This is a genomic window from Streptomyces sp. NPDC007872 (genome assembly GCF_042868165.1).
Lineage (GTDB): Bacteria > Actinomycetota > Actinomycetes > Streptomycetales > Streptomycetaceae > Streptomyces.
This window is the reverse complement of the sequence record NZ_JBIAEA010000007.1, coordinates 114131-171801: the sequence shown is the minus strand read 5'-3', so window position 1 is coordinate 171801 and position 57671 is coordinate 114131. Positions and strand designations below refer to the sequence as shown.

Genomic DNA, 57671 nt, shown 5'->3' with positions numbered 1-57671 from the left:
CCGCCGCGACGGTGGCCGGGCCGCCCCCGGCGGGGATCGCGGCGAGGCCGGTGGCCACGCACGCCCCGAGCAGGGAACCGGCGAGCAGCGTGCGCGACGCCTCCCGCCTCCCCGTGGTGAGCCGCAGGTGCGCCCGGTGCCCGAGCCCCTGCCCCCACGCCCAGGAGACGACGCCCGCCGTGATCAGGACGGGGGCGTGCTCGTCGATGCGCCACAGCGGGCCGGTGAGCAGATAGGCCAGGGCCGGGAGTGCGAACAGTACGCCGCGCAGCAGGCAGCGGACCGTGTCCGGCCGCCACGGGTCGGGCGGCGCGGCCGGCTCGGGGAACGCCCGGGGCACCCGCTCGTACAGCGCCGCCGCCAGCGAGAACAGGGTGGGATGGCCGTACCGCTCCTTGATCACGGAGGCGGACAGGCCGTCCGCCTCCAGGAGCGCGGCCACCTCGTAGGGGTGGACGGCCGGGCCGACGCGGTCCGCGAGTTCGGCGGCGAGCGCGCTGACCGCCTCCTCGTCGGGGCCCTTCGAGGGGAGCCGGATCGCGAGCGTCGCGTCGTCCAGGAAGCGACGGGGGCGCGGCACGGCCAGGCGGATGGCGAGCGTGTCCTGCTCGGCCCCGCCGGGTTCGAGGAACATCGGGCCGCTCATCCGGCGAGGCTCCTCGTGCCGCTGGCCACCGGGACGGGCAGCACGATCCGGACGGGCTCCGACCGCCGTCCGCCGGCGGCCAGTTCGTGGTAGATCGCGCGGAAGGTGTCGACGGTCTGCCGGAGGGTGAACCGTTCGATCACCCGCAGCCGGGCCGCCTCGCCCATCGCCCGGCGCCGGGCCGCGTCGCCGAGGAGGGCGAGCGCGGCGTCCGCCATCGCGGCCGGGTCGCGCGGCGGCACCACGAGCCCGGTGTCGCCGACGGCCTCCCGGACCCCGCCGACGTCGGTGGAGACGGTCGCGCGCCCGCACGACATCGCCTCGATCAGGGTGAAGGGGAAGCCCTCGCTGATGCTGGACAGCATCACGACGTTGCCGGCCGCGTAGGCGTCCTTGATGTCGTCGACGCGTCCCTCGAAGGTCACCGCGTCCGCGTGGCCGAGCTCGGCCGCCAGGGCCTCGCAGCGCTCCCGGTAGGCCTCTCCGCCCCGGGGCGTGCCGCCGAAGAGCCGCAGCCGGACGGCGGGCATCCGCTCCCGGACCAGGGCGAGGGCGCGGATCAGGGTCTCCAGGTCCTTGATCGGGTCCACGCGCCCGGCCCAACTGAGGGTGGGGGCGTCCGGCTCGGGTCCCGCGGGCGGGAAGGCGGCGGGGTCGACGCCGTTGTAGACGGTGCGGATCGCCTCGGGGGCGGCGCCGCCCTCCTCCTCCCACAGCCGGTTGTAGCGGTTGCCCGGGGTGATCAGGGCCGCCCGGCGGTAGCTCTCCTCCGCGAGCAGCCGGAAGAAGCCCAGGATCACGGCCTTCACCGGCCAGCGGTAGGGGGCGGTGCGGTAGCCGAGGTAGCGCTCGCGCAGGTACACGCCGTGTTCGGTGAGCAGCAGCGGCACCCCGTTCCGTTCGAGGGCGGCGAGGCCCGGAAGGGCGGCCACCCCGCCGCTGACGGCGTGCGCGACCCCCTCCGCGGGCGGCGGCGCGGACAGCGGCCGCAGCGCGTGTTCGAGCAGGGCCGTGGCGGTGAGCGCGTCGTGCACGGTCGGCCCGGCCTCCCGCACGGCGATGCCCGGCCGCCGCCACACGGAGGTGAGCACCGAGATCGCCGCGTCGCTCCGCAGGAACGGGCTGAGCCGCCCGTCCCCGGCGGCGTGCGCGAGGGCGTACAGGGCGGGGCCGAAGCCGGCCTCGGCACCCGGGTCGAGCAGCGCCGTCAGGAACTTCTCGTAGGCGTCGGCCAGTTGTCTGCCGGCCCTGCCGCGGGGCGGCCGGCCCTCCGGCGCCGGGCCCCACATGGGGACGGACAGGACGCGGGAGACGTGCGGCGGCAGGTCCCAGGCGAGCGGTTCGCGGCCGGAGCCGGTGACGGCGAGGACGTCGAAGTCGACGTCCGGCATGCCGGTGACGAGCTGGTCGCACCAGACGCTGACGCCCCCGTGGCTGTGCGGGTAGGTGCCTTCGGTCAGGAGGGTGACGCGCGGGGCGCCGGAGCGCCGCGCGGCGCGGTGTACGTGCATGGGTGTGGACTCCACGGCCGTGGTGGGAGTGGTCGTGCCGGTCCCGGCCGCCGGTGGGCGGCCGGGACCTCGCCGCCCGGACGGGGACGGCGCCGGCGGTGCGGTGGTCAGCCGTTCGCGCCGGGGGTGACCGGGTCGGCCACGCCCGCGGGGATCCGGGCGGCCGGGGCCGGAGCCGCGACCCGCGCCGGGGCGGGACCGGCCGCCGTCAGGGCCTGGACGTAGGGAACCTCCAGGGCCAGCGAGGTGCCCGCGAGGGACGTCCAGCCGGAGCGCCCGCCCGCGTACGCCTCGCCGAAGGCGGAGCCGTCGGGCCGCAGGGTGCCCTCGGGCACGGTCACCGGAGCCGTCGTGCCGCTCGGGCCCTCGACGGTCACCGTCTCGCCGATGCGGTACGCGGTGACCTGGCCGCTCTGGACGGCCGTGCGCCAGGCGGAGCGCCGCTGGAGCTCCTGGCCGATGTCCTTCATCCGCAGGTTCACCACCGGGGTGCTCGGGGCGAACAGCGCGTCGTACGCGTCGAGGACGCCGTCCAGGACCGGGTAGGCGATGCGGTCCTCGGCCAGGTTCGACTGGTGGATGAAGTGCGGCTTGGGGTCGTTGGCGAGGACGTGGCCCAGGGCGATCTGCCGCTCCAGGGGCACGATGTGGTTCGTGTAGCCGGTGGCGGGGTCGAGCGGGGCGCCCAGGCAGGTGGTGGTGGCCGGGTTGTCCTCGCAGATCCCGCTGCCGCCCTGCGCGCGGCTGGTGTAGATCCAGTTGTACTCGTCGACCTGCTCGGCCGCCCGGCCCGCGTTGTAGAAGACGTTCATCGGGTAGCGGGGGACCGTCGTGGCGGTGCCGACCTGGCGCTGGCCGGGTTCACGGGAGTTGTCCGAGCCCAGCCAGCCGATGCCGTTGTCCCCGAGGGCCGGCCCCAGGTTGGGGTTGTCGACGTTCTGCTGGGGAAGGACGCGCAGCCCGGAGTGCTCGCCGGTGACCAGCTCGTCGTTCTGCAGCGGGAGTCCGGCGGTCTGGCCCCACACGCGGTTGAGCGCGATCTCGTCGGAGACGCTCTGCCGGGAGACCCACTTGATCGAGCCGTTCGGGTGGGTGGCGCACTGCCACGGCACCACGCTCGTGTTCTGCTCGCAGCCGAGGAAGGCGTGCGTGTAGGTGTGGTTGATCCAGCGGAAGTCGTTGCGCTTGGCGACGAACCGGTCGGCCAGCGGGTCCGCGCCGTTGTTGTCCGCGCGGAAGTCGACGGTGCCGGCGGCGTTGTACGCCATGTCCAGGGTGAAGCCGCGGGAGGTCTGCCAGGAGGCGGCGTGGTCCACGTCGGCGGCCGTCATCCGGATCGGGTCCGGCACCGCGTCGGGGTCGGTGCAGTCCACGTCGCCGGGCGTGCAGTTGAGCGTGGAGTTCCAGCGGTCGTCCGCCGCGAACACGTCGTCGACGTGGACGGCGAAGTAGTTCCGGGAGGAGCCCAGGTGGGTCCCGCCGGTCATCCACTCCACGATGCCGCGGGAGAGCAGGCGGAACTGCTGCTGGTACTGGTTGTAGACGAAGGTGACGACCAGCTCGCGGCGCCCGTCGTGCCGGTACTCGCCGACCAGGGACCCGCGCTTGGTCGTCCCGGGTATCGCGGCCTCGACGTACGGGGTGAAGTCCGCGCCCGCCGCCGGAGTCGACAGGTAGGCGTAACTCTCTCCCACCGCGGGCGAGTTGTCCTCGAAGGGCACGGCGCCTTCGAGGTAGCCGAACGGCCCCGAGAGCCCGGCGGCGGTCGTCTGGGCCCGCACCCCGTCGAGGCTCCCCGCGTACCCGCCGTAGACGGCGTACTGGAGGCCGACCTCGGGCCGGGCGTAGGTGTACGCGTCGACCTGCGGGATGTCGTAGGTCCGCTCGTAGTTCGCGAGCGCGGTCATCTCCGCGGAGCCGGCCGGGAACGGGTTGTCGTTCGGCAGGACGACGGCCTGGAACTTGGCCCGGTTCCGGTCGCCCACGGTGTCCGCCAGGTAGCCGGCGTCGATGACGGGCCGGTCGGCGCGGTTGAGGTCGACCTTCGTGTACGGCGTTCCCGCGGCGTCCAGTTCGGCGGCGATGGCCTCGGTGGCCGGGCCGCCGTCGGTCACGACCAGGACCCGCAGGTCGATGCGGGGTTCCGGTTCGGACGCCTGCGCCGAGGCGCCCGGCAGGGTCAGGGCGGCGACGAGCGCGCCCGTGGTGAACAGAGTGGTGCCTATGAGCCGCTTCATGCGGTGGTGTCCCCTCCCGGAGCAGGGGTGGGTACGGCTCCGAGGAGCGGACGCACCCCCTCGTGGGCGCCGGCATCCCCCTCGAAGGCCGGTCGTCCACGCATCCGTCGCGTCAAATGGTGAGGTATCTGTGGAGCTTTTGTGGTCCCGTCGCGAAAGGTGGCGAAAAAACGTGGGCTCCCGGGGCGGGGGTTCCGGTGTGACCATCGGTGCGGAAGGCGCCCCGGGGCTCGGTCGTCCTCCCGCCCGGGACCCGGGGCGCAGGTGGGAGAGGGTGGAGCGGCGCCGGTGGACCGTGGGGCCGCCGCAGCGGCCGTCATTGGTGTAGACCGGTGGATCGGGCGGGGGCGGAGTCTGTTTTCGGACGCGCCCCCGCCCGGCCGTCGGTCCGTCAGGCGCAGAGGACGCGGGTCTCGGGCGTGTAGACCGGACCGCCGCTCGCGCTGGAGCTGTCGCTGAACTCGGCGTAGAAGTACGAGTAGAAGCCGATGTTGCCGTTGCAGCCGGAGTCGGCGGCGACCTGGAGGGTCAGGGTCACGGTCCTGCTCTGGCCGGGCGGCACGGTGGTCCCGTAGTTGCCGCCGAGGTTGGCGGGGCCGGTGCCGGCGCAGGGGGTGCTGCCGCCGGGGCCGGCGAGCGAACAGCCGCTGAAGGAGTACTTCAGGTCCGGGCGCTGGGTGGTCAGCCAGGTCGGGTCGATCGTCTGGTAGACGAACCAGATGTCGTGGGTCTTGTTGTTCGTCAGCGTCATGGACAGGTTCACCGTGCCGCCGGGGGTGGTCGTGGCGGCGTCGGTGCTGAACGACAGCTCGGCGGGGGCGAGCGACGCGGAGGCGCTCGCGGCCGGGGCCAGGCCGAACACGGCGAGGAAGAGGGCGAGGACGGCGGTGAGACCCAGGCGTCTCGTGAGGTGGGATCGCATGGCCCGGGAGGCTAGGGACGGCTGCGGCCCGGCGTCTGCCCCCGCGCGGGCGGACCGGGCGCGCGACGGCCGAAAGTGCGCTTCCCGTGAAGGAGCCGCGGGGGAACCGTGAGGGGCCCCGGCCGATCACGTCCGCGCACGCCGCGACGGGTGCGGCCCCGTGTCGTCTGCCGGTCCGGCTCCCGGCCCGTCTCCCCAGTGTGGGCTACACCATTGGCGCGTACGCAACAGTTCCGCGCGTCCGGCGGGTGGGCCGCGGCGGCCGGACACCGCTCGCTCCCGGCCAGGGGGCCGGTTTTCGGTGCCGTCGGCGGGACGTTCGGCAACGGCCGGGCGGGTGACGGAAAACCACGGGATGGGAGGCGGGTCGGTCCGGAAGGGCGTGCGGCCCTCCGGCCCGAGGGCTGTACGCCCCGCCGGGCCGAAGGCCTTACGTCCCACCGGGCCGAAGGCCGTACGTCCTCCCGGCGTTGGGACGTGCGTCCTCCGCTTCCGGGACGTAAGTCCCGCCGTTTGGGTGAAACCTTCCCACCGCTTGTACCGTCCTCTCACCTGGGAGAAGGACCTGGAACAACGGGGAGTGGGCAATTCCATGGGGCGGAACAAGTACACAGCGCACATAGCCGTGGTCGCCTCCGCGGTCGGGCTCAGCCTGGCGGTGTGGGCGGCGAGCGCGGTCACGCAGACGGAGGCCGAGGCCAGTGCGGGCGGCGGGCGGCCGACGGCCGGGCAGTCGCCGTCCGGGGACGCCAAGGGGCCCGCCCAGGCGCCGCCGAAGAAGATGCCGGAGAGCATCGCGCACGACGCCGAGGCGGGCGGCACGGCGGTGAACATCACGATCGACGACGGGCCCGACCCGCGCTGGACGCCCCAGATGCTGGACATCCTGAAGGAGAACGGCGTCAAGGCCGTCTTCTGCATGGTGGGACCCGAGGCGAAGCGGCACCCCGACCTCGTCAAGAAGGTCGTCGCGGAGGGACACCGGCTCTGCGACCACACGATCTCCCACGACACCTCGATGGACAAGAAGTCCGTCGCGTACCAGAAGCGGCAGATCCTGGACGCGAAGAAGATGATCGAGGACGCGGCCGGGGGAGCGAAGGTCGAGTACTACCGGGCGCCGGGCGGCGCCTTCACCCCGGACAGCCGGCGGATCGCCGCCGCGGCCGGCATGCGTCCGCTCGGCTGGAACGTGGACACCAAGGACTTCGAGCTGCCCGGCACGGCCTCGATCGTGAACACGGTCAAGAACGAGCTGTCCAACGGCCCGACCATCCTCTTCCACGACGGCGGCGGCGACCGCGGCCAGACCGTCGCGGCGCTGCGGCAGGTGCTGCCGTGGCTCAAGCAGCAGGGGCACGCCTTCAGCTTCCCCGTGCGGACGACCCCCTGAGGGCGGTTCCGCGCCGGCGGAGGCCCCGGAGACGCGAGGAGGACCGCCCGGCGGGTGCCGGGCGGTCCTTCCGCTGTTCGGGCCGTCCTCCAGAGCGCGGTACGGCGGCCCGAGCGTTTCGGAGGTGCGAGCCCTAGGAGTCGTCGCGCTCGAGGGAGTCGCGGACGCCCTCGACCTTCCCCTGGGCCTTCTCGCCCACCTTGCGGGCCTGGCCCTTCATCTGGTCCGCCTGACCCTCGCTCTTGAGCCGCTCGTTGCCGGTCGCCTTGCCGGCGGCCTCCTTGAGCTTGCCCTTGGCCTTGTCCACGTGGCTCTCACCCATGACTGCTATGCCCCTTTTCTGGTCGACTGGGGTACTTCGGTCACGTTAGGCGGGTTCCCCGGATCCCGCGCGCCAACCGTCCGGATCCGATCCCGTCCGCCGGACCCGCCGATCCCTCCGCGCGCTGAACCGTGACCGGACGGCTACGCATCGGCGTCCTGGTCCCCGCCTGACCGCCACGGTCGTCCCGGGCGGGGCCGTGAAGGGGCTTCCTTCTCTCCTCCCGTGAAATCAGTCCCTTCGCTTTCCTCGCCCTTCGGCTTCCGCGGCGGGCCCCCGTTCGGGCGGTGGGGACGGGGGCGGCCGTGACCGCCGGCGGGCCGACCGCGTTGGTGAGGGCATGACCTCAGCACGACGCATCTCCTCCGTCCTCGCCGTCGCCGCCGCCTTCTCGTGCCTGGGCGCGTCCGCGGCGAGCGCGACCCCTGCCGCCGGTCCGCTCGGCCCGCCGATCAACCCCGTCACGGAGCTCGACTCCCTCGCCGCGACCGGCCTCCCCGAGGAGCAGGCCGCGCAGCTCCCCGGCATCTCCGAGCAGTTGGGCGGGCTGAACCGGATCCACGACCTCCAGCAGCTCCACCAGCTCACCGACCTGGCCGCGCCGGTCACCGGGGTGCTCCCCGCCGTCTCCGTCTGACCCGGTCCGACCCCGTTCCCCCCGGCCGTCACCGGCCCCCGCAACGGCACCGCGCCACCCGCGCGGTGCCGTTCGCGCGTACGGGCGGGGACCCGGGGATCACCAGCCGAAGCGCCGGTTCACCAGCGTCGCGAACTCCTCGAAGGACAGCACCCGGTCGCCGTTCAGGTCGGCCTCGTCGAACAGGGCCGAGGAGTCGTCGTCGGTCCCCACGCCCCAGAAGGGGATCACGCCCCGCGCGGCGAGCGTGGGGCCCTTGGACCGCAGGGCGTTGATGACCTCGGTACGGGTCAGCGAGCCGTCCCGGTCGAGGTCGAGCGCGTCGAAGAGGGTCCGGGCCTTGTCGCTCATGGGGTGTCCTGGCTCCTGGGTCGCTGGCCGCCGGGCGGCGTCGGGTCCTGTGCGGAAGGACGCGGCCCGGGCGCGGCGGGTTGCCCCGGCCCCCGAAGAGCCCCGCGGGCCCCGGAAAACACGTGGACCCCGGCGGCATTTGCACGGAAGACTTCCCCTTTCCCGCCTTCAGTACGACAGAAAGGGGGTTGGGGATGGGATCATCCGAAAAGCAGGAAGGATTACCCTCCGCGGGTTCGGTCCTCCTCGCGCTGCGCCACTACGGACGGGAGCTGCTCCGTCTGCGGCGGCTGACCGCTCCGGCCATGCTGCTGCCGGCGCTCGGCAACATCGGCATCTTCTACGTCGCGCCGCTCGTCGTCGCCAAGCTCGTCGGACAGGTCGCCGGGGACGGCGCCGGCGCCGACGGCATCGGCGCGCACCTTCCGTACGTCCTCGGGTTCGCCGGCGTGCTGCTGCTCAGCGAGGCGCTGTGGCGCGTCGGACTGCACTGCCTGAACCGGCTCGACGCCCGGGGCATCGAGCACCTCTACGTCGTCGGCATGGACGAGCTGTTCGCCAAGGACTCCTCGTTCTTCCACGACAACTTCGCCGGATCGCTGACCAAGCGGGTCCTCGGCTTCGCCTCCCGCTTCGAGGTGTTCGTCGACACGCTGACCTTCTCGATCATGGGCAACTTCGTGCCGCTGCTCTTCGCCTCGGTGGTGCTCTGGCGCTACGACCCGCTGCTCGTGGTCGGCCTCCTGACGCTGATCGCCTTCACGGGCGTCTGCGTCGCCCCGCTGATCCGGCGCCGCCAGGCACTCGTCGCCCGGCGCGAACAGGCGATCGCCCGGGTGGCGGGCCACGTCGCCGACAGCCTCACGAACATGGACACGGTCCGGGCCTTCGCCGCCGAGGACCGGGAGGCCGCCGAACACCGCTCCCGCGTCGCGGAGTCGCGGAAACTCACCCTGCGGTCCTGGGACTACGGCAACCTGCGCATCGACACGCTGGTCGCGCCGATGTCCGTCCTGACGAACGTCCTGGGACTCGTCCTCGCCGTCACCCTCGGCGGGGGAGAACACGGCGTGGAGGCCGTCATCGTGGCCTTCACCTACTACTCCAACGCGACCCGGATCATGTTCGAGTTCAACCAGATCTACCGGCGCCTGGAGAGCGCGATGACGGAGGCCGGGCAGTTCACCGAACTGCTCCTCGAACCGCCCACCGTGCTCGACCCGGAGGACCCGGAGCCGCTGGAGCCCCGGGGCGCCGGCGTCCGCTTCGAGAAGGTCACCTTCGCCCACGCGGGCGCGAAGCCGCTCTTCGAGGGGCTCGACCTGGACGTGCCCGACGGGGCGAAGATCGGCTTCGTCGGCAGGTCCGGCGGGGGCAAGACCACCCTGACCCGGCTGCTGCTGCGGATGACGGACGTCGACGGCGGCCGGATCCTCGTCGGCGGGCAGGACATCGGCAAGCTGCGCCAGGCCGACCTGCGGAGCATGATCGCCTACGTGCCGCAGGAGCCGGCGATGTTCCACCGGAGCCTGCGGGACAACATCGCCTTCGCCCGGCCGGACGCCACCGACGCCGAGATCCTGCGCGCGGCCGGGGCGGCGCACGTCACGGAGTTCGTCGACGGGCTCCCCGACGGCTTCGACACCATGGTGGGCGAGCGGGGCGTGAAGCTCTCCGGGGGTCAGCGCCAGCGGGTCGCCCTCGCCCGGGCGATCCTGCGCGACGCCCCGATCCTCCTCCTCGACGAGGCCACCAGCGCCCTGGACTCCGAGAGCGAGATCCTCGTCCAGGAGGCGCTGTGGCGCCTCATGGAGGGGCGGACCGCGCTCGTCGTCGCCCACCGGCTGAGCACGGTGGCCGGCATGGACCGGCTCGTCGTCCTCGACCGCGGCCGGGTCGTCGAGCAGGGCACGCACCAGGCGCTGCTCGACGCGGAGGGCGCCTACGCCAAGCTGTGGCAGCACCAGTCGGGCGGCTTCCTCGACGACACCAGGGAGGGGGCCGAACTGCGCCGGTGACGGGCCGAGGGGGACCCGGGCGGGTCGTCCACAGGCGGCCGGAGGCCCGGTCGGCCGGGTTTTCCACAGGTTGCGGCGGACGGGACCGGGCTGTCGGCGCGGACGGATACGCTTCACGAATGGTCCTCTCCGACGCTTCCCCAGAGATCTCCGAGCCCGCCCGGGTGCTCCACCGTGTCTTCGGCTACAACTCCTTCCGCGGGGAGCAGCAGGAGATCATCGAGCAGGTCGTCGGCGGCGGCGACGCGCTCGTGCTGATGCCGACCGGCGGCGGCAAGTCGCTCTGCTACCAGATCCCGGCCCTGGTCAGAGACGGCACGGGCATCGTGATCTCGCCCCTCATCGCGCTCATGCAGGACCAGGTGGACGCGCTGCGGGCGCTCGGGGTGCGGGCCGGGTTCCTGAACTCCACGCAGGACCCGTACGAGCGGCAGGCCGTCGAGCAGGCGTTCCTCGCGGACGAGCTGGACCTGCTCTACCTGGCCCCCGAGCGGCTGCGGACCGAGGGCACGCAGCGGCTCCTGGACCGGGGCCGGGTGTCGCTCTTCGCGATCGACGAGGCGCACTGCGTCGCCCAGTGGGGCCACGACTTCCGGCCCGACTACCTCGCCCTGTCCATGCTGCACGAGCGGTGGCCGAAGGTGCCGCGGATCGCGCTGACGGCGACGGCCACCGAGGCCACCCACGCCGAGATCGCGAAGCGGCTGGGCCTGGAGGACGCCCGGCACTTCGTTGCCGGCTTCGACCGGCCGAACATCCAGTACCGCATCGTCCCCAAGAACAACCCGACCAAGCAGCTCCTGGAGCTGATCAGGACCGAGCACGCCGGGGACGCCGGAGTCGTCTACTGCCTCTCGCGGTCCTCCGTCGAGAAGACCGCCGCGCTCCTGGTCGAGCAGGGCATCGACGCCGTGCCGTACCACGCGGGCATGGACGCCCGCACCCGCGCCGCGAACCAGGCCCGCTTCCTGCGCGAGGACGGGGTCGTCGTGGTGGCGACGATCGCCTTCGGCATGGGCATCGACAAGCCGGACGTGCGGTTCGTGGCCCACCTCGACCTGCCGAAGTCCGTCGAGGGCTACTACCAGGAGACCGGCCGCGCGGGCCGCGACGGCGAACCGGCCACGGCATGGCTGGCGTACGGCCTCCAGGACGTGGTCCAGCAGCGCAAGCTCATCGACTCCTCCGAGGGCGACGAGCAGCACCGCCGGAGCCTCGCCATGCACCTGGACGCCATGCTGGCGCTCTGCGAGACCGTCGACTGCCGCCGGGTGCGCCTCCTGGAGTACTTCGGGCAGAACGGCGAGCCCTGCGGCAACTGCGACACCTGCCTGACCCCGGCCGAGTCCTGGGACGGCACGGTCGCCGCGCAGAAGCTGCTGTCCACGGTGTGGCGGCTCGCCAAGGAGCGGCGCCAGAAGTTCGGCGCGGGACAGATCATCGACATCCTCCAGGGCAAGCGGACGGCGAAGGTCATCCAGTTCGACCACGACGCCCTCTCGGTGTTCGGCGTCGGCTCCGACCTGGGCACCGCCGAGTGGCGCGGGATCGTCCGCCAGCTCCTCGCCCAGGGGCTGATCGCGGTCGAGGGGGACTACGGGACGCTCGTCCTCACCGAGCAGAGCGGCGAGGTCCTGGGCGGACGCCGCACCGTCCAGATGCGCAAGGAGAAGGCGGTCGCCCCGGCCCGGAAGGAGCCCGGGAGCCGCTCCGGAAAGGGCGCCCGCGTGCCGGTCGACCTGCCGGCCGAGGCCGTGCCGGTCTTCGAGGCGCTCCGCGCCTGGCGGGCCGCGACCGCCCGCGAGCAGGGCGTTCCGGCGTACGTCGTCTTCCACGACGCGACGCTGCGGGAGATCGCGACCCTGCGCCCCACCACGGTCGAGCAACTGGGCACCGTCGGCGGGGTCGGCGAGGCCAAGCTGACCAAGTACGCCGAGGGCGTCCTGGAGACCCTGGCGGAGACCGGCCCCGCGGCCCCGGCCGGACAGGACCCGGCCCCGGCCCCGGCGGGAGACGCCCCGGCCGCACCCGCCCCGGCCGCACCCGCCCCGGCCGCGCCCGTCCGGACGGACGCGGCGTCCGCGCCCGCGCCCGCCGCCCCGTACGACGACGAACCGCCCTTCGACTTCGACGAGCTCGAACCGCCGTGGGACGAGGAGGAGTAGCCGGACCGCCCGCCCGGGCCGTGGGACGGGCCGGCGCGGCGGACGTTCCGTTCGCGCCGGTCCCGCGGCCCCGGCCGTCCCGTTCGTCCGTTTGCGGAGCGGTGGACATGGCGTTTCAGTGAGAGGGATTCCCCCCACGCTTCACTGGAGCAGACATGTCGATGGCGTTCGGTTCACCTTTCGGTTCCTCCGATCCGTTCAGCGAGATGCTGAACCGGTTCTTCGGCATGTCGCCGGCCTCCTCGCCCCCGGCCGTGCAGCGCGTGCCCATCGGAAGGCTGCTCACGGAGTCCTCGCACGAACTGCTCAACCTGGCCACCCGCAAGGCCGCAGAGGACGGCACGTCCGACCTCGACACCGAACACCTGCTGTGGGCCGCCACCCGGGTCGACCCCTCCCGCGGGCTGCTCGCCCGGGGCGGCGTGGACCCCGACGCCCTCGCGGACCGGATCGCCGAGGTGCTGCCCGGGGAGTCCGCCGAGCCCTCCTCGGAGCCCGGCCTCACCCCGGCGGCCAAGCGCACCCTCGCCCTCGCCCACGCCCGCTCCCAGGCCGCCGGCGTCTCCTACATCGGCCCCGAGCACATCCTCGGCGCCCTCCTCGGCGACCCCGACTCCGGCGCCTCCCGCTTCCTGCGCGCCGAGGACCTGGACGTCTCGAAACTGCGCGGCGCCGCCGACCGGGCGGCCTTCGGCGGCGAGGGCGAGGCCCCCGCCCCGAAGCAGCCGGCCACCGCCCTCGACGAGTTCGGCCGGGACCTCACCGAGGAGGCGAGGGCCGGGAAGCTCGACCCCGTGGTCGGGCGGGCCGAGGAGATCGAGCAGACCGTCGAGATCCTCTCCCGGCGCTCCAAGAACAACCCCGTCCTCATCGGCGAGCCCGGCGTCGGCAAGACCGCCATCGTCGAGGGCCTCGCCCAGCGCATCGTGGCCGGCGAGGTGCCCGACACCCTCAAGGACAAGCGGGTCGTCTCCCTCGACCTCTCCGGGATGGTGGCCGGCGCCCAGTACCGAGGACAGTTCGAGGAGCGTCTGAAGAAGGTCATCGAGGACGTCCAGGAGGCCCGGGGCGACATCGTCCTCTTCATCGACGAGCTGCACACCGTCGTCGGCGCCGGCGCCACCGGCGAGGGCTCGATGGACGCCGGCAACATGCTCAAGCCGGCCCTCGCCCGCGGCGAGCTGCACGTGGTCGGCGCGACCACCATCGACGAGTACCGCAAGCACATCGAGAAGGACGCCGCCCTCGAACGCCGCTTCCAGCCCGTCCTGATCCCCGAGCCGACCGTCGAGGAGACCGTGCAGATCCTCGAAGGGCTGCGGGACGCGTACGAGGCCCACCACCGGGTCCGCTTCGCCGACGGCGCCCTCACCGCGGCGGCGGAGCTCTCCGACCGCTACGTCAGTGACCGCTTCCTGCCCGACAAGGCCATCGACCTGATGGACCAGGCCGGCGCCCGGGTACGGCTGCGCAGCGGCGGGCGTTCCACCGAGGTGGTCGGCCGCGAGGACACGCTGGCGAAGCTGCGCCGCGAGAAGGACCAGGCCGTCGCGGGCGAGGAGTTCGAGAAGGCCTCCGACCTCAAGCGGCGGATCGCCGAGGTCGAGGGCGAGCTCGCGGGCATCGAGGAGCGGCGCGAGGGCGTCGTCTCCGTCACGGCCGCCGACATCGCCGACATCGTGTCCCGCCGTACCGGCATCCCGGTCTCCCGGCTCACCGCCGGTGAGAAGGAGAAGCTCCTCAGGCTGGAGGAGGAGATGCACGCCAGGATCGTCGGCCAGGACGAGGCGGTCACGGCGGTCTCCGAGGCCGTGCGCCGCAACCGGGCCGGCATGGGCGACCCCGACCGCCCCGTGGGCTCCTTCCTCTTCCTCGGCCCCACCGGCGTCGGCAAGACCGAACTCGCCAAGACGCTCGCCGACCTGCTCTTCGGCGACGAGGGCCGCATGATCCGGTTCGACATGAGCGAGTTCCAGGAGAAGCACACGGTCGCCCGGCTCGTCGGAGCGCCTCCCGGGTACGTCGGCTACGAGGAGGCCGGCCAGCTCACCGAGAAGGTCCGCCGCCAGCCCTACAGCGTGGTGCTGTTCGACGAGATCGAGAAGGGGCACCCGGACGTCTTCAACACCCTGCTCCAGATCCTCGACGACGGGCGGCTCACGGACGGCCAGGGCCGCACGGTCGACTTCCGCCACTGCGTCGTCATCATGACGTCCAACATCGGCGCCCACCGCATCCTCGACCACCAGGGGGACGCGGCCGAGCTCAAGGACCGACTGATGGAGGACCTGCGGGGACGCTTCCTGCCCGAGTTCCTCAACCGCATCGACGACATCATCGTCTTCCACAGCCTCACCGAGGAGGACCTGTCGGAGATCGTCGACCACCTCCTGGACCGCAGCAAGCACCGCGTCCACGCGCAGGGCATGACCCTGGAGGTCACCGAGGCGGCCAAGAAGCTCCTCGTCGCCCACGGCCACCAGCCGGCGTTCGGGGCCCGGCCGCTGCGCCGCACCATCCAGACCGAACTCGACAACCGGGTCGCCTCCCTGCTGCTCGGCGGCGACGCCGGACCCGGCGACACGATCGTCGCCGACGTGGTGGGCGACTCGATCCACTGCACGGTCCGCAAGGGCGACTCCGGAGGCGGCGCCCACCGCGAGGACGCGGAGGGCCCCGCCGAAGCGGCGTAGGGCCGCCGGGCGCCCGCGCGGGCGGTGTGCCGACATGCCGGATACCGCCCGCGCCGCCCCCGCCCCGGCGCCCGGCCTCAGGCCACCGGCACGGTCTCCAGGCGCTCGTCCCCGCAGTACACGTTCATCGACGTGCCCCGCAGGAACCCGACCAGGGTCAGTCCGCTCTCCGCCGCCAGGTCCACGGCGAGCGAGGAGGGCGCGGAGACGGCCGCGAGCATCGGGATCCCCGCCATCACCGCCTTCTGCACCAGCTCGAAGGAGGCCCGGCCGCTCACCATCAGGACCGTCCCGCGCAGCGGCAGCAGCCCCGACCGCAGGGCGTGGCCGACGACCTTGTCCACGGCGTTGTGCCGGCCCACGTCCTCCCGCAGGCAGAGCAGCTCGCCCTCGGCCGAGAAGAGCCCGGCCGCGTGCAGGCCGCCCGTGCTGTCGAAGACCCGCTGCGCGGCCCGCAACCGGTCGGGAAGGGCCGTGAGCACCTCCGTACCGATCCGCAGCGGGTCCTCCGCGACCGTCCAGGCGGCCGTCGTGCGCACCGCGTCCAGGCTCGCCTTGCCGCACAGTCCGCACGAGGACGTCGTGTAGAAGTTCCGCTCCAGGGAGGCGTCGGGGGCGGCCGTGCCGGGTGCCAGGACGACGTCGACCACGTTGTACGTGTTGCCGCCGTCGGAGGTGGCGCCCGCGCAGTACCGGATTCCGGCCACGTCCCCGGCCGCGTGCACCACGCCCTCGCTCACCAGGAACCCGGCCGCGAGGTCGAAGTCGTCGCCCGGGGTGCGCATCGTCACGGTCAGCGGACGCCCGCCGACCCTGATCTCCATCGGCTCCTCGGCGGCCAGCGTGTCCGGGCGGTAGGAGGCCCCTCCCTCCCGCACGCGCAGGACGCGCCGCCGCGCGGTCACTCGTCCCATGGTTCCTCCTCCCTCTGGCTCCGGCCGGTGGACCGGACGCCGGATCCCGGGGCCGCGGTGTCACGCCGCCCGACCGCCGACGGTAGCCGTCCGGGGAGCGGCGCGCGCGACGCGGGGTGCGCCCCGGGGCCGTGCCCGTACCGTCACGCGGTCAGGAGGGGGCGTCCGAGGGAACGACGGTGACCCGGACGTGCTTCATGATCGGCTGGCCGCTCTGGGTGCTGTGGTCGTCCAGCGCGCACAGCACGTTCATCTCGGGCATGTAGCCGGCCGCGCACCCCCGGGGGATGTCGTACGGGACGGCGAGGTAGCCGTCGAGGCGCCGGTGGCCGCCGTCCCGCGCGGTGCTCGTGATGTCGACCGGGCCCATGTCGGCGATGCCGCGCTCGCGCATGTCGGCCCGGTTCATGAAGACGAGCGTGCGCAGGTCCTTGACGCCCCGGTAGCGGTCGTCGTCGGAGTGGATCGTGGTGTTCCACTGGTCGTGGGAGCGCAGGGTGCCCAGGGCCGGCTCGCCGGGGGCGGGCACCACGCCGGGCAGCGCGGAGGAGGAGAACTCGGCCCGGCCGGATGCGGTGAGGAAGACCAGCTCGCGGGCGGGCTGCTTGATGCGGAAGCCGAGCGGCAGGCGCACCCGCCGGTTGAAGGCCTCGAAGCCGTCGAGGACCCGGGCCATGGTGTCCCGGACGCGGTCGTAGTCCTCGACGTACCACTCCCACGGCGTGGCGCTGTCCGGCAGCGCGGCCCGGGCCATGCCCGCGATGATCGCCGGTTCGGAGAGCAGGTGCGGCGAGGCGGGGCGCTTCATGCCGACCGACAGGTGCACCATGCTCATCGAGTCCTCGACCGAGGTGCTCTGGACGCCCTTGCGCCGGTGGTCCTTCTCGGTCCGGCCGAGGCAGGGCAGGATCAGCGCCCGCCGGCCGTGCACGACGTGGCTGCGGTTCAGCTTGGTGCTCACCTGGACGGTCAGCTCGCAGGTGCGGAGCGCCGCGTGGGTGGCCGGGGTGTCGGGGGCCGCGAGCGCGAAGTTGCCGCCCATGCCGACGAAGACCTTGATCTTCCCGTCGCGCATGGCCCTGATGCTCGCGACGGTGTCCTTGCCGTGCTCGCGGGGCGGGTCGATCCCGCAGACCTCGGCGAGCCGGTCGAGGAACTCCGGGCGGGGACGGTGGTCGATGCCGCAGGTGCGGTTCCCCTGGACGTTGCTGTGCCCGCGCACGGGGCAGGGGCCGGCGCCCTCGCGGCCCAGGTTGCCGCGGAGCAGCAGCAGGTTGACGATCTCGCGGACGGTGTCCACGCCGTGCTCGTGCTGGGTGACGCCCAGGCACCAACTGATGATCGAGCGGTCGGCCTCGCGGTAGACGCGGGCCGCCTCCAGGATGCCGGCCCGGCCCGGCCCCGACTGGGTCTCCAGCTCCTCCCACGGGGTCGCCGCGCACAGCGCCCGGTACTCCTCGAAGCCGGTGGTGCGCCGCTCGACGAACTCCCGGTCCAGGGCCTTGGGGTCGGTCGCGGACTGCTCCAGGAGCGCCTTGGCCATGCCCCGCAGCAGCGCCATGTCACCGCCGATGCGCACCTGGAGGTTCAGCGTGCCGGTCCGCGTGGCGCGGAAGGTGGCCATGTCCTTGAAGTCGTGCGGGCTGCGCGCCGCCCGGCCCGGGAGGGAGCACGGCGCCGGGCTGCGCGTCACCCGGTCCCGGAAGGAGCACCGCGCCGGGCTGCGCGGCGGATCACGCGCGCCTACGCTGTCGCTGTTCCGCGGTGTCCTCCGCTTTCCCTCCCCTCCCATACCTCCCGTCCCGTCGCGCGGGGCCGTCCTCCGGCAGGAGCGCCATGGCCGTACCCCAGTCCCCCCGTACGGAGGCCTGACCCGTGCGCCCCCGGCTGCTCGGTGCGGTCCCCCGGCTCGTCGGGTCGGCGCTCGTGGGCGCGGCGGCCGGCGCCGTCGTCGCCGTGGCGACCCACGCGCCGCTCGGCGTCCTCGCCGGCATCGCCGCCGCGGAGACCGCCTTCGTCGTCGCCGGCTGGACCGTCCTGTGGCCCATGGACGCCACCGCCACCCGCCGCAACGTCCGCCGCGAGGAGTTCCGGCCCGTCGTCGAGGAACTCGCCGTCGTCGCGACCTCCCTGGCCGGCCTGGTCGGCATCGTCGTGCTGCTCCTGGTCGGCCGCACCGACCTGAGCCACGCGGCGGCCGCGACGGCGCTCTGCGGCGTCTTCATGGCCTGGGCGGCGCTCCACCTGATGTACGCCACCCGCTACGCGTACCACTACTACGTCCCGGAGCCGGGCGGCGGGATCGACTTCAACACCAGGGAGCCGCCCCGGTACAGCGACTTCCTCTACTTCAGCTTCAACCTCGGCATGACCTACCAGGTCTCGGACACCGACGTCTCCACCGCCGGACTCCGCGCGATCGTCCTGCGCCACTGCCTGCTGTCGTACGTCTTCGGGGCCTGCATCCTGGCGACCACCATCAACCTGGTCACCGGCATCGTCACGGGCTGAGCCCCCGGCGGTTCCGGGAAGGGGTTCAGCCGCGCCACCACGGCTCGCGCACGAAGCGGCTCTCCTCGCTCGTGCAGTCGAGGCCGTTGGAGATCTGCTCGGAGTCCAGGTTCCACCCCACGACGCCGTCGCCCTTCCGGCTCAGCTCGATCAGGCGGTCGTCCGCCGTCCCGGCGCCGCTCGTGACCCGGCACGTCACGATCGACGTCCACGACTGCCCGTCGAGCGCCGAGGCGAAGAACAGCACCGGCAGCACGACCACGGTCAGGACCAGGGCCGCCCACTGCTCGGCCCCGGCGGCCCGGCGCAGCCAGTCGGGCGGCCGGCGACCGGTGTCGTGGTGCGCCTCCCGGCCGTGCGACCGGTGCGGCCGGCGCCGCCCCGTCCGGTACTCCTCGATCACGCCCTGCCGCAGCGCGAAGGCGGCGAGGCCGGTCCCGAGCCCCCACCACGGCCCGAAGAAGCACGCGTCGATGACGCCCACGGCGATCGGGGTGACGGCCGTGAGCCCCAGCCGCTGGAGGAACCGGACCCCGCCGCCGCCCACCGGCACCGCGCCGCGCGCGGCGAAGAGGGCGAAGACCACGCGGGAGACGACGACGGCGAGCACCGACCCGAGGAGCGGATCGGTGATCACCATGCCGAGCAGGACGTCCGGCCAGTTCGCCGGCTCCATGCCCACGAGCACGTCACGGACCGCGTCGCCGCCGCCCACCGTGTACGTGAGCTTGGTGACCGGCACGGCGAGGACGAGGGCCACCAGGACGGTGTGTCCGGGCCCGCCCTTGCGGTCGGCCTCCCGGAACCCCTCCCGCTCCTGTCCGGCGTCGGCCTCCGGCACGGCGCCGTCAGCCGACCGAGACCACGGTCGCGGTCGCCCGGCCCTCGGGCGTCTCGTACGTGACGGTGTCGCCGGCGCCGTGGCCGAGCAGCGCCCCGCCGAGCGGGCTGTCGCCGGTCACCAGGCCGGGGTCGAGCGCGTCGGCCAGCTCGGCGATGCGTACGGTGGACTCGGTGCCGTCCTCGAACCGCACGGTCACGCTGCTGCCGACGCCGACCGTGCCGGCGGCCGGGGGCGAGGCGACGGACGCCTCCTTCAGCCGGTCCTCGACCTCCCGGATCCGCCCGTTCAGCCGGTCGGCCTCGTCGGCGCGCATCAACTCGTCGGCCTGGTCGGCCCTGTCGCCCGTCTGGTCGCCGCCGCCGTCCCGCAGGGTGGCGGTCACCGAATCGCGCTCGGCGCGCAGCTCGGCGAGCTCCTTCTCCAGCTCCTCGCGGGCGACGGCGTTGATGGGCTCGGGTCCACCGGTCATTCCTGCTCCCGTTCAGACGAGGACGCGGACGATTGCCGCAAAGATCCTAAATGAGTGATTCAGGACGTTATCAGGAGCGGTGCGCGTGGAACGCGAGGACCGACCGCACGACCTCGTACGGTGATCGGGAAAGCCCGACCGAGAGGGAGAAGCGCACGATGGCCGTCATCCACCGCACCACGATGCAGCCCGGCAAGACGGAACTGCTCGCCGCGTGGCTGCCCACCCGCCCCTGGTACGCCGCCGGCGCCGACGGTCCCCGGCCGGTCAGGGCGGGCGGGTTCCGGCTCGACGACCCCGAGGGCGAGGTGGGCATCGAGTTCATGGTGGTGACCGACGGCACCGGACCGGACGCGGTCGCCTACCAGGTCCCCCTGACCTACCGCGCGGACCCGCTGGCGGGCGCCGGGCACGCCCTCGTCGGCACCGCCGAGCACGGGGTCCTGGGGAAGCGCTGGGTCTACGACGGCGTCCACGACCCCGTCCTCGTCGAGCGGTTGCACGCCCTGCTCGCCGGCCGCGCCGAGCCGCAGGCCCAGACCGCGACCGACACCCCCGACCCCACCGTCGCCGTCTCGCCGCTCGCCCCGGGCGGCACGGGGGCCGGGGCGGAGCCCGTACGGGTCGAGGAGGGCCCCGACCACACCGACGTGGTGGTGCGGGAGCCCGGCGCGCCCGCGCCGCTCGTCCTGCGGGTGCGGCGCGTCCTGCGGGCCGACGGGGACGGCGGGACGGCCGACGGCGCCCGGGGCCGGGTGACCGGCGCGTGGCAGCGGCCCGACGGGACCACCGCCCGGGGCACCTACGCCACGGCGCTCACGGCGGCCGCGGGGCTCACGGAGTTCACGGCCTGAGCGCCGTCGCCAACTGAGCCCGGGAGCGCACGTCGAGCTTCTGGTAGATGCGGGTGAGCCGCGCCTCAACCGTCTTCACGCTCAGGTACAGCTTCGCCGCCGCCTCCTGGTTGCTGGCGCCCTGGCCCACGAGCCGCGCGAGCCGCAGCTCCGCCTCCGTCAGGGAGGAGAGCGCGGGAGCGGTCTCCTCGGCCCCGGGACCGCCCGCCGGTCCCTCGCCCGCCGGGGTCTCGCCCGCCAGGGCCAGCCACGGCGCCGCCCCGGCCCGCTCGAACACCGACGCCGCCTCGTGCAGGGCGGCCTGCGCCGCCGACCGGCGCCTCCGGCGGCGCTCCACCCGGGCCAGCGCGATCAGCGCCCGGCCCCGCTCCAGGGGCAGCCCGGCACGGCCGAACTCCACGACCGTACGGGTCAGCAGCTCCGCCGCCTCGTCCGTACGCCCCTCGGCGGCCAGGCACAGGGCGTACGCCCGGTCGCAGCCGAGCAGGACCGTGGACCGCCCGAGGCGCTCCGCCACCGGCCGCACCTCCGCGAGGAGCGCCAGGGCCTCGTCCCCGGCGTCGTTCGCGAGGAGCGCCTCGGCCAGCTCCTCGTGCCAGCGGAGCATCGACGGGTCCACGGTCGACTGGGCGCGCTCGTCGGCCTGGACCCGGCGCAGGGTCTCCAGGGCGGCCGCCACGTCCCCGTTGACCAGTTGGACCCGGCCGAGCGCGTACCGGCTGCGGGAGAGGAAGACCCGGTCGCCCTCCTCCTCCGAGGCCTGCACGCTGCGGCGCGCGTAGCTCGCGGCCCGCGCGAAGCTGCCGCCGGCCGTCTCCGCGAGCGCGAGCGCGTACCAGGCGGGCCCGGGGGAGAGCCCCGCCTCCAGGGTGAGGGCGAGGGACTGCCCGGCGTGGGCGAGGGCCGCCGCGCACGGCCCGATCCGGGACTCGATCTCGGCCAGCGTGCGGAAGAGCTCGATGGCATCCTCGACGGAGCCGCGCCGCTGCACCAGCGGCAGGAGCGCGCCCAGCTCGTCGCGGGCCTCCACGAGCCGGTCGTCGAACAGGGCGTGGCGGATTGTCAGGATCTGGGCGGCGTTGCGGATCCCGAGCGGACGCTCGGCCAGCTCCAGGGACCGTGCCTGCGCGAGCACGGCCTCCGCGTCCGGTGAACCGAGCGCCCGTTCCATCCGCGCCTGCACGGTCAGCGCCTGCGAGGCCGTGCGCGGATCGCCCATCGAGGCCGCCAGCGCGGCCGATTCGACCGCCGCCGTCCGCGAGCGCTCCGGATCGCCGTCCGCGAGCACGTACTTGAGGGCGAGCCGGAGCTGCACGGCGGCCCGCAGGGCGGTGTCGCCCTCGGAGTCCTCCATGGCGTGGACGTACATCTCGTCGAGGCCGGTCAGGCCCTGGCCCGCCGTGTCGAGCACGGCGAGCCGCGCCCGCACCCGGTCGGTGGGCACGGCGTCCCGGGCGAGCAGATCGGTCGCGGCCCGCATCGCGAGGTCGGCGCGGGCCGCCCGCGCGGCCTCCTCGGCCGCGTCGACGAGCCGCGCGATCCGCCGCGTGCCGTCCCGGCCCGGCGTCGACTCGGCCGCGAGCAGGGCCAGTTCGGCGGCGAGCGCGCTGTTCCCGCGCCGCCGGGCCAGATCGGCGGCGGCCGCGACCTCGGCGGCCAGCTCCTCGTCCGGACTGTCGGTGGCGAGCGCCCGGTGCCGTACGGACTCCACGGGATCGTCCACGACCTCCGCGAGGGCCGCGTGCCCGGCGCTCCGCTCGGCCCAGCAGGCGTCGTGCACCAGCGTGGAGGGCAGCAGCCCCGCGGTGAAGGTCACCGAACCGTCCTCGGCCAGCGACACCAGGTCGGCCCGCTCGGCCGCCGCCAGGTCCGCCTCCGCGTTGGGCCGCCCGGCCCGGCGCACCAGCGTCGCCGACGGGCGCAGCGCCAGGGCGGCCAGCAGCAACGTCTCCCGTACGGCGGGGGGCGCGGCGCCCAGGAGCTGGCGGGCCAGGTCGCGGGCGCGCCCGGAGAGCGTCAGGGCCTCGGCGTGGTGCACGGGGGTCCGCGCGTCCGCCAGCGAACGGCCCACCGCGAGCGCGAGCCGCGGATTGCCGCCGCTCGCGCGGTGGATGCGACCGGCCATCCGGGAGGGGAGCCGGTGGTGGATGAGGAGTTCGGCGATCTCGTCGGCGTGCAGCGGCGGGACGCGCAGCACGTCCGCCTCCGAGGGCACCCAGAGGTGGCGGGCGTGCGGGTCCTCGCAGCGGTGGGGCTCGCCGTAGGGGTCGTGGGCCTCCCCGTACGGCTCGGGGGTCTCCACGGCCACCACCCGCAGCGCGGGCGGCGCCAGGTGGAGGGCGAACCGCAGCAGGTCCGCGCTGTCCGGGTCCACGTGCTGCACCCCGTCGACGACGAGCAGGACGGGCCCCCGGCAGGTCAGGGTGCGCAGGATCCGGGCGATGCCGAGGCGCAGCGCGATCGTGTCCCAGCCGTCCGCGTCGATCGGCGCCTCGCGGCAGAGCATGGCGACGGCGGTGCGCTGGGGACCGGGCAGCTCGTCGAAGATCCCGGAGGCGAACACGCCGGTGGCGTACGCCCCCGTGGTGTCCGCACCGGCGGCGCCGGGGGCCGGGGCGGGGGTCCGCGCGCCGGGGCTCCTGGGGGAGCCGAGGGCCGGAAGGACCGGGACGGACGCCCCGGGCCCGGGCGCGTCGGACGGTTCGGGACCGACGGCGCCGGGTCCGGCCCAGGTCACCGTCGCCGCCACGGAGGCGACGAGCGCGGCGGCCGAGGCGCCGGGCATCTCGCGGTCGGACGGCAGGGAGGCGAGCCACAGCACGGTCTCGCCGCGCGCCTCGGCACGGGCCGCCTCGGCGAGCGCGACCTCGGTCTTGCCGACGCCGGCGGGCCCGGTGAGCAGGGCGCGGCCCCGCGTGTGCAGGGCGCGTTCCAGCCGGGCGAGGAGCTCTTCGCGGCCCACCGGCGCGGGATTCGCCCCCACGCCCGCGGGGCGCAGGGCGACCTGCGGAGCTGTCGTCACTGTCCACCACCTCCGGCCGCTCGGGCCCCCGGCCCACGAGCCCCGTGCGCAGAGAATACGGAGCCCACCGGCGGAGTCCAGGCCCCTTGTCCGGCATACGGACAGCGCGCTCCGGTGGCACGCGCTCCCACAACGCCAGGACGCGCCCGTGGTGTAGACCACGAGCGCGTCGCTGACCAGCAATGATGCTGATGTGGGGGGTGGGTCGAAGGTGGTGCGGTGGTGCTCTAGAAGGTGAGGCTCCACGTGTTGATGTAGCCGGTGTCACCCGTGGCCACATCGCGGACCTGGAGCTTCCAGGTGCCGTTGGCGACCTCGCTCGACGCGTCGACCGTGTAGGTCGTCACGACGTTGTCGGCGCTGTCCGAGGACGACGACGCCTTCAGGTTGCGCACCGTGCCGTCGGGGGCGACCAGGTCGATGACCAGGTCCCCGCGCCAGGTGTGCGTGATGTCCACGCCGACCTTGAGGGCGGCGGGGGCGTTGCCGGTGCGGCCGGTGACGGCGATCGAGGACGACACGGTGGTGTTGTCCGGGACCGCCACGCGGGTCGTGTTGGTGAAGACGTTGCCGGCCGGCGGCGTGGTGGTGGTGACGGCGTTCACCGTCTTCGCCGCGTCGGCGATGCCCGCGCCGCAGCCGCCGGTGCAGGTGCCCGGCAGCGGACGGGCGTTGGCCTTGATCGCGGACTCGATGTCGGCCGGGGTGAGGGTGCTCTTGGCCGACTTCAGGAGGGCGGCGAGACCGGCGATGTGCGGCGCCGCCATCGAGGTGCCCTGGTAGGGCTTGTAGTTCTCGGCCGACTGGGTGGTCGCGCCCGAGTTCAGCGTCGAGAGGATGCCGTTCTCGGGGGTGGTGACGGTACCGGGCGTGTCGGTGGCGCGGCGGGTCTCGCCGCCGGGCGCGGCCACGTCCACGATGCTGCCGAAGTTGGAGTAGTACGACCGGTTGCCCTCGCGGCTGGTCGACGCCACGGTGATGACGTTCGAGCAGTTGGCGGGGGTGAAGCCGGAGGTGTTGAGGTTGCTGTTGCCCGCGGCCACGACGACGGTGGTGCCGCGCGAGACGGCGCCGTTGATGGCGGTCTGGTAGACGCTCGGGCAGGTGGAGCTCGCGCCGCCCAGGCTCAGGTTGATGACCTTCGCCGGGGTCGGGTTGGCCGGGACGCCCGGCACGGTGCCGCCGGAGGCCCAGGTGATGGCGTCGGCGATGTCGGCGGACGAGCCGCCGCACTTGCCGAGCACGCGCACGGGCTGGATCTTCGCGCCGTACGCGATGCCCGCGATGCCCTTGGTGTTGTTGGTGACGCCGGCGATGGTGCCGGCCACGTGGGTGCCGTGCCAGGAGGAGCTGGAGGCCTTGGAGCCGCTGCCGCACTCGTTGTCGGTGGCGTTCCAGTCGCCCTCGTCCTTGGCGTCCGCGTCACGGCCGTTGTTGTCGCGGGCGTCGGCGGACGACGAGATGAAGTCGTAACCGGAGACGACGTTGGCCGCCAGGTCCGAGTGGGCGGCGTAGCCGGTGTCGATGACGGCGACGGTGACGCCGGAGCCGGTCGTCTTGTCCCAGGCTCCCGGGACGTTCATGCCGCCGGTGGCCTCGAAGAGGTCCCACTGCTTGGCGTACTCGGTGTCGTTCGGCGTGACCGCCATCGCGTAGGCGCGGATGTCGGGCTCGACCGAGGCGACGGCCGGGTCGGCGCGGAAGGCGTCCATGACCTTCGACACGTCCTGCTGGGTGGCGCTGTCGCCCAGGTCGACCAGGGCGCCGCCGGCGGCGAGGCGGCGCTCGAAGGAGAGCTTCTCGCCCGTCTTCGCGGCCTTCTCGGCCGTGTCGCTCTTCGCGGCGGCGTTGGAACCGGCCTCGGCGGCCTGGTTCTTGTAGGTGACGATGAGCTTCTCGACCGGGGCGCTGGGCAGCGCCCGGATCGTCTGCGAAGCCGGGGCGGGCTTCGGGGTCAGAGCGGCCGGGGCGGCGGCGAACGCCCCGGAGGTGGTGGCAGCGGCACCGAGGATCGCGGCGCCCGCGACCACGGATATGACTCTCCGCCTGGAACCGTTCAAGGTGTGGCCCTTTCGATTACGACGTAACTGCGGAGCAGTGGCGGCGGCGCGGGACACACGGGGCGATGTGGGGTCGCGGTCCGGCGTTCCCTGGGCTTGGGGGGCCCGTGCGCCGCCACCGGCGCGACGGCCCGGGTCAAGGCCGTCACCGGCGGACGCCACCCTTCGCGCGCACCTGTCACGGTGCGACCCGAGGGATGACATCTGCCGGTGCGGAGGACAGTAGGGAACGGGGAGGTGAACCCGATACGGGGAAAACCCTTGTCACCCCTCAGGGGGTGGCGGGGGGTCGGTGAGGGGAGGGGCCGCGGACCCGCCGGAGCCCTTCGTCAGCCCTTCGTCAGCCCTTCGCCAGTCCTTCGTCAGTCCTTCGTCAGTCCTTCGTTCAGCCGAGTTCGAGCGTCGTGACGCCGAAGACGCGCTCGCGGGCGACCGGCCGGACGGGCCCGGTGTACATCCGGGCCGTCTCGAACGTCGGCTCCAGACCGCGCTCCAGGGCCAGGCGCACCGCCGCCGGATTGACCTCCGGCACGTCGACCGCGATCCGGTCCGAGCCGAAGCCCCGCGCCTCGGCCGCGAGTCCGTCGAGCAGGGCCGCCGCGTCCGCCGGGGTGTCCGCGAACAGCGGCCCGATCCGGGCCTCGCCCTGGGCGGGACGGACCACCCCGTACCCGGTCGGGCGCCCGTCGACGACCCGGGCCAGGGCGCGGTGCCCGGGGGTCGCGAGCCAGGCGGAGAGGAACCGCGGCCGGTGCGCGTGGTGGCAGGCGTCGTCGTACGCGGCGAGGGCGGCGGCGCCGACCCGCTCGGCGGCCACCAGACCGGTCACCGGGCCGTCCGGGGCCGGCACCTCGCCCACGTACCGCGCCGTGCGGTACGCCGTCGTGAAGCCGGAGCGCCGGTAGTTGTCCTGCTGCGCGGGCACCCCGTCGAGCCCGACGGCCCGGCCGCCCGCGCGGGCGAACGCGGCCCGCCAGGTGGCCAGGCCGTGGCCGAGGCCGCGGAGTTCGGGGCGCACGAGGTAGAAGCCGAGGAAGGCGTAGGCGTCGTCGTAGCCGACGACCGACACGGCGGAGATGGGCTCCCCGTCGATCCGGCCGAGGAAGAAACCGCCGGGGTCCTGCGCGAAGAACGCCGTGACGTCGGAGAGCCCGGGGTTCCACCCCTCCTCGGCGGCCCAGGAGCGCACCAGCTCCCAGTCCTGCGGCGTGGCGGGGGAGACGGTCAGCGAGCCGGGGGCCATGGGATGTCCTTCGACGACCGGGAAGCGACGGGAGCGTACGGGGCGGCCCGGACGGCCCGGCGACGGCCGGGCGGATATCCTGGCAAAGCGCGCCGATCATAACGCCGCCCGCACCGCGCCCCGGACCGCACCGATCGAATCCGGCCGCGGGGGTGGTGGAGGCGTCCGCGTATCCCCCGCCCGTGCCCAGGAGGGTCCCCCGTCCCGGCGCCGGTCGACGTCCTCTCCCCGGCGCCGACCTGCCCCCTCCCGTACCCGCCCCCGGCTCAGTGCACCAGACGCAGGCGGGCCGCGGCGACGGTGAGGTGGACCGTCTGGCCCCACGTCAGTTCGAGCGCGTCCGACTCGACGCCGTCGCCGAAGGCGATCAGGCGGTCCGACTCGACGGTGAGGCGCAGGCCGTGCCCGGGGCCGAGGAGCCCTTCGACGCGGGTGGTGCCGGTGGTCGGCGACGGCCAGGCCTCGCGGACGAACCAGGCGAGCCGGGAGTCCGACGGCGCGGGCAGCGCGAGGGTGCTGGAGCGCTGCTCCCACAGGGAGCGCAGCCAGCCCGTGGCCCCCGTGCCGGTGCCGACGAGGACGCCCGACGACGCCTGGGACTCGGCCGGCGCGTCCGTCCCGTCGAGCCCGAGCGTGTAGCGGGCGGTCTGGTGGCCCGGCGGCCCGACGTAGATCTCGTTGAGCGCCAGGAGCCGCTGCGCGTCGTCGGTGACGGCCTCGACCATCGTCAGCTCGTCGGCCGCCGCGCCCCCTCCCGCCGCGTACGGCAGCAGCCGCCGCGCCCGGTCCGCCCGGTGCCGGACCAGGACGCCCGGATTGCGCCCCGGGTCCGCGTCGATGCCGACGACCGGCTGCCCGGTCAGGTACTTCGCCGCGTTGGCGACCAGACCGTCCTGTCCGACGACCACGACGACGTCCTCCGGCCCGAACAGGAAACGGTCCAGATCGGCGCGCTCCACCCGGGTCTGCCGCCACGTCAGCGGCACCGCGCCCGCCACCTCGGCGAGCGCCCGGTGGGCCCGCTCGTGCCGCTCCCGCACGTCCTCGACCGAGCGGCCGCGCGCGGAGAGGAAGAACGCGGCCTGCCCGTGCGTGCCGTGCCGGGCGAGCAGCTCCTCGTACTCCGTCGTCCGGTGCACGAGCACCGCGCGCGGCGCGAGGCTCACGACCGGGCCCCGCCGGTCCCGCCCTCGCCGCCCAGCCTGGCGAGCAGTCCGGTGAGCACGTCGGGGGAGAGCGTCAGGTGCTCGATCCGGGGCAGGTTCTCGGCGGCCCGGTGCACGGCGAGGGCGTGCAGGGTGGCCGGATCGGCCTCCGCGTGCGCCCGCAGCCACGCGGACTGCGCCCCGGCGCGCGCCTCGCCGACCTCGCGGGCGGCCTCCGCCTCGGCCCGCGCGAGCCGGACCTTCCGCACGGCCTCGGCCTCGGCCCGCACCGCGTCGGCGGCGGCGTTCTCCTCGGCCTCGCGGCGCGCGTTGGTGCCGCGCTGCTCGACGAGCCGCTCCTCCTGCCGGGCCAGCTCGATCTTGCTGGCCAGCTCGTTCTCGGCGATGGCGCGTTCCCGTTCGACGGCGACGGCCCGGCGCTCGTAGGTGGCCCGGTCGGCCTCCTGCTGGATCTGCTCGCGGGCGGGGGTGCGCAGGGCGCGCTCCACCTCGGGCTCGGGGCGGATCGCCACGACCCGGACCGCGACGACCTCGATGCCGGTCTCCGGCAGGCGCGGCTCGGCGGCGAGGCCGGTCGCGATGCGGTCCCGCACCGCCGCCACGCCGTCGACGAGCGCGGCGGCCAGGGGCGTGCGGGCGAGGACGTCGAGGGCGTGCTGCTGGGCGGTCTCGGTGAGGAGGGTGGCGATCTGCTCCAGCGGGGTGCCGCGCCAGGCGCCGGTGTCGGGGTCGACGGAGAAGTCGAGCCGGGTGGCCGCCGCGCCCGGGTCGCCGATCCGGTACGTGACGGTGGACTGCACGCTCACGTCCTGGAAGTCGGCCGTGCGGGCGTGGAAGGCCATCGCCAGCTCCCGGTCGTTCACCGGGACCTCGGAGAGGGCGGCGGTGCGCGGCCGGAACCAGAAGCTGAGCCCTTCGCCGTCGTGGACGAGCTTTCCCCGTCGCTGGTGGCGGATGTGCGCGGTGGGCGCGGAGCGCAGGTGGCGCCAGCCGGCCCGCCGGGTGATGTCGGCCATGGAATCCCCCTTGTCGTCATGTTGACGATAGGGGGTGGATCCAGTTGTCGTCAAGGTGACGAATGGAAGAGCCGTGAGGGGGCCGCCCGTCCTCACCCGGCGAGCGGCACGCCCGCCGGTTCGACCTCCGGCGCGGCGAGCCCGGCGATCCGGGCCACGGGAAGGCCTCCGGCGACCCCCGCGACGGCGTTGCCCTCCGGGGCGGCACCGGCACCGGTGCGGACGGCGATGCCCGTGACGGCACCGCCCGCCACGAGGCCACCGGCGCCGGTACGTCCGACGGGGCCCGCGACGGCACCGGCCCGCGCGGCTCCGCCGATCTCGATCTCCGCAAAGCCACCGGTCTCCGCGAAAGCACCGGCCGCGGTGAGGCCGCCGACTCCCGAGACGGCACCGATCCCCGCGGCGGCACCGGCTCCCGTACCCCCACCGGTCCCTGCGACGACCCCGGCCCCCGCAGCGCCACCGCTCTCCGCGGCGCCACCGGCCCCGGCGTCCCCCGTCCCCCCGCCGCCGCCCTTCGTCAGGAGCACCACGCCCCGCGCCGCGATCAGCGACGCGCCGGCGGCGGCGCACCAGCCCCAGGCCCCGGCCCGGAAGGTCTCGCCGAGGAGGGCCACGCCGATCACGGCGGCGGCCGCCGGGTTGGAGAGGTTGACGACGGCCAGCGGCGCGGCGAGCCCGCCCCGGTAGGCGGCCTGCGAGAGCAGCAGCCCGCCCGTGGCGAAGCCGGATATGAGCACCGCGAGCAGCGCGGTCTGCCACCAGGTCGGTTCGGTGCCGGGCAGGCCGCGGGCGAGCGCGGCCGTCAGGGTCTGGGTGAGTGCCGAGGCGACGCCGGAGGCGATGCCGGACGCCGTGGCGTGCCCGAGTCCGCGCCCGGCCCGCCCGCCGTTCCCGTGGTGGCGGCCCGAGGCGAGGACGGCGATCAGGAGGGCCGTCGCCGCGGCGACGACCAGCGACTCGCGCAGGCTGAGCGCCTCGCCGGGGGCCGCGGGCCCGGTGACGGCGACCAGGCCGACGAGACCGGCCAGGGTCCACAGGGCCCCGCGCCACTCGGTGCGGGTCACCCGCCGGCGCGCGCGGTACGCACCGAGCGGCAGCGCCGCCACGAGGGTCAGCGCGCCGAGCGGCTGGACCAGGGTCAGCGGCCCGTAGTGCAGGGCGGCCACGTGGGCGAGCGCCCCGGCGGCGTTCAGGCCGACCGCCCACCACCACTGCCCGCGGGCGAGCAGCGCGCGCAGCGCCCCGCGCCCGTCGGGGGCGGCGGGGGACGCGGCGGCGAGCCGGAACTGGGCGACGGCGGCGAGCGCGTACCCGGCGGCGGAGACGAGGGAGAGGAGCACCGCGAGCACGGTGCCGGCGGCGGGGGTCATCGCAGGGCTCCGACGGGGAGGGGGGCCGTCTCGAGCGGGCGGCGTACGGGTGGGGGCGTCGTCCGGTGCCCGGGGGCGCGGACGGCGAGCAGCGCGAGGCCGAGGAGCGCGGCGGCGGCGAGCGCGTCGAACCAGTAGTGGTTGGCGGTCCCGACGACGACGAACAGGGTGAGCAGCGGGTGCAGCAGCCAGAGCGCCCGCCACCGGGAGCGGGTGGCGGCGATCAGGCCGACCGCGACCATCAGGGCCCAGCCGAAGTGCAGCGACGGCATGGCGGCGAACTGGTTCGCCATCGAGTCCGTCTCCGGCACCGCCCCGTACACGGAGGGGCCGTAGACGCGGGCGGTGTCGACGAGTCCGGCGGCGGCGAGCATCCGGGGCGGCGCGAGCGGCATCAGCAGGTGCAGCGCGAGCGCGGCGGCGGTGAGGAGCGCGAGCACGCGCCGCGACCACAGGTAGTGGGCCGGGCGGCGCAGGTACAGCCAGACGAGGAAGGCGACCGTGGCGGGGAAGTGCACGGTCGCGTAGTACGTGTTCGCGGCCCGGACCAGCGGTTCGCCGTGCATCAGGAGCTGCTGGACCGCTCCCTCGCCCGGGAGGTGGAGCGCGCGCTCGGCGTCCCAGACGCGGTCGGCGTTCCGGAAGGCGCGGGCCTCGTGGCCGTTGGCGAAGAGCCGGCCGAACTTGTAGACGAGGAACAGGGCGGTGACGAGCAGCAGCTCCCGCAGGAGGGGCGGCCGCGGGGCCGCTCCCGGGCCCTCCCCGTCCGCCCCCTCCCCCTCTCCGGCGTCGGGACCGGCGGGGCCGGGGGTAGGCGTCGCCCCGGGTCCGGCAGGACGTGGTCCTCGTATCCCGCGTATCCCGGCAGCCATCGCGCGGCCCTCTAATCCGTCAAATCGGCAACAAACGCAGGAAGCCTAGATCCGTTTTCAGCGAGACGCAAGCGTCTCGATACGTTTGCGTCTCGATTGTGCACCCCCTACTCTCGTATGTGCAGAGGGAGACCCGTACGGGAGGGACCGATGTCCACACAGGCCGCGACCGCCGCAGCCCGGCGCAGCAAGATCACGCCGGAGCGCGAGACCGAGCTCTACGACGCGGTGCTCCGCCTCCTGCGCGAGGGCGGCTACGACTCGGTGACCATGGAGGGCGTCGCGGCCCTCACCAAGTGCGGCAAGGCCACGCTCTACCGGCAGTGGGGAACGAAGCCGCGGCTCGTCACCGCCGCCCTCGCCCGGCGCCGCTGCGTCGTCTTCGCCGGCATCGACACCGGCACCCTCGCCGGCGACCTGCGCGAGGCCGCCCGCATCGCCGCCTCCCACCACGAGCGCGACGCCGGCCTCATGGAGGCCGTCACCCAGGCGTACATCCAGCATCCCGACCTGCGCGCCGCGTTCCGCGAGACCGTCATCGCCCCCGAGATCGCGGCCATCGACGCGATCGTGGCGCGCGCGGTCGAGCGGGGCGAGGTCGACGCCGACAACCCCGCCGTCGGCTTCGTGGCTCCCTCCTTCCTCGGCATGCTCCGCGTCGAGCGGATCTGCGAGGAGCGGTTCACGGACACCTCGACCATGCGGACCTTCGTCGACGCCGTCCTCCTCCCGGCGCTGCGCGTCGCCGGGTGAGCCGGGGTGCCGTACGGCACCCCGACCCCATGGCCGCGAGCACCCCCGCCGTCCGCGTCCGCCGCGTCCACGAGACCCCGTCGCCCGACGACGGGGTGCGGGCCCTCGTCGACCGCCTCCGGCCACGCGGCCCCGCCGGGGCGGACGCGCACGTCGACGAGTGGCCCGAGGCCCTCACGCCCTCCACGGAGCTCCGCCGCCGGTACCACGGCCCCGAGGGCGAGTACGAGGAGTTCCGCCGCCGCTACGGGGCCGAACTCGCCGCCCCGGCCGCCGCCGAGGCACTCGCCCGCCCGAGGGACCTCGCGAGCCGCGGCACGGTCACGCCCCTCACGGCGGTCGAGGACCCGTCGACCGGCCACGCGGCCGTCCTGCGCGAGGAGATCGGGGGGACGGGGAGCAGCGGACCCGGCGGACGGCGTCAGGAGACGTCCCGGCGCAGCCGCGGCGCCTCGACGACGGCGTCGACCACGACGGGACCCCCGTCCCCTCCGCCCCCTTCCGTACGGTCGGCCAACTCCCGCGCCCAGGAGACGAGCCCGCCGACGTCGATCCCGTACGGGCCGGAGGCGGGGGCCCCGGCTTCCGACGTACTGGCTTCCGGCGCTCCGGCTCCCGGCGCACCGGCGTCGGGGGCTCCGGTCTCCGGCGTACCGGCTCCTGGCGCACCGGCGTCGGGGGCTCCGGTCTCCGGCGCACTGGCTCCTGGCGTACCGCCCTCCGACGCACCGGCCTCGGGGGCTCCGCCCTCCGACGCACTGCCTTCCGGCGAACCGGCTTCCGCCCTCCCGTCCCTCCCGGATCCCGGCGCACCCGCCCCGGTCGCCCCGTCCGCTCCGTTCGCCCCGCGCGCCAACCGGTCGGCGCCGCGCCGCAGCAGGCGCGCCCCGCCCGTCGCGTTCCCCCGGGCGGCGTGCGTCAGGCCCACGGCGAGCTGGGCGAGCCCCTGCCACAGGTCCCGCTCCGCCTCCGGACCGGACTTCCAGGCGTCCTCGAAGACCTCGTGCGCGTGGAACGGCATCCCGGCGTCGAACAGCCGCTGCGCCTCGCGCAGGGTCGCGCCGGGATCCCGTACGACCCCCTCCGGCTGCCGGGGCACCCCCTCCGCCCCGTACGGCAGCGGCCGGCCGAGCCCGTCGCGGGGACGGGCGCTGCGGGCCCGCCCCTCCTCGTCGCGGTCCCTGCCTCGGTCACTCGTGGTCCGGTTCACCCCTCCATTGTCGCCCCCGGAACGATCAGGAACGCTAGGCTCGTCCGACAAGCGCTTCGTGCCGGTCCGTGTGGGTCTCGCCGGCCGCGGCGCGCAAGGAGCTCGGGTAGGGGAGTGAGTCACCGGTGCCGTCGGATCCCGAACAGCCGTCGCCCGTCACGCCGTTCGTTCCCGTGGTCCCGGACGGGTCCCGCGGCGGACTGCTCGAACGCGACCCGGAACTCGCCGCGGCCGCCCATGCCGTCGACGAACTCGTCGCCGGAGCGGCGGCGGACGGCCCGGTGCGCGGCGGCATCCTCGTCTACCGGGGAGAGGCGGGGATCGGCAAGACCACCCTGCTCGACGCGATACACCGGACCGCCCGGGACCGCTGCACCGTCCTGAGGGCCCGGGGCGGCGAGACCCTCACCTCGGTCCCGTTCCACGTCACCCGCCAACTGCTCCAGCCCGCGCTCGACCGCTTCGACGAGGAGGACGTCCGCCTCCTCTTCGGCGGCCACTTCGACCTGCTCGCCCCCGCGCTCGGCCTCGCCCCGCCGCCTCCGCCGTCGGCCGCGCCGGCCGACCCGCAGGGCGTGCGGGACGGTCTGGCCAAGCTCCTGGGGCGGCTCGCGGACCGGCTGCGGGACCGGCCCCCGGTCCTGCTCGTGGACGACGCGCACTGGGCCGACGCCGAATCCCTGGCGTGGCTCGACGCCTTCACCCGGCTCCGGCAGGACCGCCGTCTGCCCGCCCTCGTCGTCCTCGCCCACCGCCCCCTGCCGGAAGGCCCGCAGCGCACCGGGGTGCCGGCCGTCCTCGCCGCGCTCGCCGACCGCGCCGTCGTGACCCTGGGCCTGCACGCGCTCACGCCCGACGCGACCGCCGCGCTCGCCCGGGACACGCTGGGCGGCCACGCGGACGAGCCGTTCTGCCGCGAGCTGTGGTCGGTGACCTCCGGCAACCCGTACGAGACGGTCGAGCTCCTCGCCAAGGCCCGCGACCGGATGCTCGAACCCGTCGCGACCTCCGCCTCCCTCCTGCGCGGCCTCGGCGCCGAAGCGCGCGGCGGCGGGCTCGTCGCCCGCCTCGAAGAACTCGGCGTCGGCCCGACCCGCCTGGCCTGGACGATCGCCGTCCTCGGCGCGGACAGCACGCCGGACCTCCTGGCGCTGCTCACCGGCACGAGCGGGGCGCAGGTCGCCGAGCACACCGAACTCCTCCGCCAGGCGAGGATCGTGACGACGGAAGCGGACCGGCGGGCACAGACGGAACCGGCCACCGGGCCGGCACCGGGGACCGACCCCGCCGCGCCGCCCACGACACCCACGGGGCGGGCCGCCCACCTGGAGTTCGCCCACCCCCTCATCGCGTCCGCCGTGTACGGCGCGATGTCACCGGCCGCGCGGACCGCCATGCACGGACGGGCGGCCTGGGCGCTCACCGAGGCCGGCCACGGTCCGGCCGCCGTCTCCCGGCACCTCCTCGAAGTGCACCCGGACGAAGACGAGGACGTCGTCGACCAACTACGGGCCGCCGCCGTCGAACACCTCGCCGTGGGTGCCCCGGACGCGGCCCGGCGCTGTCTGGAGCGGGCCCTGGCCGAACCGCCGGGCCCGGACTCGTACGCCAGGGTGCTGTACGAACTCGGCTGCGCCTCCCTGCTGACCGCGCCCGCCGCCACCGTCCGCCACCTGAGTTCCGCGCTCGACCTGCCGGGCCTGGACGACGGCCTGCGGATCGACGCGACCTACCGGCTCGCGCAGGCCCTCGCCCACAACAACCAGCTCCGGGACGCCGCGCGGGTCCTCGCGGCCGAGGCCGTCCGCACCCCGCCCGGCACCGACCGCCGCCGCCTGCAGGCCGCGAACTTCATGTACGAGGGGTTCCAGGCCGTCGAGGAGGACGGCCCCGGCCGCTCCCGCCGCCTGGCCGACCTCACCGCGCACTTCACCGGCGCGGACAACTCCGAGCGGGCCCTGCTCACGGTGCGCGGGTTCGACGCCATGATGCGCGGCGAACCCGCCGACGAGGTCGTACGCCTCTGCGACCTGGCCCTCGTGGACGGCATACCGGCCCGCGGTCTCGGCTGGACCGACGCCACGTGGGGCTTCGAGATCCCGGCGCTGACCGGCATCGCGTACGCGTTCTCCGACCGCCCCGACCAGGCCGGGATCCTCTTCACGGAGGCGGTCCGCGCCTTCGAGATCTCGGGCTGGAGCGGCGCCCACCTCGCGTTCGCCCACACGCTCCTGGGCCTGGTCCACCGGCGCCGCGGCAACCTGCCGAGGGCGCAGCACTACCTGGAGGAGGGCCTGCGCCTGGCCGACCGGGTCGGCAACGGCCTCCCGGTGCACTGGGACACCGCCTGCCTGCTCGTGGACACGCTCGTCGCCCGGGGCCGCACGGCGGAGGCGCGGAGCGTGGCCGACCAGTACTCCTTCGGGCCGCCGTGGCCGGACGCGATCGTCCTGCCCGACGGGCCCAGCATCCTCGGCCGGCTCCTGCTCGCGGAGGGACGCGTCGAGGAGGCGGTGGCCACCCTGGAGGCCGCGGCCGAGGCGCTGGTCGGCCGGGGCCGCCACCACATCGTGTGGGCGCCCTGGCCCCTGGACCTCGCACGGGCGCTCGCCCCCACGGACCCGGACCGCGCGGCCGCGCTCGCCGCCGAGGCCCGTGTCCACGCCGAACGCATCGGCACCCCCACGGCCCTCGGCGAGGCACTCCGCTGCGCGGCCCTCGTCGCCGACCCGCCCGAGTCCCGCCGCCTCCTCACCGAGGCGGTCGCCCACCTGGCCGCGTCTCCGTCCCGCTACGAGGAGGCCCGCGCCCGCCTCGACCTGGCCCGCGTCACCGGCTCTCCCGAGGCCCTCGCCGAGGCGACCGCCCTGGCCACCACCTGCGGCGCGTCCCTCGTCACCTCCGACGCGGTGACAGCCCGTGCGTCGTCCCACCCTCCGGAGTGAGGTAATGTTTCCCCTGCACGCCGACGCGGGAACACCCCGCCGAGGACGCGCATCGGGACGTGGCGCAGCTTGGTAGCGCACTTGACTGGGGGTCAAGGGGTCGCAGGTTCAAATCCTGTCGTCCCGACTCGAAAGAGTCGTACGGAGGGTCTGTCTCGGAGCAATCCGAGACAGACCCTCCGTCGTTTCCGGGGAATGGTTCCGGGGCGGTGCGCGGGGGGTAGCGTCCGCAAAGCCTGGCGCAGCTCGGCTTCTTCAGTACGTCCGCGGATGAAATGGCCCGCATGAGCCGGCATCTCCGAAAGCCGGTGAAGGACGTCTCCGCTGCTGTGAAGCAGGTGGGCTCGGTCATGACGTACGGGGAGGATGGGGCGGACAAGGCCCGCGCTCCGACACACGGCGTCACCGTGTGACACCACTCCGACAAGGACCCGCGCTTTCGAGGCCCGGGTCCTCACGGCGTCCCCCTCCGGTCACGGCAGCGGCAGGCCGCGGGCCGTGATCCAGAGGTCGTACCACTCCTCGTGGGTGAGGCGGGGGTCGGTGGTGGCGGCGTCGCGGCAGGATCTGATGCGGGTGGGGCTGGTGGTGCCGATGACGGGGACGACGCGGGCCGGGTGGCGCTGGAGCCACCACAGGACGATCGTCTCCGGGGTCGTGTCCCTGGCCTCGGCCAGGCGGGTCACCAGGGCGGCGGTGGCGTGTTCCTCCGCGGTCTCCTGCCGGCCGGTGAAGCGTCCCTGGGCGAGCGGCGCCCAGGCCTGCAGGGCGATGCCGTGGGCCAGGCAGTGTTCGACGGTGCCCGTAGGGAATCCGTTGGCGGCCGAGGCCGGGGTGTTGACGAGGACCCCGTCCTCCAGCCAGTCGCGCCTCGCCAGGCTCATCTCCAACTGGTCGACCGCCAGCGGCAGCGAGAGGTGGGCCTGGAGGCGGGCGATCTGCGGGGCGTTCATGTTGGAGACGCCGAACCGGCGGACGAGGCCCTGCTCGTGGAGGGAGTGCAGGGCGTCCGCCACGTCCTCGGGGTCCGCGAGCGGGTCGGGGCGGTGCAGCAGCAGCGTGTCGAGCACGTCGGTGCGCAGCCGGGTCAGGCTCTCCTCGACCCTCCGCACGATCGACGCGCCCCGCAGGTCGTACAGGCCCGGCCGGTCGTCACGGGCGAGCACGATGCCGCACTTCGACTGGATGCCGATGCGCGCGCGCAGCGAGGGGTGGCGGGACAGGACCTCGCCGAAGACCGCTTCGGCCTTGCCCTGCCCGTAGATGTCGGCGTGGTCGAAGGTGGTGATCCCGCTGTCCAGCGCGGCCTCGACGGCCTTCTCCGCGGTCTCGATGTCGGCCGCCGTGTACGACTCGGCGTCCCAGGGGCCGCCGAGTCCCATGCAGCCGAGGACCAGCCGGTCCGTGGTCGGGGGTGTCGTCACGAGGGGCCTCCTGCGGGGCACGGGGCGGCCCGGCCCGGCGCTCGACCGGCCGGCACGCCCGGCCGGTGGTGGGCCGTGGGTGATCGGCCGGGGGAATGCTACCCCGGGCGGCGTTCCGCGGAATGCGGTCGTCCTGTCGGCCGGTGGATGGTCTCTCCCCTCCGTGCTCATGGTCGGCCTTACGTGCTCCGCGGTTCTGTGAGCTGCGGGTTACGAAACCCGGGCCGCGAACTCCGAAGCCCGGACCCTGACCCCCGAACCCCGACCGAGGCCGTCGGCCTGCCGGCAAGGTAGCCACGGCAGCACCGCGCGGGGCATCCGGAACGATCCGGAGTGACACGCGCGGACGGGCCCCGGGAGCCCCGGGCGGTCACTCGGTCGCCGCGCGGGGGCGGGAGGCGGCAGCCGTCGGCGGGGAACGCTTCCGGGATCCGGCAGTGAACCCCCGTACCGCCGCGTGACAGCATGGACCGGCCCGCGCCGGAGCGGCCCGAGAGTCCGTGAGGGGGCGTCAGGGGCCGTGCCGGCCGAGGGCCCCGGCAGTCGAGGGGGAGACCATGACCGTAGTACCTCAGGCCGACGGGCGGCCGCGGAGCGGCGGCCACATGGTCGTCTGCGGCGACGACGCGCTCGCGCACCGGATCGCCGTCGAACTCGCCGACGTGTACCGGCAGTCCGTCACCCTGGTCGTACCGCCGCCGGCCGGTTTCGACGGGGTGGCCGGTCAGCCGGCCGGCCTCTCCCGGGCCTCGGCGCTGCTCGGGCGGATGAGCGCGGCGGTCGGGCGGCCCGGCGGACTGCCCGGGGACGCCGCGCAGGGCGCGGGCGTGCGCGAGGTGACCGCCGCCGTCCCCGACGAGCAGGCGCTCTCGGAGGTCGGCGTGGCGCGGGCCGAGGCCCTCGCCCTCCTCTACGAGGACGACGAGGCCAACATGCGGGCCGCGTTCCTCGCCCGCCGCCTCAACCCGAGGATCCGGCTCGTCCTGCGGATGTACAACCGCAACCTCGGCCGCCGCATGGCGGACCTGCTCGACCAGGCCACCGACCTCACGTTCCCCGAGAACGTCCGCGGTCGGCACGACACCTCGACGATCGTCCTGTCGGACGCCGACACCACCGCCCCGGCGCTCGCCGCCACCGCCGTCGCCGGGACCCGCAAGATCGTCCAGGCCGACGGACTGCTGCTGCGCGCCGCCGAGCGGCTGCCCGGCCGCCCCGGGGACGTGGCCGCGCCCGGCCTCGCGACCCTCGCCCTGCTGTCCTCCACGACCAGCGACCCCGCCGGTGCCGAGGGCTCCGACCGCAGCGGCCCGCAGGCCCCGCGCCTGCTCCCCGACGACGACGCCGTACGGGCCGCCGCCGGCCGCGGCACCATCGTCCTGGAGGCCGTCACCCACGCGCCGGCCACGCCCCGCAGACGCACGAGCCGGGGAGCCTCGTTCAAGGAGCTCCTCTCGCGCCGGCTGCGCTGGGCCCTCGCGGGCGTCGTCGCGGCCGTGACCGTCCTGGCCGTCGTCTCCTCGCTCGTCACCGACGACTCCCCGGTGCACGCCGTCTACATCACCCTGCTCGACCTGTTCGCCATCGCCGATCCCGCCGTCGACGACTCCGCCCCCCGCCAGATCCTCCAGCTCCTCACCGGGTTCGTCGGCCTCGCCCTGCTGCCCCTGCTCGTCGCCGGAGCCCTGGAGGCCCTCGGCGCCTACCGCAGCGCCGCCGCGCTGCGCCGGCCGCCGCGCGGCCTGGCCGGCCACGTCGTCCTGCTCGGCCTCGGCAAGATCGGCACCCGCGTCCTGGCCCGGCTCCGCGAGCTCGACATTCCCGTGGTGTGCGTGGAGGACGACCCCGACGCCCGCGGCGTCGCGCTCGCCCGGAGCCTGCGCGTCCCCGTCGTCCTCGGCGACGTCACCCAGGAGGGCGTACTGGAAGCGGCCAAGGTCCACCGCGCGCACGCGCTCCTCGCCCTCACCAGCGCCGACACCATCAACCTGGAGGCCGCCCTGTACGCGCGCACGCTCGCGCCGGACCTCCTCGTCGCCCTGCGCCTGTACGACGACGACTTCGCCACCGCCGTCTACCGCACCCTGCGTGCCGCCCACCCCGACGCGCTCACCCGGAGCCGCAGCGTGTCCACCCTCGCCGCGCCCGCCTTCGCCACCGCCATGATGGGCCGGCAGATCCTCGGCGCCATCCCCGTCGAACGCCGGGTGCTGCTCTTCGCCGCGCTCGACGTCGCCGGACAGCCGCAGTTGGAGGGGCGGACGGTCCGGGAGGCCTTCCGGCCCGGCGCCTGGCGCGTCCTCGCCCTCGACACCACCGCTCCGCAGGCCCGCCGCCCCGACCTCACCGCCGCCCACGACCGCGACGCCCCGCCGGGCCTCCTGTGGGACCTCCACGCCGGTTACGTCCTGCGCCCCGAGGACCGCGTCGTGATCGCCGCGACCCGGGCCGGCCTCGCCGAACTCCTCGAACGGCCCCGTACGCCCGCCTCCGGGCGCGGACTCTGAACCGGAAGACCGGGAACGGCCGTCACAGCTCCCGGTCCGGCCAGCCCAGGAAGCGGGCGCCGATGACGGCGGTCTGGAGGGTGTAGCGCTGGCCGGGGTCGCCGGGGTCGGTGCCCGTCAGGCGGTGGACGCGGTCGAGCCGGTACGTCACCGCCCGGACGCTCAGGGAGAGCCGCCGGGCCGTCTCGGCGGCCACACAGTTGGTGTCGAAGTACGCGGCGAGCGTGTCGATCAGGGGCCGGGCGCCGCCCCGCGCCTCCCGGAGCGGGCCCAGGACGCTGACCACCAGATCGGCCATGGCCTGGCGGTCGCGGGTGAGGACCGGGTAGACGAGGAGGTCGGCGGCGCGCAGGACCGGATCGTCGAGGCCGAGCCGGGCGGCCAGGTCGAGGGCGTTCAGGGCCTCCTCGTACGAGTGGACGACACCGCCCGGGCCGGAGTGGGCGCGCCCGACGGCGACCTGTCCGCCGTCGGTCGCCGCGTACGCCTGCTTCGCGAAGAAGGACAGGACCTCCGGCTGGTCGGCCGGGGCGATGCAGACGAGGCGTCCCTCCTTCGTGGTGATCAGGACGCGCCGCTGACCGAACCGGGCCACGAGGGCCGCCTCGACGGTCCGGGTGACGGAGGCGCCGTCCTCGTACGGCTCCCTGCCCTGGGCCACGGCCACCGCGTGCGCGTGGGCGAGCAGCAGGCCGAAGCGCTCGGCCCGCTCGGCGAGGCGCCCGAGGTCGCTCCGCCCGTACAGCAGGTCGTCGATGAACTCGCGCCGCACCGCCTCCTCCTGGCGCACCGCCAGGATCCCCGCCCGCTCGTGCCCCTCCGCGAAGGCGTCGACGGCCTGCTCGACGACGGCGAGGAGGTGGTCGCCGGCGGCGCGGGGCAGCTCCGCCCGCAGCTCCCCGGCGGCCGAGAGGTGCTCCCGTATCAGGGCGCGCAGCCCGAGCCCGGCCTCGGCGGCCCGCTCGCCCCGGGCCCGCAGCGCCTCCAGCTCGTCGCGGGTCAGCCGCCGGCCCGTCGCCGACGCCTCCGCCAGGATCTCCGCGTACCCCTCCAGGTACTCCCCGGACACCGCTCGTTCCACCGTCGTCCTCCCCGCCCCTGTGCCCTGCTCACCCCCCCCGCGACGCACGGGCCCGGTCGCGGACCGGCGCCGCCCGAGGGGCGGTGACCGGCATCAAGGACGCGTCAAGATTGCCGGACACCGGCAATGCGAACAAGTGCGTGGCCCTGCCACGATGGTTCCACGGAGGGCACGTCCGGCGGCTGGATGCCGCGGGCGGGCAGCGAAGGCCGCGCGCCGAAGGCCGTACGCCGAAGGGCACGTGTCGAAGGGGGAGGGAAGCACGATGAGCGAACTCCCCGTCGGCTTCCGTTTCCCGGGGCCCCCGGCACGGCGCGGCCCCGCGCGGCCCGCGGCGAAGCTCTTCCCCGACGAACCGTAGCCGTCCCGCAGGACTCCGGTCCGCCGGACGCGGCCCCTCCACGGCCGGCCGGCGGCAGCGCCCGGACCGGGCGCGGGGTCTCCGCACGGGACGGCTCCACCGCGGCCGTGTCCACGCGCTGTCGGCACCGCACGACAGCGCACCGCACCCGCGCCGCCGCGCACCGCCGGACCAGGCTTCCGGCGGCCCGCCGCGCACCGACCTCCCTCCTACACACGGGGTTTCCATGGATGCCATCACCCTGGGCATCGGCGTGCTCGTCGCCGTCGTCCTGCTCTTCGCCCTCGTCCTCGTCCTCGTGGTCAGCCGGCTGTTCCGCAAGGTGGAGCAGGGCAAGGCGCTGATCGTCTCGAAGATGCGGAAGGTCGACGTCACCTTCACCGGACAGGTCGTCCTGCCCGTGCTGCACAAGGCCGAGGTCATGGACATCTCGGTCAAGACGATCGAGATCTCCCGGACCGGCCGCGACGGCCTGATCTGCCGGGACAACATCCGCGCCGACATCCGGATCTCCTTCTTCGTCCGGGTCAACAAGACCGTCGAGGACGTCATCAAGGTCGCCCAGGCCATCGGCACCGCCCGCGCCAGCGACAAGGAGACCCTGCAGGAGCTGTTCAACGCCAAGTTCTCCGAGGCCCTCAAGACCGTCGGCAAGCAGCTCGACTTCACCGACCTCTACACCAAGCGCGAGGAACTGCGCTTCCGGATCATCGAGATCATCGGCATCGACCTCAACGGCTACAGCCTGGAGGACGCGGCCATCGACTACCTGGAGCAGACCCCCCTCACCCAGCTCGACCCCGGCAACATCCTCGACGCCCAGGGCATCCGCAAGATCACCGAGCTGACCGCCGCCGAGAACGTGCGCACCAACGAGTTCCGGCAGCACGAGCAGAAGGAGATCACCCGGCAGAACGTCGACGCCCGCGAGGCCATCCTGGAGCTGGAGCGCCGCCAGGCCGACGCCGAGATCAAGCAGAAGCGCGAGATCGACACCGTACGGGCCCGTGAGGAGGCCGAGACCGCCCGGGTGGTGGAGGAGGAGCGGCTGCGGGCGCAGAGCGCCTTCCTGAGGACCGAGGAGCAGCTCGGCATCCAGCGCGAGAACCAGGCCCGCGAGGTCGCGGTCGCGCAGAAGAACCGCGAGCGGGTCATCGCCGTCGAGAACGAGCGGATCGAGAAGGACCGCCTCCTGGAGGTCATCGCCCGCGACCGGGAGACCGAACTGACCCGCATCTCCGCCGAGAAGGAGGTCGAGGCGGAGCGCCGCGAGATCGCCGAGGTGATCCGCGAGCGGGTCGCCGTGGACCGCACGGTCGCCGAGCAGGAGGAGTCGATCAAGCGGCTGCGGACGGTCGAGGAGGCCGAGCGCACCCGTCAGGCCGTCGTGATCGCCGCCGAGGCCGAGGCCCAGGAGAGGCTGGTCAAGGACATCAAGGCCGCGGAGGCCGCCGAGCAGGCCGCCGTGCACCGGGCCGCCGAGGAGCTCACCCTCGCCGAGGCCCGCCACAAGGCCGCCGACATGGACGCCCGCGCCAAGATCCGCCTCGCCGAGGGCGTCCAGGCCGAGGCGGCCGCCGAGGGGCTCGCGGCCGTCCAGGTCCGCGACAAGGAGGCCGACGTCATCGAGAAGGCCGGCCGCGCGGAGGCGGAGGCCACCGGGGCCCGGCTGCGCGCCGAGGCCGCCGGCGCCCGCGAGAAGGCGCTCGCGGAGGCCGAGGGCGCCCGGGAGAGGGCGCTCGCGGAGGCCACCGCGATCGGCGAGAAGCTGAAGGCCGAGGCGGCGGGCCTGACCGAGAAGGCGGCGGCGATGGCCGCGCTCGACGAGGCCTCCCGCACGCACGAGGAGTACCGCCTCCGCCTGGAGGCCGAGAAGGAGATTCGGCTCGCCGGCCTCGACGCACAGCGCCAGGTCGCCGAGGCGCAGGCCACCGTCCTCGCCACCGGCCTGGAGAACGCCGACATCAACATCGTCGGGGGCGAGTCCGTCTTCCTCGACCGGCTCGTGCAGTCCGTCTCGCTCGGCAAGGCCGTCGACGGCTTCGTCGGCCACTCGGAGACCGCGCAGGCCCTCGCCGGCCCCTGGCTGAACGGCTCGCAGCCCTTCACCGAGGACCTGACGAACGTGCTCGGCTCGCTCTCCGGCTCCGACGTGCGCGACCTCAGCGTCTCGGCGCTGCTCGCGAAGCTCATGAAGTCCGGCGCGCTCGACGGGTACCTGCCGGCCCCGTCCGCGCCCGCCGGGACCGCCGCGCCGAACGGCGCGGCCGAGAACTGACCGCCACGGGGGTGCGGTCGGAACGGGTCCGGTGCCGGCGAACGGGGGAGTGGCCGGCACCGGACCCGCAGTCACCACGGTACGAGGGAGCACAGGGATGAGCGGCGGAATCGACCGGGACACGTACGCGGTGCTGCGCGACCGCCTCACCGCGCAGGCCGGTGAACTGGCCCGGCGCGCCGAGGCGCTCAACGCCGCCCGCACCGCCGCCTTCGGCTCCGGCGGGCTCGCCCTCACCGGCACCGACCGCGTCCGCACCGACCGCGCCGGAGTGCTCCTGGACGTCGTCGCCGTCGCGGACGACGTCCTGCTCTTCGGCGGCCGCGCGGTCGCCGGGGGCGGTGGGGGACCGGCGGTCGCCAAGGGCATCGGAGGTCCGGCGGTCACCACGAGCGGTGAGGAGCCGGCGGTCGCCGACGTCCTCACCCTGCGCGACCGGGACCTGAACCCGCTGCCCGGGGACGCGGTCCCCGGCCTCCTGGACGACCCCGGCTTCGTCCGCGAGTTCGCCGCGCTGCACCGCTACTTCCGGGGCGCGCGGCTGCTCCGGCTGCGGCGCGTCGAGGACCGGCTCCTCGCCGTCTTCCGGACCGGCGAGAAGACCGACGACCTGCGGGTGCTGCGCTGGGCCCTCGGGCCGTCCGGCGGGGCGCGCTTCCTCGACGCCCGGGGCGAGCGCGACCACACCCTCCCGCCCGCGCACGACCTCGACTGGACGGAGAGCACCCGGGACGACCACGTCTCCGGCCGGCACCCCCACATCTCGCTCGGCGGCCGCCTGTACGTCTCCACGACCGGCGGGGCGCTCACCGTGAAGACGGAGAACGACCCCGAGACCGCCGACGGCATCCACACGGAGCCGGTCGACGAGCCGCTCCAGGCCCTTGCCGACGCCGAGGTGGCCCACGCCGTCGTCGGCGCCCTGACCCTGATCCGGGTCCGCCCGTACAAGGAAGAGGCCGTCCGGTACCTCGTCTTCAACGCGCTGACCGGGAGCGTCGTCCGGCTGGACGGCATCGGGCAGGCCTGTCTGCGGCTGCCCGGCGACGAGGGCGTCGTCTTCCCCGGCGGCTACTGCCTCTCCTCCGGCGCCGTGAAGACCTTCGACACCGACACCTCCGGCCTCGCCTTCGACCGGACGGTCCGCTCGCCCAACGGCGAGGACCTCCTCTTCGCCTTCCACGCCGAGGCGGAGGGCCGCGGTCTCCTCCTGTCGTACAACCTGATCCGCAAGGAGATCGCCGTCCCGCTCGGCTGCCGGGGGTACGCGCTGCTCGACGACGGGACGATGGTCGTCCTGCGCGGCGACTCCGGCGAACCCGGCCGGATCCACCCCGTGCAGATCTGGTCGACGCCGTACGTCTCCGACGCGCACGCGGCCCCGGTGAGCGACGACCCGCTGGCCCGCATCGGCAACGCGGACCTCGTCCGGGGCATCTCCGACTGCCTGTCGATCGCCCGGCAGGCCACCGAACTCACCCCCGCCGGCGAGGTGTACGAGGCGCTCGTCGCCGCCTGCGAGCGGGCCGGCGACGTCCACCACTGGCTGGGGGACCCGGAGACCGGGGACCTGCGCACCCCGCTCGCCGCACTCCGGGCCACCGCGAGCCAGGTCCTCGACGAGTTCGCCACCGTCACCGCCCTCACCCGGCAGGCCGCCGACGCCCTCGCGGAGACGACCGAACGGATCGCCCGGCTCGTCCGGCGGGTCCGTGGCGAGGCCCCCGCCACGGCGGAGGAGTGGATCTCCCGGATCACCGAACTCCGCCGTTCCCAGGGCCATGTGATCACCCTGAAGGAGATGCGGTACGCCGACGCGGACGCCATCGACGGCCTCGCGGCGGACATCGAGTCCGACATCGCCTCGGCCGGCCGGCGGGCCGTCGCCTTCCTCCGGGGCGAGGACGCCTTCGCCGGGCAGCACGCAGAGGCGGAGCGGCTCGCCGCAGAGGCCGGGGAGGTCGCCACCGTCGCGGAGACGGGCCCGGCCGGCGAGCTGATCGACGAGCGCACCACCGGCCTGCGCACCCTGAGCGAGATCGTCGCCGGGCTCGACATCGGCGACGCCACCGTCCGCACCGCCGTCCTGGGCCGCGTCGCGGACGTCCTGGGCGCCCTGAACCGCGCCCGCGCCGTCCTCGCCGCGCGCCGCGCCGAACTCCTCGACCGCGAGGGCCGGGCGGAGTTCGCCGCCGAACTCGCCCTGCTCGGCCAGGCCGTCACCGGCGCGCTCGCCGCCGCCGACACCCCCGACCACTGTGACGACCAACTCGGCCTGCTGTTGCTCCAGTTGGAGAACCTGGAGTCCCGCTTCGCCGAGCACGACTGCTTCCTCGCCGACCTCGCCGAGCGGCGCACCGGGATCCACGACGCCTTCACCGCCCGCAAGCAGTCCCTCCAGGACGCCCGAGCCCGCCGCGCCGAGCGGCTCGCCGGATCGGCGGACCGGGTCCTGGAGGCGATCGCCCGCCGGGCCGCGACCCTGGCCGACCTGGACGAGGTGCACACCTACTTCGCCTCCGACCCGATGGTCGCCAAGGTCCGGCGCACCGCCGCCGACCTGCGCGCACTCGACGACCGGGTACGGGCCGAGGAGCTGGAGGGCAGGCTCGGCGCCGCCCGCCAGGAGGCCGGGCGCGCGCTGCGCGACCGCACCGAGCTGTTCTCCGACGGCGGCGACACCGTCCGCCTCGGCCGCCACCGGTTCGCCGTCAACCGGCAGGCCTCCGAACTCACCCTCGTCCCGTACGGGGACACCCTGGCCCTCGCCCTCACCGGGACCGACTACCGCGCGCCCGTCACCGACCCGGACTTCGCCGCGACCCGCCCGTTCTGGGACCGGACGCTGCCCTCCGAGTCACCCGCGGTCTACCGGGCCGAGCACCTGGCCGCCCGGCTGCTCGCCGAGCACGGCGCGGACGGCCTGTCGGGCGCCGACCTGCCCGCCCTGGCCCGGTCCGCCGCCGAGGCCGCCCACGACGAGGGGTACGAGCGCGGCGTCCACGACCACGACGCGGCGGCGATCCTGGAGACGCTCCTCGGTCTCCGGGCGAAGGCCGGACCACTGCGGTACCCGGCGGCGGCGCGGGCCGCCGCCCAGCTCTTCTGGGCCCACACCGCCACCGAGGAGGCCCGCGACCGGTGGACCCGGACCGCGGTCTCGCTGACCCGCGCCCGCGACCTCTTCGGCGCCGCGTCGGCCGTCCGGGGGCTGCGCGACGAACTGGCCGGGGAGATCGGCGACGCGACCGCCGCCGCGTACCTCGTCGAGGAACTCGCCGCCGGTCCGAGCGGCTTCGCCGTCTCGGCGGCGGCCCGCACCCTGCTCGACGCGTTCCGCCGTACGGTGGGGAGTTCCGGGTACGACGACGCCCTCACCGGCCTCACGGACCTCGGCGCGCGCCGCTGCCTCGTCGAGGCCTGGCTCACCGCCTACGCCTCCGCCATCGGCAAGCCGCTCGACGGCGAACAGCACGACGGGGAAGGGCTCGACGGGGAAGGGCTCGACGGCGAAGGGCTCGACGGCGAAGGGCTCGACGGGGGAGTGCTCGCCGAGGCCGTCGCCGTCGAACTCTGCCCCGGACTCGCACGGTACGAGGTCGACGCCCCGACCACCGCGACGGTCACCGGACTGCTGGGCGCCCACCCCCGCGTACGCCACCGCACGCTGGAGGTGAGGCTCGACGCATTCCTTTCCAGGACCAGGGAGTTCGCCGCCGTCGACGTGCCCGCCTTCCGCGCCTACCAGGAGCGCAGGGCCGCGCTCGTCGCGGCCGAGCACACCCGGCTCCGCGTCGACGAGTACCGCCCCCGGGTCATGTCCTCCTTCGTCCGCAACCGGCTCGTCGACGAGGTCTACCTGCCGCTGGTCGGCGACAACCTCGCCAAGCAGCTCGGCGCCGCCGGGGACGCCGAGCGCACCGACTCCCACGGCCTGCTGCTGCTCCTCTCCCCGCCCGGCTACGGCAAGACCACCCTCGTCGAGTACGTCGCCGACCGCCTCGGCCTGCTCCTCGTCAAGGTCGACGGACCGGCCCTCGGACGGCGCACGGTCTCCCTCGACCCCGCCGAGGCGCCCGACGCCACCGCCCGCCGCGAGCTGGAGAAGATCGCCTTCGCGCTGGAGGCCGGCAACAACGTCCTGCTGTACCTGGACGACATCCAGCACGCCTCGCCGGAGTTCCTCCAGAGGTTCATCCCGCTCTGCGACGCCACCCGCACCCTGAACGGGCGCGACCTGCGCGGCAAGCGCTTCGCCGTCTGCATGGCCGGCAACCCGTACACCGAGTCCGGACGGGCCTTCCGGGTGCCCGACATGCTCGCCGACCGGGCCGACGTGTGGAACCTCGGCGACGTCCTGACCGGCAAGGAGGACGCCTTCGCGCTCAGTTTCGTCGAGAACGCCCTCACCTCCCACGCGGCCCTCGCCCCGCTCGCCGGACGCGACCGGGCCGACCTGGAGCTGCTCGTCCGCCTCGCGGCCGGCGACCCGACCGCGCGCCGCGACCGGCTCGCCCACCCGTACGCCCCGGCCGAGCTGGAGCGGATCCTCGCCGTCCTCGGCCGGCTCCTCACGGCCCGCGAGACGGTCCTCGCCGTCAACGAGGAGTACATCGCCTCCGCCGCCCGCAGCGACGCGGCCCGCACCGCGCCGCCGTTCCGGCTCCAGGGCTCGTACCGCACCATGAACAGGATCGCGGCCCGGATCTCGCCCGCCATGAACGACGCCGAGCTGGCCGCCGTGATCGACGACCACTACACCGCCGAGGCCCAGACCCTCACCACCGAGGCCGAGGCCAACCTCCTCCGGCTCGCCGAACTCCGGGGCACCCTCACCCCCGAGCAGGCCGCGCGCCGGGACGAGGTGTCCGCCGCGTACGTCCGCGCGCGGACGCTCGGCGGCTCCGGGGACGACCCCCTGGCCCGCGCGGTCGCTGCCCTCGGGCTGCTCGCCGACCGCGTCGCCGCCGTCGAGGCGGCGATCGACCGGGCGACGGCCCCGAGGAACCCGCCCCGGGCGCCGCGCCACGGATGAGGGGGCCGTCACACGAGGGGGCCGTCACACGAGCGGGGCCGTCACATGAGGAGCGCGCCCGGATCCCGGACCAGCGGGGCCGTGCCGACCGAGTTGCTCACGTTGAAGGTGACGCTCCCCGCCCGGTAGCGGTCCTCGGTCCACTCGATGGGGCGGCCGTCCGGATTGCTGGTGAGGTGGCGCTGCCGGAGCAGGGGACTGCCCCGGCGCACGCGGAGCAGCCGGGCGTCGTCGCTGCCGGCCGGCACGGCGTCGATGAGGTGCTCGCCGTAGTGGGCGACGATCCCGGCCCCCTCGGCCATGCTGTCCATGATCGAGGCACAGTCCACCGGCAGGGCCTCGACCGCGGGGGCGACCCAGGCCGCGTACGCGGTGCGCTCCACCATCACCGGCTCGCCGTCCAGGTACCGCAGCCGCAGCACGTCGAGGACCCCGGCCCCCTCCGGCAGGACGAGCCGGCGCGCCTCCTCGGGGGTGGCGGGGCGCCGCTCGCGGTGCAGGAAGCGGCTCGTGGCCCGGTAGCCCATGGCCCGCGCCCACTGGGCGAAGCTGTGCAGCTCGGCGAAGCTGTGCCGGCGCTCGCGGCGGAGCACGATGCGGCGGGCGCCCTGCCGGGAGCCGACGAGCCCCTCCGAGGTGAGGAGGGCGACGGCCTGGCGCACGGTGCCGCGCGAGGCGGACCAGCGGTCGGCGAGGTCGCTCTCGGACGGCAGCCGGGCGCCGACGGGGTACTCGCCGCTGAGGATCGAGCGGCGGAGTCCCTCCGCGATCTCCACGTAGAGCGCCGTCACGGCCTCCCCCTTCGCGCGCATGGCTGTGCACACCCGGTCACGGCGTGTGCTGTCACTCCCTCCACCCTAACCCGAGGTACGGGCGCGGGGCGGCTCGTCGGGAAGCCTCAACTCCACGGTGTTCACCTGGGGTTCACCGCCACCGGCTCTTCCGGGAGGCGTGGGGGAGCCGTCATGCGCCGTTCACCCGCCGGACAGGACGTCCGGGCGAACTAGGGGCGTCTTGTCCAGACAAGTTTCACCCTCGCTCCTGGGAGAACCCGTGCACAGAACCCCCGCCCGCGGCGCCGCCGTCCTGCTCGGCGCCGTCGTCCTCACCACCGTCACCGCCTGCGGCGCCGCCCCCGAGGGCGAGACCGGCAAGGGCGACGGCGCGAAGGCCGCCACCGCGGCCTCCGCCGAGGGCTTCGGCGGCCTGGACGCCCTCACCGCGGCGGCCAAGAAGGAGGGCGCGCTCCACGTCATCGCGCTGCCGCCGGACTGGGCCAACTACGGCGAGCTGATCAAGGCGTTCGAGGCGAAGTACGGCATCGAGGTGGAGAGCGAGAACCCGGACGCCTCCAGCGCCGACGAGATCGCCGCCGTCAAGTCCCGCAAGGGCCAGAAGCGCGCCCCCGACGTCCTCGACCTCGGCATCGCCTTCGCCCGCAGCGGCGCCGAGGAGGGCCTCTTCGCCCCGTACAAGGTCGAGGCATGGGACAAGATCCCCGCCGGCCAGAAGGACGGGGCCGGCCGCTGGTACAACGACTACGGCGGCTACGTCTCCATCGGCTGCGACGCCAAGCGGATCCCGAACTGCCCGACGAGCTTCGCCGACCTCCTCAAGCCCGAGTACAAGGGCAAGGTCGCCCTCAACGGCAACCCGACCAAGTCCGGCTCGGCCTTCGGCGGCGTCTACGCGGCCGCCCTCGCCCGCAAGGGCTCCTTCGCCGACATCCAGCCCGGCATCGACTTCTTCGGCGAGCTGAAGAAGAGCGGCAACTTCATCCCCGTCGAGTCCACCCCGGCCACGGTCGAGAAGGGCGAGACGCCCATCAGCATCGACTGGGACTACCTGAACGCCGGTTACGCCGACCAGTTCGCGTCCAAGGGCGTCGACTGGAAGGTCGCCGTCCCCACCGACGGCGTCTACGCCCAGTACTACTCCCAGGCCATCAACAAGGACGCCCCCCACCCGGCGGCCGCCCGCCTGTGGATGGAGTTCCTCTACAGCACCGAGGGCCAGAACCTCTGGCTCAAGGGATACGCCCGTCCCGTCCTGCTCCCGGCCATGACCGCCGACGGCACCGCCGACAAGACCTTCGTCGCCAAGCTCCCGAAGGTCGGGGGCACCCCCTCCTTCCCGGCCTCCGCCGAACTCGACAAGGCCAAGGCCACCCTCGCCGAGAAGTGGGACAAGGCCGTCTCCTGATGTCCTCCGCCTCCCCCACCCCCACCACGGGAGCCGCCGCCGCGCCGCAGGCCGCCCCCGCCACGGGAACCGCCGGCGGCACCCGCCGCCGGCGGCGCGGCCCCCGCACCTGGCTCGCCGCCCTCCCGCTGATCGCCTTCACCGCCCTGTGCTCCGGGCTCCCGCTCGGCGCCCTGGCGTACGGGGCCGTGACCCGCACCGACCCGGCCACCGGCGCCACGACCGCGACCGGCGAACACCTGGGCCGCTCCCTCCAGGGCCCCTACCTGGGCTCCCTGATCGGCAGCGTCCAGCTCTCCGCCCTCACCGCGCTCCTCGGCACCGTCCTCGGCGTCCTCATCGCCCAGGCCGTCGTCACCTCCCGCTCCCGGGCCCTGCGCGGCGCGGTCCTCACCGCCTCCGGCGTCCTCGCCAACTTCGGCGGCGTCCCGTTGGCGTTCGCGTTCATCGCGACCCTCGGCATCTCCGGCGTCGTCACGCAGCTCGCCGACCTCACCTCCCTCGGCTGGAACCTGTACTCGTTCACCGGCCTCACCGTCGTCTACCTGTACTTCCTCGTCCCGCTGATGGTCCTGGTGACCGTCCCCGCCCTCGACGGACTGCGGCCCCAGTGGCGCGAGGCCGCGCGGAACGCGGGCGCCGGCGCCCGGCAGTACTGGCGCCACGTGGCCCTCCCGGTCCTCGCGCCCTCGCTGCTCGGCGGGTTCGTGCTGCTCTTCGGCAGCGCCTTCGCCGCCCACGCGACGGCCGCCGCGCTCGTCGGAGGCTCCGTCCCCCTGGTCACCCTGAAGATCGCCGACGCGCTCTCCGGGAACGTCCTGGTCGGCCAGGAGAACGTCGCCCTCGCCCTCGGACTCGACATGATCCTCGTCGCCGGACTCGTCATGGCCGTCCACCTCCCCCTCCAACGCAGGAGCGCCCGATGGCTGCGATGACCCCCACCGCCCCGGAGACCGGGACACGGACGGACCGGCCCGCCGCTCCCGTACGGAAGCCCCGCCGCCGCCCCCGCGTGTGGCGCGGACTCGTCCTGGGCCTCGGCGGCGCGTACTTCCTGGTCCCGCTGATCGCCTCGTTCGTGTTCACGGTCCGCACCCCCGGCCAGGGCGTCTCCTTCGCCGCGTACACCGAACTCCTCGGCGCCGAGGGCTTCCTGAGCAGCCTGACGCTCTCCCTCGGGCTCGCCGCCGCCACGATCGCGCTGTCCCTGCTCCTCGCCGTGCCCGCCCTGGTGGCCGTACGACTCGGCGCGCCCCGGCTGCGCCCGGTGATCGAGGTGCTGTGCACGCTGCCGCTCGTGGTGCCGCCGATCGCCCTGGTCACCGGCATCAGCACGGTCCTGCGCTGGGGACCCGACCACCTCTCGCGGACCCCGCTCTACCAGACGTTCCTCGCCGTCCAGAACGAGGACTTCCCCGTCGTCCTGGTCCTCGCGTACACCGTCATGGCCCTGCCGTTCGTGTACCGCTCCCTCGACGCCGGACTGCGCGCCGTCGACGTCCCGACCCTCGTCGAGGCCGCCCGCAACTGCGGGGCGAGCCGCACGTACGTGATGGTCCGCGTGATCCTGCCCAACCTGCGCTCCTCGCTCGCGGGCGCCGCCTTCCTCACCCTCGCCCTGGTCCTCGGCGAGTTCACCGTCGCCTCGCTCCTGGGCTTCCGGCCGTTCGCGGTGTGGATCGTCTCCATCTCCGGCGCCCAGGCCCGCATGTCGGTGGCCGTCTCGCTCCTCAGCCTGCTCGTCACCTGGGCCCTGCTGCTCGTCCTGTCCCGGGCGGGGACGGCGCCGACCGGCGCCCCCGCCCCCCGTACCTCCCGCCGCACCGTCCGCAAGGAGTCCTGACCCACCATGTCCTCAGCAACAGCGGAACGGACGGAGACCGCGGCCGTCACCGGGGCCCGCGTCGAATTCCGCGGCCTGCGCCGCTCGTTCGGCCCCACCACCGCCCTCGACGGACTCGACCTGACGGTCGAACCGGGCGAACTCCTCGCCCTGCTCGGCCCGTCGGGCTGCGGCAAGACCACCGCGCTGCGCGTCCTCGCCGGCTTCGAGCGGCCCGACGCGGGCGAGGTCCTCGTCGACGGCACCGACGTCACCCACGTGCCGGCCCACCGCCGCGACGCCGGCATGGTCTTCCAGTCGTACAGCCTCTTCCCCCACCTCACCGCCCGCGACAACGTCGCCTTCGGCCTGCGCGTGCGGAAGGCGGGGGCGGCCGAGCGGCGCGCCCGCGCCGCCGAACTCCTCGACCTGGTGGGCCTGCCGCAGCACGGCGACCGCTACCCGCACCAGATGTCGGGCGGCCAGCAGCAGCGTGTGGCCCTCGCCCGCGCCCTCGCCCTGCGCCCCCGCGTCCTGCTCCTCGACGAGCCGCTCTCCGCGCTCGACGCCAAGGTCCGCCTCAGCCTGCGGGAGGAGATCCGGCGGCTCCAGCTCGACCTCGGCATCACCACGGTCTTCGTCACCCACGACCAGGAGGAGGCGCTGTCCATGGCGGACCGCGTCGCCGTCCTCAACGCCGGACGCCTCGAACAGTGCGCGACCCCGGCCGAGTTGTACCGGCGCCCCGCGACCGCGTTCGTCGCCGCGTTCGTCGGCACCATGAACCGGCTGCCGGGCCGCCTCGTGGACCCCGGCCTCGTCGAGGTCGCGGGCGTCCGGCTGCCCGTCGACGGCGAGGCGCCGAAGGGGCCCGGGGTCGACGTGCTCGTCCGCCCCGAGAACCTCACCGTGACCGAGGACCCCGACGGCGACGCGACGGTGGTCTCCACCTCCTTCCTCGGCCCGGTCACCCGCGTCCACCTCGACCGCGCCGGCACACCGGTCAAGGCCGACCTGCCGTCGCGGGACGCGGGAGCGCTACTCCCGGGCGTACGCGTCGCCCTCGGCGCCGTCCGCCACCCCGCCCTCGTCGTGGCCCGGGAGACGACCGGTGGGTGAACTCGCCGCGGTCCTCTTCGACATGGACGGCACCCTTGTCGACACCGAGACCCTCTGGTGGGACGCCACGGAGGAGGTCGCCGCCCGGCTCGGCCACCGCCTGACGGCCGCCGACGCCCCCGAGGTCGTCGGCCGGGCCGTCGAGGACACCGCCGCCCACCTCGTACGGACCACCGGCACGTCGGGCACGGCCGGGATCGCCTCCGCGCTCACCACCGCGTTCCGGCGGCGCGTCGACGCGGGCGCGCCGCTGCGCCCGGGGGCGGGACGGCTGCTCGCCGAACTGGAGCGAGCGGGCGTGCCGTTCGCCCTGGTCAGCGCCTCCCCCCGGTCGGTGGTCGACTCGGTGACCGGCGGCGCGCTCGCGCACGTCCCGTTCGCCTTCACCCTCTCGGCCGACGACACCGACCGTACGAAGCCGCACCCCGACCCGTACCGGACGGCCGCCCGCCGCCTGGGAGTCCCGGTCGCGTCCTGCGTGGCCGTCGAGGACTCGCCGGACGGGACCGCCTCGGCCGACGCGGCGGGCTGCGTCGTCCTGGTCGTCCCCTCCCTGCTCCCGGTGGAGCCGGGGCCGGGACGGGTCTTCGCGGAGAGCCTGGAGGAGGTCTCCCTCGCCACCCTGCGCGGCCACGCGCGGCACGGCCGCTCCCCGGCGGTCAGCCCGCCCAGCGTCCCGTCATGAAGGTGATCGCCAGGACGGTGCTCAGGGGCGCGACCAGGCACAGGTAGGCGAGCGTGACCCACCGCCGGCGCACGCTCCAGACGGCCAGGCCCACCCACAGCGGCCACCACAGGAGGGTGCTGCGGGCCACGGACATGTACCAGTACGAGGTGCCGAGCGCCCACAGCGTCAGCGCGATGTACACGGCCTCCGGCCAGCGGCGCCGCGCGACGAGGGCGGCGAGCAGCACCAGGCCGAGCGCCATGGCGAGGAGGTCGGCCTGGAACTGGGCGGCGTAACCGGTGGCCTGGGTGTGGCCGAAGGCCTCGTGCCAGGTCTGCGACCAGGCCTCCCAGGGGGCGCGGAAGTGCCGGTACCAGCCGCGCTCCTGCGCGTGCTTCCACGCCATGGGGTCGCCGGTCCGCCCGTACAGGTACCGGAAGTAGAGGAGCGCGGGCAGACCGGGGAGGAGGAGCCAGGCGGCCTCGCGCTTCCGGCCCGCCCCTTCGTCCCGCCGCGTCGTCAGGAAGAGGACGACGAGCGCGGCGGCGAGGAAGAGCCCGCTGACGCGGACGGTGGTGGCGCCGGCGGCGAGCACCGAGGCGAGGAGCCACCGCTGCCGCCGGGCCGCGAGCCAGGCCGGCAGGGCGAGGGCGAGGAAGAGGGCCTCGCTGTACCCGGCGGCCAGGAAGACCGCGCAGGGCGACACCAGGAGGAACAGCGCGGCGCGGCCGCCCGCGCGCGAGCCGGGCAGGTGGAGCGCGGCGATCCGGGCGAGGGCCACGGCGGCGACCGCCCCGGCGACGAGCGAGACGAGCAGCCCGGCGGCGGTCCAGTGGGGCACGAGCACGTGCACGGCGCGCAGGACCAGGGGGAGGCCGGGGAAGAACGCCTCCCGGTTGTCCCCCTCGCCCGGCCCGCCGGGGAAGTACCCGTCCCTGGCTATGTTCAGGAAGTGCCCCCAGTCCCAGCGCTCGAAGGGCGCGAGGACCGGCTCGGGCACCCGGGCGTCACCGGACGCCGGGAACAGCCAGCGGGTGCAGTACGCGGTCGTCCACACGGCCGCCCGCGTCAGCAGGTACAGCCACAGGACCTCGCGGTCGGCGGGGCGGAGCCGGAGCGGCGGTACGGCCGCGGGCGGGCCTTCCACGAGGGCGGTGCGCACGGCGGGATCCGTCCGTACGGGGGCGCGCCCGGGGGAGGGCGGTGCCGAGATCGGCATGGGTGAGGTCTCTCCGTGAGGACGCGGGCACGCCGGAGGGGCGGTGCGCGCGGGTACGCGGGTACGGGGGAGGGCGGGGCGGCCCGGTGGTGCGGGGCCGCCCCGGGAGCACGGACGCGGTCGGCGGTCGGCCGGTGGGCGGGTCGGTCGACCGGTCGGCCGGTCGGTTGATCGGCGGGTCGGCCGGTCGGCGGGTGGGCCGGTCGGCCGGTCGGGAGCGTCCGGGAGAACGGGAAGGCGGCGGGCCGATCAGTCCGGCGGCGGTGTCGTCGTCGCCATGGTCGTCGCCGTCGCCGGCGGGGCCGTCGGTGGCGTCGTCGTCCGGCCGGAGGCCGGCGGACGGGTCTGTCGCCCCTCCGTCGTCGCGCTGCCGGGACCCGGCGGAGTGCTGTTCTCCGTCTCCCGGGGCAGGGGCCCGGGGCGGTGGGTGGGGCTGGGGCCGGGATCGGGCACGGAGGGGCTCGTCGCGGGCAGGGCGGGTCCGGCGGGACCGGGGGCGAGCGAGGCGGCCGTGGCCACGCCGAGGACGGCGACGACGCCCGCCGTGACCGTGGCGAGGGCCACCCGGCGCCGCCGGGCCCGCCGGCCCCGTTCGGCGACCTGGGCGACGGGCAGCGTCGTGGCCTCCCGGCTGCCGTGGTCGGCGGCGGCCTGGAACAGGGCCCTCAGAGAGGGATCGGTGGGGTCGTTCACCGGGATCCGGCCTCCTGCTCGGTGTCGTTGAGCCGGTCGGCGAGGGCGGCGCGCCCCCGGCCGAGGTGTGTCTTGACGGTGCTGGCGGACAGCCCGGTCTCGCCCGCGATCTGCTCGACGGTGAGGTCGCACAGGTAGTGCAGGGTGACGGTGCGCCGCTGCTGGGCGGGCAGGGTCCGCAGGGCGTCGACCAGGACCACGTGCTCCGGTCCCGGCCCGGCCGCGTGGGGCGGGGCCGCCCGCCGGTTCCAGGCGTCGGCCGTACGCCTCCGGAAGCGCCACCGGCTCACGGCGAGGCGCCAGGCGACCGTGCGGATCCACGCCTCCGGTCCGCTGTCGCCGTCCAGGTGGCGCCGCCGGTTCCAGCCCTTGACGAACGCCTCCTGGACAACGTCTTCAGCCTCCTGCAGGTCGCCGAGCATGACGTAGAGCTGCCCGGTGAGCCGCCCGACCGACTGGACGTAGAACGCTTCGAACTCTTCGACGGTCAACGGCAACTCCCGGGTCTCTCGCTTCACCGGGCATACGCCTGGCACGGCCTCGACGGTCGACACCGTTTCCGAAGAAGGCGCGTGAGCCCCGTCACACCGCGGGGCGGGGCGGTCGTTCGTCGACCTTGGAGGACGCTCCCCGCGGCACGGCAGTTCCTGGGACGGGGGTCCTACCCGCCCGACACCGGGGACCGCACGAGGCCGTCCCCGGCGGCGTGCCGACCGCGCCACTCCCGGGGGGAGACGCCGTAGGCGGCGCGGAAGGTCCGGCTGAAGTGGGCGGGGCTGACGAAGCCCCACCTCTGGGCCACGGCCGCCACGGTGGGGGCCGTTCCGCCGGGGCGGGCCAGCTCGCGGCCGCACTCCTCCAGGCGCCGCTGCTTGACGAGCCGGCCGACGGTGGTCCCCTCGCCCTCGAACAGCCGGTGCAGGTACCGGACGGAGATCCGGTGCTCCCGCGCGATGCGCTCCGGGGACAGGTCCGGGTCGCCCAGGTTCCGGTTGATGTGGTCGAGGACGCGCATCATCAGCCGGCTCCGCGCGTCCGCGTCGGTCTCCTCCGGCCGGGCCCGTTCGGTGATCAGGGTGGCGAACAGGTCGACCACGTGGCCGGCCAGCCAGT

At 74.7% G+C, this 57671-nt stretch carries 40 protein-coding genes, 1 tRNA gene and 3 pseudogenes (2 of these 44 running past the window's edge); 19 read left to right on the top strand and 25 right to left on the bottom strand.

The window, feature by feature from the left end; translation table 11 throughout:
* The 4 genes from ACFYNX_RS24635 to ACFYNX_RS24620 form a co-directional block, all read right to left on the bottom strand.
* On the bottom strand, positions 1-646 hold the 5' portion of the coding sequence (locus ACFYNX_RS24635; RefSeq protein ID WP_388664174.1) for a hypothetical protein. 752 nt of this gene lie to the left of the window's left edge; only the first 646 of its 1398 coding nucleotides appear in the window; it begins with the start codon at positions 644-646; the stop codon falls past the left edge of the window.
* Positions 643-2157: a GT4 family glycosyltransferase PelF gene (pelF, locus tag ACFYNX_RS24630; protein WP_365540266.1), complete on the bottom strand. Its 1515-nt coding sequence runs from the start codon at positions 2155-2157 to the stop codon at positions 643-645. The genes ACFYNX_RS24635 and pelF overlap by 4 nt, the downstream gene beginning before the upstream one ends.
* A 107-nt stretch (positions 2158-2264) precedes the next feature.
* Positions 2265-4394, bottom strand: a complete 2130-nt coding sequence (locus ACFYNX_RS24625) for a hypothetical protein (RefSeq protein ID WP_388664172.1) — start codon at positions 4392-4394, stop codon at positions 2265-2267.
* Positions 4395-4785: 391 nt separating this feature from the next.
* A complete protein-coding gene (locus tag ACFYNX_RS24620) occupies positions 4786-5316 on the bottom strand; it encodes a hypothetical protein (RefSeq protein ID WP_125660106.1) in 531 nt (176 codons plus the stop codon).
* A gap of 592 nt (positions 5317-5908) precedes the next feature.
* Between ACFYNX_RS24620 and ACFYNX_RS24615 the strand changes: the two genes are divergently transcribed.
* Positions 5909-6709 carry a polysaccharide deacetylase family protein gene (locus ACFYNX_RS24615; RefSeq protein ID WP_388664169.1) on the top strand — a complete coding sequence of 267 codons (801 nt, stop codon included), beginning with the start codon at positions 5909-5911 and terminating at the stop codon, positions 6707-6709.
* Between the two features lie 133 nt (positions 6710-6842).
* Here the strand turns inward: ACFYNX_RS24615 and ACFYNX_RS24610 are convergent, their stop codons facing one another.
* Positions 6843-7031, bottom strand: a complete 189-nt coding sequence (locus ACFYNX_RS24610; RefSeq protein WP_365540263.1) for a CsbD family protein — start codon at positions 7029-7031, stop codon at positions 6843-6845.
* Positions 7032-7371: 340 nt separating this feature from the next.
* On the opposite strand from ACFYNX_RS24610, the gene ACFYNX_RS24605 reads away from it, so the two are divergent.
* Positions 7372-7668, top strand: coding sequence for a hypothetical protein (locus ACFYNX_RS24605; protein ID WP_388664167.1), 297 nt, complete (start codon positions 7372-7374; stop codon positions 7666-7668).
* A 99-nt stretch (positions 7669-7767) separates the two neighbouring features.
* On the opposite strand, the gene ACFYNX_RS24600 is transcribed toward ACFYNX_RS24605, so the two are convergent.
* A complete protein-coding gene (locus ACFYNX_RS24600; protein WP_365540262.1) occupies positions 7768-8019 on the bottom strand; it encodes an EF-hand domain-containing protein in 252 nt (83 codons plus the stop codon).
* A 194-nt stretch (positions 8020-8213) separates the two neighbouring features.
* On the opposite strand from ACFYNX_RS24600, the gene ACFYNX_RS24595 reads away from it, so the two are divergent.
* From ACFYNX_RS24595 to ACFYNX_RS24585, 3 genes are all read left to right on the top strand, one after another.
* Positions 8214-10037, top strand: coding sequence for an ABC transporter ATP-binding protein (locus tag ACFYNX_RS24595; protein ID WP_365540261.1), 1824 nt, complete (start codon positions 8214-8216; stop codon positions 10035-10037).
* 119 nt (positions 10038-10156) lie between these two features.
* A complete protein-coding gene (recQ, locus tag ACFYNX_RS24590; RefSeq protein WP_388664164.1) occupies positions 10157-12202 on the top strand; it encodes a DNA helicase RecQ in 2046 nt (681 codons plus the stop codon).
* Positions 12203-12357: 155 nt separating this feature from the next.
* Positions 12358-14895 (top strand): ATP-dependent Clp protease ATP-binding subunit, encoded by a 2538-nt coding sequence (locus tag ACFYNX_RS24585; protein ID WP_388664162.1) that lies wholly within the window; start codon positions 12358-12360, stop codon positions 14893-14895.
* Positions 14896-14972: 77 nt separating this feature from the next.
* On the opposite strand, the gene fdhD is transcribed toward ACFYNX_RS24585, so the two are convergent.
* Positions 14973-15809 carry a formate dehydrogenase accessory sulfurtransferase FdhD gene (gene fdhD, locus ACFYNX_RS24580; protein ID WP_125660081.1) on the bottom strand — a complete coding sequence of 279 codons (837 nt, stop codon included), beginning with the start codon at positions 15807-15809 and terminating at the stop codon, positions 14973-14975.
* A 151-nt stretch (positions 15810-15960) separates the two neighbouring features.
* Positions 15961-17451: pseudogene (locus tag ACFYNX_RS24575) on the bottom strand (molybdopterin-dependent oxidoreductase); the annotation flags it as partial.
* 233 nt (positions 17452-17684) lie between these two features.
* On the opposite strand from ACFYNX_RS24575, the gene ACFYNX_RS24570 reads away from it, so the two are divergent.
* Positions 17685-18320, top strand: a complete 636-nt coding sequence (locus ACFYNX_RS24570; RefSeq protein ID WP_388664160.1) for a DUF1345 domain-containing protein — start codon at positions 17685-17687, stop codon at positions 18318-18320.
* Between the two features lie 25 nt (positions 18321-18345).
* On the opposite strand, the gene ACFYNX_RS24565 is transcribed toward ACFYNX_RS24570, so the two are convergent.
* Together ACFYNX_RS24565 and ACFYNX_RS24560 are read right to left on the bottom strand one after the other, a co-directional pair.
* Positions 18346-19161: a hypothetical protein gene (locus ACFYNX_RS24565; protein ID WP_388664158.1), complete on the bottom strand. Its 816-nt coding sequence runs from the start codon at positions 19159-19161 to the stop codon at positions 18346-18348.
* A gap of 7 nt (positions 19162-19168) precedes the next feature.
* Positions 19169-19633, bottom strand: a complete 465-nt coding sequence (locus ACFYNX_RS24560; RefSeq protein ID WP_388664156.1) for a GreA/GreB family elongation factor — start codon at positions 19631-19633, stop codon at positions 19169-19171.
* A 158-nt stretch (positions 19634-19791) separates the two neighbouring features.
* On the opposite strand from ACFYNX_RS24560, the gene ACFYNX_RS24555 reads away from it, so the two are divergent.
* Positions 19792-20487, top strand: a complete 696-nt coding sequence (locus ACFYNX_RS24555; protein ID WP_388664532.1) for a 1,4-alpha-glucan branching protein — start codon at positions 19792-19794, stop codon at positions 20485-20487.
* Here ACFYNX_RS24555 and ACFYNX_RS24550 read toward each other — a convergent pair.
* From ACFYNX_RS24550 to ACFYNX_RS24520, 7 genes are all read right to left on the bottom strand, one after another.
* The gene (locus tag ACFYNX_RS24550; protein ID WP_388664154.1) at positions 20477-23509 is read right to left on the bottom strand and encodes an AAA family ATPase; all 3033 of its coding nucleotides are present in this window, start codon (positions 23507-23509) and stop codon (positions 20477-20479) included. The genes ACFYNX_RS24555 and ACFYNX_RS24550 overlap by 11 nt on opposite strands.
* Positions 23510-23736: 227 nt before the next feature.
* On the bottom strand, positions 23737-25539 hold the full coding sequence (locus ACFYNX_RS24545) for a S8 family serine peptidase (RefSeq protein WP_388664152.1): 1803 nt from the start codon (positions 25537-25539) through the stop codon (positions 23737-23739).
* A gap of 415 nt (positions 25540-25954) precedes the next feature.
* On the bottom strand, positions 25955-26812 hold the full coding sequence (locus ACFYNX_RS24540) for a GNAT family N-acetyltransferase (protein ID WP_388664150.1): 858 nt from the start codon (positions 26810-26812) through the stop codon (positions 25955-25957).
* 266 nt (positions 26813-27078) lie between these two features.
* Positions 27079-27978, bottom strand: a complete 900-nt coding sequence (locus ACFYNX_RS24535) for a hypothetical protein (protein WP_388664148.1) — start codon at positions 27976-27978, stop codon at positions 27079-27081.
* Positions 27975-28994 carry an SPFH domain-containing protein gene (locus ACFYNX_RS24530; RefSeq protein ID WP_365540250.1) on the bottom strand — a complete coding sequence of 340 codons (1020 nt, stop codon included), beginning with the start codon at positions 28992-28994 and terminating at the stop codon, positions 27975-27977. The genes ACFYNX_RS24535 and ACFYNX_RS24530 overlap by 4 nt, the downstream gene beginning before the upstream one ends.
* Positions 28995-29086: 92 nt before the next feature.
* Positions 29087-30370 carry a DMT family transporter gene (locus tag ACFYNX_RS24525; protein WP_388664146.1) on the bottom strand — a complete coding sequence of 428 codons (1284 nt, stop codon included), beginning with the start codon at positions 30368-30370 and terminating at the stop codon, positions 29087-29089.
* On the bottom strand, positions 30367-31242 hold the full coding sequence (locus ACFYNX_RS24520) for a phosphatase PAP2 family protein (RefSeq protein WP_388664144.1): 876 nt from the start codon (positions 31240-31242) through the stop codon (positions 30367-30369). Before ACFYNX_RS24520 ends, ACFYNX_RS24525 begins: the two co-directional genes overlap by 4 nt.
* 150 nt (positions 31243-31392) lie before the next feature.
* On the opposite strand from ACFYNX_RS24520, the gene ACFYNX_RS24515 reads away from it, so the two are divergent.
* Both ACFYNX_RS24515 and ACFYNX_RS24510 read left to right on the top strand, forming a co-directional pair.
* Complete coding sequence (locus ACFYNX_RS24515) at positions 31393-31995, top strand: TetR/AcrR family transcriptional regulator (RefSeq protein WP_125668146.1); 603 nt, start codon at positions 31393-31395, stop codon at positions 31993-31995.
* 29 nt (positions 31996-32024) lie between these two features.
* Positions 32025-32372, top strand: a pseudogene (locus ACFYNX_RS24510) (DUF488 domain-containing protein); the annotation flags it as partial.
* Positions 32373-32857: 485 nt separating this feature from the next.
* On the opposite strand, the pseudogene ACFYNX_RS24505 reads toward ACFYNX_RS24510, so the two are convergent.
* Positions 32858-33205: pseudogene (locus tag ACFYNX_RS24505) on the bottom strand (DUF309 domain-containing protein); the annotation flags it as partial.
* Between the two features lie 173 nt (positions 33206-33378).
* Here ACFYNX_RS24505 and ACFYNX_RS24500 point away from each other — a divergent pair.
* Positions 33379-36150: an ATP-binding protein gene (locus ACFYNX_RS24500; protein WP_388664141.1), complete on the top strand. Its 2772-nt coding sequence runs from the start codon at positions 33379-33381 to the stop codon at positions 36148-36150.
* A 53-nt stretch (positions 36151-36203) separates the two neighbouring features.
* Positions 36204-36277: transfer RNA gene (locus tag ACFYNX_RS24495), tRNA-Pro, on the top strand.
* A 346-nt stretch (positions 36278-36623) separates the two neighbouring features.
* Here the strand turns inward: ACFYNX_RS24495 and ACFYNX_RS24490 are convergent.
* The gene (locus tag ACFYNX_RS24490; protein ID WP_388664139.1) at positions 36624-37574 is read right to left on the bottom strand and encodes an aldo/keto reductase family oxidoreductase; all 951 of its coding nucleotides are present in this window, start codon (positions 37572-37574) and stop codon (positions 36624-36626) included.
* A gap of 557 nt (positions 37575-38131) precedes the next feature.
* On the opposite strand from ACFYNX_RS24490, the gene ACFYNX_RS24485 reads away from it, so the two are divergent.
* Positions 38132-40081, top strand: coding sequence for an NAD-binding protein (locus ACFYNX_RS24485; RefSeq protein ID WP_388664137.1), 1950 nt, complete (start codon positions 38132-38134; stop codon positions 40079-40081).
* 22 nt (positions 40082-40103) lie between these two features.
* Here ACFYNX_RS24485 and ACFYNX_RS24480 read toward each other — a convergent pair whose 3' ends face one another.
* Positions 40104-41162, bottom strand: coding sequence for a PucR family transcriptional regulator (locus ACFYNX_RS24480; RefSeq protein WP_388664135.1), 1059 nt, complete (start codon positions 41160-41162; stop codon positions 40104-40106).
* A gap of 587 nt (positions 41163-41749) precedes the next feature.
* Here ACFYNX_RS24480 and ACFYNX_RS24475 point away from each other — a divergent pair.
* The gene (locus ACFYNX_RS24475; protein WP_388664133.1) at positions 41750-43801 is read left to right on the top strand and encodes a flotillin family protein; all 2052 of its coding nucleotides are present in this window, start codon (positions 41750-41752) and stop codon (positions 43799-43801) included.
* Between the two features lie 97 nt (positions 43802-43898).
* Positions 43899-48836 (top strand): DNA repair ATPase, encoded by a 4938-nt coding sequence (locus ACFYNX_RS24470; RefSeq protein ID WP_388664131.1) that lies wholly within the window; start codon positions 43899-43901, stop codon positions 48834-48836.
* Positions 48837-48877: 41 nt separating this feature from the next.
* On the opposite strand, the gene ACFYNX_RS24465 is transcribed toward ACFYNX_RS24470, so the two are convergent.
* Positions 48878-49648 (bottom strand): GntR family transcriptional regulator, encoded by a 771-nt coding sequence (locus tag ACFYNX_RS24465; RefSeq protein WP_365540246.1) that lies wholly within the window; start codon positions 49646-49648, stop codon positions 48878-48880.
* Between the two features lie 274 nt (positions 49649-49922).
* Here ACFYNX_RS24465 and ACFYNX_RS24460 point away from each other — a divergent pair, with 274 nt between their 5' ends.
* The 5 genes from ACFYNX_RS24460 to ACFYNX_RS24440 are packed head-to-tail and all read left to right on the top strand — an operon-like array spanning position 49923 to position 54664.
* Positions 49923-51038, top strand: coding sequence for an ABC transporter substrate-binding protein (locus tag ACFYNX_RS24460; RefSeq protein WP_388664530.1), 1116 nt, complete (start codon positions 49923-49925; stop codon positions 51036-51038).
* On the top strand, positions 51038-51973 hold the full coding sequence (locus tag ACFYNX_RS24455; RefSeq protein WP_388664128.1) for an ABC transporter permease: 936 nt from the start codon (positions 51038-51040) through the stop codon (positions 51971-51973). The genes ACFYNX_RS24460 and ACFYNX_RS24455 overlap by 1 nt, the downstream gene beginning before the upstream one ends.
* Positions 51961-52881, top strand: coding sequence for an ABC transporter permease (locus ACFYNX_RS24450; protein ID WP_388664126.1), 921 nt, complete (start codon positions 51961-51963; stop codon positions 52879-52881). Before ACFYNX_RS24455 ends, ACFYNX_RS24450 begins: the two co-directional genes overlap by 13 nt.
* 6 nt (positions 52882-52887) lie before the next feature.
* Positions 52888-53979, top strand: a complete 1092-nt coding sequence (locus tag ACFYNX_RS24445) for an ABC transporter ATP-binding protein (protein ID WP_388664124.1) — start codon at positions 52888-52890, stop codon at positions 53977-53979.
* Positions 53972-54664, top strand: a complete 693-nt coding sequence (locus ACFYNX_RS24440; RefSeq protein WP_388664122.1) for an HAD family hydrolase — start codon at positions 53972-53974, stop codon at positions 54662-54664. The genes ACFYNX_RS24445 and ACFYNX_RS24440 overlap by 8 nt, the downstream gene beginning before the upstream one ends.
* Here the strand turns inward: ACFYNX_RS24440 and ACFYNX_RS24435 are convergent.
* The 4 genes from ACFYNX_RS24435 to ACFYNX_RS24420 all read right to left on the bottom strand — a co-directional run.
* Complete coding sequence (locus tag ACFYNX_RS24435; RefSeq protein WP_388664120.1) at positions 54639-55865, bottom strand: mannosyltransferase family protein; 1227 nt, start codon at positions 55863-55865, stop codon at positions 54639-54641. The two genes, ACFYNX_RS24440 and ACFYNX_RS24435, sit on opposite strands and share 26 nt — an antisense overlap.
* Positions 55866-56114: 249 nt before the next feature.
* Positions 56115-56558 (bottom strand): hypothetical protein, encoded by a 444-nt coding sequence (locus ACFYNX_RS24430; protein WP_388664118.1) that lies wholly within the window; start codon positions 56556-56558, stop codon positions 56115-56117.
* Positions 56555-57049, bottom strand: a complete 495-nt coding sequence (locus ACFYNX_RS24425; protein WP_388664116.1) for a SigE family RNA polymerase sigma factor — start codon at positions 57047-57049, stop codon at positions 56555-56557. The genes ACFYNX_RS24430 and ACFYNX_RS24425 overlap by 4 nt, the downstream gene beginning before the upstream one ends.
* A 170-nt stretch (positions 57050-57219) precedes the next feature.
* Positions 57220-57671: the 3' portion of a helix-turn-helix domain-containing protein gene (locus tag ACFYNX_RS24420; RefSeq protein ID WP_388664114.1), read on the bottom strand. Its footprint extends 547 nt past the window's final position; only the last 452 of its 999 coding nucleotides appear in the window; its start codon lies off the right edge, out of view; its stop codon occupies positions 57220-57222.

Excerpts from the sequence above, each read along its gene's own strand:
- ACFYNX_RS24625 (WP_388664172.1), bottom strand. The coding sequence starts at position 4,394 with ATGAAGCGGCTCATAGGCACCACTCTGTTCACCACGGGCGCGCTCGTC.
- ACFYNX_RS24615 (WP_388664169.1), top strand. The coding sequence starts at position 5,909 with ATGGGGCGGAACAAGTACACAGCGCACATAGCCGTGGTCGCCTCCGCG.
- recQ (WP_388664164.1), top strand. The coding sequence starts at position 10,157 with ATGGTCCTCTCCGACGCTTCCCCAGAGATCTCCGAGCCCGCCCGGGTG.
- ACFYNX_RS24605 (WP_388664167.1), top strand. The coding sequence starts at position 7,372 with ATGACCTCAGCACGACGCATCTCCTCCGTCCTCGCCGTCGCCGCCGCC.
- ACFYNX_RS24560 (WP_388664156.1), bottom strand. The coding sequence starts at position 19,633 with ATGACCGGTGGACCCGAGCCCATCAACGCCGTCGCCCGCGAGGAGCTG.
- ACFYNX_RS24595 (WP_365540261.1), top strand. The coding sequence starts at position 8,214 with ATGGGATCATCCGAAAAGCAGGAAGGATTACCCTCCGCGGGTTCGGTC.
- ACFYNX_RS24465 (WP_365540246.1), bottom strand. The coding sequence starts at position 49,648 with ATGCGCGCGAAGGGGGAGGCCGTGACGGCGCTCTACGTGGAGATCGCG.
- ACFYNX_RS24530 (WP_365540250.1), bottom strand. The coding sequence starts at position 28,994 with ATGGCCGACATCACCCGGCGGGCCGGCTGGCGCCACCTGCGCTCCGCG.
- ACFYNX_RS24485 (WP_388664137.1), top strand. The coding sequence starts at position 38,132 with ATGACCGTAGTACCTCAGGCCGACGGGCGGCCGCGGAGCGGCGGCCAC.
- ACFYNX_RS24445 (WP_388664124.1), top strand. The coding sequence starts at position 52,888 with ATGTCCTCAGCAACAGCGGAACGGACGGAGACCGCGGCCGTCACCGGG.
- ACFYNX_RS24515 (WP_125668146.1), top strand. The coding sequence starts at position 31,393 with ATGTCCACACAGGCCGCGACCGCCGCAGCCCGGCGCAGCAAGATCACG.
- ACFYNX_RS24435 (WP_388664120.1), bottom strand. The coding sequence starts at position 55,865 with ATGCCGATCTCGGCACCGCCCTCCCCCGGGCGCGCCCCCGTACGGACG.
- ACFYNX_RS24610 (WP_365540263.1), bottom strand. The coding sequence starts at position 7,031 with ATGGGTGAGAGCCACGTGGACAAGGCCAAGGGCAAGCTCAAGGAGGCC.
- ACFYNX_RS24555 (WP_388664532.1), top strand. The coding sequence starts at position 19,792 with ATGGCCGTCATCCACCGCACCACGATGCAGCCCGGCAAGACGGAACTG.
- ACFYNX_RS24525 (WP_388664146.1), bottom strand. The coding sequence starts at position 30,370 with ATGACCCCCGCCGCCGGCACCGTGCTCGCGGTGCTCCTCTCCCTCGTC.
- ACFYNX_RS24540 (WP_388664150.1), bottom strand. The coding sequence starts at position 26,812 with ATGGCCCCCGGCTCGCTGACCGTCTCCCCCGCCACGCCGCAGGACTGG.
- fdhD (WP_125660081.1), bottom strand. The coding sequence starts at position 15,809 with ATGGGACGAGTGACCGCGCGGCGGCGCGTCCTGCGCGTGCGGGAGGGA.
- pelF (WP_365540266.1), bottom strand. The coding sequence starts at position 2,157 with ATGCACGTACACCGCGCCGCGCGGCGCTCCGGCGCCCCGCGCGTCACC.
- ACFYNX_RS24455 (WP_388664128.1), top strand. The coding sequence starts at position 51,038 with ATGTCCTCCGCCTCCCCCACCCCCACCACGGGAGCCGCCGCCGCGCCG.
- ACFYNX_RS24600 (WP_365540262.1), bottom strand. The coding sequence starts at position 8,019 with ATGAGCGACAAGGCCCGGACCCTCTTCGACGCGCTCGACCTCGACCGG.
- ACFYNX_RS24520 (WP_388664144.1), bottom strand. The coding sequence starts at position 31,242 with ATGGCTGCCGGGATACGCGGGATACGAGGACCACGTCCTGCCGGACCC.
- ACFYNX_RS24620 (WP_125660106.1), bottom strand. The coding sequence starts at position 5,316 with ATGCGATCCCACCTCACGAGACGCCTGGGTCTCACCGCCGTCCTCGCC.
- ACFYNX_RS24585 (WP_388664162.1), top strand. The coding sequence starts at position 12,358 with ATGTCGATGGCGTTCGGTTCACCTTTCGGTTCCTCCGATCCGTTCAGC.
- ACFYNX_RS24450 (WP_388664126.1), top strand. The coding sequence starts at position 51,961 with ATGGCTGCGATGACCCCCACCGCCCCGGAGACCGGGACACGGACGGAC.
- ACFYNX_RS24470 (WP_388664131.1), top strand. The coding sequence starts at position 43,899 with ATGAGCGGCGGAATCGACCGGGACACGTACGCGGTGCTGCGCGACCGC.
- ACFYNX_RS24475 (WP_388664133.1), top strand. The coding sequence starts at position 41,750 with ATGGATGCCATCACCCTGGGCATCGGCGTGCTCGTCGCCGTCGTCCTG.